Here is a 57,671-nt window from a genome sequence, read left to right as displayed (position 1 = left end):
TCTTCACGTGGTTAAACTCATCGCGAATGGCCTGGTCGGTAGAACCGCTACGCAGCTGCTCAAGCAGTGCATACGCCTTCATACCGTTACGGATACGCTCTTCGTGCTGCACCAGCAGATCTTTCAGACCGGTAACCTGCTTATCAACAGAACGGGTCGCGATGATGCCCAGCGCGTAAGGAATTTGAATGGCGAAGTGGTTTTCCTGCGCATCCTGGTCAGGAATACCAAACAGGGTAAAGGCGGCCGGTGCTGGCTGCGTTTCCCACTCGGCTTCAATCGCAGCCAGTTTGGTTTTCTGAACGTCACCCATTTCGTAACCAGATTCATCACCCAGAACGATAACGGAGAGGATAGCCGCCATGCCGAAGCTGGCTGCAATCGCGAAAGAACGCTTAGCGAAGGCGAAGTCACGGCCGCGCAGCATGTAGTAGGAGCTGATGCCGAGAACGAACATCGCGCCACAGACATAACCAGACGCCACGGTATGGACGAATTTCACCTGAGCGACAGGGTTCAGGACCAGCTCGGAGAAGCTGACCATTTCCATACGCATGGTTTCGAAGTTGAAATCAGATGCAATCGGGTTCTGCATCCAGCCGTTCGCCACGAGGATCCACAGTGCAGACAGGTTGGAGCCCAGGGCTACCAGCCAGGTCACCGCCATGTGCTGGACTTTACCCAGACGATCCCAACCGAAGAAGAACAGACCTACAAAGGTAGATTCGAGGAAGAAGGCCATCAGACCTTCGATGGCCAGCGGCGCACCGAAGATATCGCCCACGTAGTGGGAATAGTACGACCAGTTAGTCCCGAACTGGAACTCCATGGTCAGACCGGTAGCCACACCCAGCGCAAAGTTGATACCAAACAACTTGCCCCAGAACTTGGTCATATCTTTATAAATCTGTTTGCCGGAAAGGACGTAGACCGTCTCCATGATTGCCAGCAGGAACGCCATACCGAGCGTTAGCGGAACAAACAGGAAGTGGTACATCGCGGTCAAGGCAAACTGTAAGCGCGACAGTTCGACTATATCTAACATCATGACTCCTTGCTCATCGCATGAAGACTCCGAGAATGAACCCGTAGACCGGGATTCAAACACATGCCCCAATACAAATTGATTTGTCCCCTTCCCTACAGCCGCCCCTTGGTGAGCACCGGAAACAGCCATAAGCGAAAGTTACAAACGTGTTAATAAAAAACTCAATTGATCCCTAAAATATATTACGCTGTAAAACCCTTACAATAAACAGGTTTTTATTGGAGAAGTTTTACGTTTTTCGACGGTGATCAATTTATAGCGAATCAAGCATTATCCAGCCAGTTTGATCCACGACAATTTAGCCGTTTTAGCCACTGATAGCCAGTGATTACATATTGATTTAAATCAACTTAACGTGAGATTGTTAATTATGTTTTTAATTGAATATTATGATGAACAAAATGTTAACGGTGTGTTTTTAATTTGACTTTGATGGTTATCAAGTGAAGTGAAATTGGACTAAGAGGTAATTAGATTTAACCTTGCCAAGTGCGAATAAGCACAATTCCCCCGTATAGTTTAAAGTAGACCGTCCCTCATTTTTTTCCACATCGCACATTGCATTATGCTGCAAATAACATTTTATTTACTTTAAATATTAATAAATTAACATTTACAGGTATCAGCGCCGTTTTCACCCTGCTGACAAATGATTTTGTTAGGCTATTGTTTGCGCAAAAAACAGGCGGCAGTAACTGACGAAGGTAAAAGTAACCCACGTGTACAACAGTGCAACAATCTGGGAGGGGAAACAGCAAAAAAAAGGCCACCCAGGGGCGGCCAACCATGTCGAAACAAGACATATAAGGCTCCCTCTTTCCCTGTATGCAGCGGGAATTCAGTGAGGGAGCAGAGAGGATTACTTAATGACGGACTTCAGCGCTTCACCGATGTCAGCCAGGCTGCGAACGGTCTTCACGCCAGCGGCTTCCAGGGCAGCAAATTTCTCATCAGCAGTACCTTTACCACCGGCAATGATGGCGCCTGCGTGGCCCATACGCTTGCCTTTAGGCGCGGTAACGCCGGCGATGTAGCCAACAACCGGTTTGGTGACGTGTTCTTTGATGTAGGCCGCCGCTTCTTCTTCCGCGCTACCGCCGATTTCACCAATCATGACGATCGCTTCGGTCTGCGGGTCTTCCTGGAACAGCTTCAGGATGTCGATGAAGTTAGAGCCTGGGATCGGGTCGCCGCCGATGCCCACACAGGTAGACTGGCCGAAACCGTAGTCAGTGGTCTGCTTAACCGCTTCGTAAGTCAGGGTGCCGGAACGGGAGACGATACCCACTTTACCTGGCTTATGAATGTGACCCGGCATGATGCCGATTTTGCATTCGCCCGGGGTGATAACGCCTGGGCAGTTCGGGCCAATCATGCGCACGCCGGCTTCATCCAGTTTCACCTTCACGGTCAGCATATCCAGCGTAGGGATACCTTCGGTGATGGTGATGATCAGTTTGATGCCTGCATCGATAGCTTCCAGGATGGAGTCTTTGCAGAACGGTGCTGGAACGTAGATAACGGTCGCGGTTGCGCCCGTCGCTTCTACCGCTTCACGCACGGTGTTGAACACTGGCAGGCCCAGGTGAGTGGTGCCGCCTTTGCCTGGGGTTACGCCGCCAACCATCTGCGTACCGTAAGCAATCGCTTGTTCGGAGTGGAAAGAACCTTGGCTACCGGTGAAGCCCTGGCAGATAACCTTGGTGTTTTTATCGATTAAAATGGACATTATTTCCCCTCCACTGCGGCAACAACCTGCTGTGCTGCGTCCGTCAGACTTTTCGCTGCAATAATATTCAGGCCGCTGTCAGCCAGTTTCTTCGCGCCGAGTTCGGCGTTGTTGCCTTCCAGACGAACAACAACCGGGACGTTAACGCCCACTTCAGCTACCGCGCCGATGATACCGTCAGCAATCAGGTCACAACGTACGATACCGCCGAAGATGTTAACCAGAACGGCTTTAACATTGTCATCAGAGAGGATGATTTTGAACGCTTCGGTCACGCGCTCTTTGGTTGCGCCGCCGCCAACGTCCAGGAAGTTCGCCGGTTCGCCGCCGTGCAGTTTAACGATGTCCATGGTGCCCATTGCCAGGCCCGCACCGTTAACCATACAACCGATGTTGCCATCAAGGGCAACGTAGTTCAGTTCCCACTGTGCCGCCTGCGCTTCACGCGGGTCTTCCTGAGACTGGTCGCGCATTTCGCGCAGGTCAGCCTGACGGAACAGTGCGTTGCCGTCAGCGCCCAGTTTGCCGTCGAGGCAGATCAGGTCACCCTGCTTGGTCACAACCAGCGGGTTGATTTCGATAAGCGCCAGGTCGCGCTCCAGGAAAATGGTTGCCAGACCCATGAAGATCTTGGTGAACTGCTGAACCTGTTTACCTTCCAGACCCAGTTTGAACGCCAGTTCACGACCCTGGTAAGGCATTGGGCCTGCCAGCGGATCCAGCGCAACTTTGTGGATCAGGTGCGGGGTTTCTTCCGCCACTTTTTCAATTTCTACGCCGCCTTCGGTAGAGGCCATGAAGACCACGCGACGGGAGCTACGGTCAACAACCGCGCCCAGGTACAGTTCTTTACCGATGTCGGTCGCGGCTTCAACCAGAATCTGGTTAACCGGCTGGCCGTGTGCATCCGTCTGGTAGGTTACCAGGCGTTTGCCCAGCCAATGCTCTGCAAAAGCGCGAATGTCTTCTTTAGAGTTTACGACCTTCACACCGCCCGCTTTACCGCGGCCACCAGCGTGAACCTGACATTTCACTACCCACGGGCCAGCGCCGATTTTTGAAGCGGCTTCTTCTGCTTCACGCGGAGTAGTACAGGCATAACCCACCGGAGCCGGTAAGCCATAGCGGGCAAAGAGTTGTTTTGCCTGATATTCATGTAAGTTCATGTGTTCTATCCATCCTATAAAATGTTGTTGAGTTGTTGTCTGGAACTCTGGGGTCTCCCGGCGTCACTCCGTTCGGCCGGGCTACAATCTCGTAGCCCGGCCGAGCGAAAGCGATGCCGGGGTTAACTCAAAACTACACGTCCAGCAGAAGACGGGTTGGATCTTCTAACAGCTCTTTAATTGCCACCAGGAAGCCTACAGACTCGCGCCCATCGATCAGACGGTGGTCATAGGACAGTGCCAGGTACATCATCGGCAGAATTTCCACTTTGCCATCAACCGCCATAGGACGGTCTTTAATGGCGTGCATACCCAGAATCGCGCTCTGAGGCGGGTTGATAATCGGGGTAGACATCAGGGAACCGAAGACGCCGCCGTTGGTAATAGTGAAGTTACCGCCGGTCAGATCTTCGACAGTCAGTTTGCCGTCGCGGCCTTTCAGCGCCAGCTCTTTAATGTTCTTCTCAATGTCAGCCATGCCGAGTGCATCAACGTCACGCAGTACTGGGGTCACCAGGCCACGCGGCGTAGAAACCGCCATGCTCACATCGAAGTAGTTGTGGTAAACCACGTCTTCGCCATCGATAGACGCGTTCACTTCTGGGTAGCGTTTCAGCGCTTCAACTACGGCCTTCACGTAGAAGGACATGAAGCCCAGACGAATACCGTGACGTTTTTCAAACGCGTCACCGTACTGCTTACGCAGGTCCATGATTGGTTTCATGTTGACTTCGTTGAAGGTCGTCAGCATCGCGGTAGAGTTTTTCGCTTCCAGCAGACGCTCGGCTACGCGCTTACGCAGACGGGTCATAGGAACACGTTTCTCGGAGCGACCCGCCAGCGGTGCAACCGGCGCTGCGGCAGCCGCAGCCGGTGCAGCAGCAGCTTTCGCTGGTGCTTTTGCCAGATGTTTCTCAACGTCTTCACGGGTCAGACGACCGCCCACACCGGTGCCTTTAATCGCGTTGGCATCAAGGTTGTGCTCAGCCAGCAGGCGACGGATCGCCGGGCTCAGCGCATCGTTGTTCTGCTCTTCCAGTGAAGCCTGTTGGCGCTGAGCCGGGGTAGACTCTTTGCTTTCAGATTTCGCGCTGGTTTCTTTACCACCGCTGTTGCCTTCACGCAGGCGACCCAGGATTTGACGGGAGGTGACGGTAGTACCTTCATCTTCCAGAACGGCATCCAGAATGCCATCCGCCGACGCCGGTACTTCCAGTACCACTTTGTCAGTTTCGATTTCTACCAGCACTTCATCACGAACTACCGCATCGCCAGGTTTTTTATGCCAGGTGGCTACGGTCGCATCTGCTACGGATTCAGGCAGGTCAGGGACCAGAATATCTACGCTACTCATTTTGTATCCTTAATTAATCGACGTTCAGCGCGTCATTGACCAGATCTTGTTGCTGCTTCTGGTGAACGGACATATACCCTACCGCCGGCGAGGCGGAGGCTGGGCGACCTGCGTAACGCAGGCCGGCCCCAAATGGAATCACATCACGGAAATGATGCTGGCTGCAGTACCATGCGCCCTGGTTGAGCGGCTCTTCCTGGCACCAGACAAAATCATGCACGTGAGCATAAGCTTTCAGCACTTCTTGTACCGCCTGGTGCGGGAACGGATACAGCTGTTCAATACGCACGATAGCGACATCTTTCTGGTCGTTCTTGCGACGCTGTTCCAGCAGGTCGTAGTAAACCTTACCAGAACACAGCACAACGCGTTTCACGCCCTGCGGATCCAGCTCGTCAATCTCGCCGATGGCCGGCATAAAGGTGCCGTTGGCCAGTTCGTCCAGCGTAGAGACCGCCAGCGGGTGACGCAGCAGAGACTTCGGCGACATGACCACCAGCGGACGGCGCATCCCGCGCAGCGCCTGACGACGCAGCATGTGATAAACCTGTGCCGGGGTGGACGGTACGCAAACCTGCATGTTCTGCTGTGCGCAAAGTTGCAGATAGCGTTCCAGACGCGCAGAGGAGTGCTCCGGACCCTGACCTTCATAACCGTGTGGCAGCAGCATAACCAGACCGCACATACGGCCCCATTTCTGCTCGCCGGAGGAGATGAACTGGTCGATAACCACCTGCGCACCGTTGGCGAAGTCGCCGAACTGCGCTTCCCAGATGGTCAGCGTGCGCGGCTCAGCCGTCGCATAACCGTATTCGAATGCCAGGACCGCTTCTTCAGACAGTACGGAGTCCCACACCTTAAACACGCCCTGCCCGTTATGCACGTGCTGCAGCGGGGTGTAGGTGGAACCGTTAGACTGGTTATGAATCACCGCATGACGGTGGAAGAAGGTGCCGCGACCGGCATCTTCACCAGACAGACGGACGGGAATGCCTTCATCGACCAGCGTAGCGTACGCCAGGTTTTCCGCGCCGCCCCAATCGAACAGCTTCTCGCCCGCCGCCATCGCCTGACGGTCGCCGTAGATTTTCGCTACGCGAGATTGCATTTCGATGGCGTCAGGTACGGTACTGATACGGTTAGCCAGCTCCTGCAGGCGCTTCATCTCAACTTTGTTCGGGTAGCTTTCGTCCCACTCATGGTTGAGGTATGGCGACCAGGTAAAGGAGTGCAGGTTCATTGGACGCCACTCTTTCACCACGCATTCGCCCGCGTCCAGCGCGTCGCGATACAGGTTAACCATCTCGGTGGCATCTTCCAGCGTCGCGACGTTGTCCGCTTCCAGCTTGTCAGCATAGATTTTACGCGGGGTCGGATGCTTTTTGATTTTCTGGTACATCAGCGGCTGGGTTGCGCTTGGCTCGTCGGCTTCGTTGTGGCCGTGACGGCGGTAGCACACCAGGTCGATGAATACATCGCGTTTAAAGGTGTTACGGAAGTCCAGCGCCAGACGGGTAACGAAAGCCACGGCTTCCGGGTCATCCGCATTCACGTGGAAGATTGGCGCCATCACCATCTTACCGATATCGGTACAGTATGGCGTTGAACGCGCATCCAGCGGGTTAGACGTAGTGAAGCCCACCTGGTTGTTAATCACGATGCGAACGGTACCGCCCACTTCGTAACCACGCGCTTTGGACATGTTCAGAGTTTCCTGAACCACACCCTGACCGGTTACTGCGGCGTCGCCGTGGATGGTAATCGGTAGAACTTTGTTGCTGCTTGGCTCGTCCAGACGGTCCAGACGCGCACGGACGGAACCGATAACCACTGGGCTTACGATTTCGAGGTGTGACGGGTTAAACGCCAGCGCCAGGTGTACCAGACCGCCTTCGGTTTCGATGTCGGAGGAGAAGCCCATGTGGTACTTCACGTCACCGGTGCCGAGGTGTTCTTTATGTTTGCCGGAGAACTCGTCGAACAATTCCTGGGACTGTTTACCCAGTACGTTGATCAGCACGTTCAGACGACCGCGGTGCGCCATACCCAGCACCACTTCACGGGTACCGCTCTTGCCCGCATGGCGGATCATCTCTTTGAGCATCGGTACCAACGCATCACCGCCTTCCAGCGAGAAGCGTTTTGCACCTGGGAATTTCGCGCCCAGGTAGCGTTCCAGACCTTCTGCCGCAGTCAGTTCGCTCAGGAAGCGTTTTTTCTCTTCTGCAGTAAAGGTGGCATGCCCCGCTTCAAAACGCTGTTGGATCCAACGCTTCTCTTCGGTGTTCGTGATGTGCATGTATTCCGCGCCGATGTGGCCGCAGTAGGTCTGTTTGAGAGCATCAATCAGATCGCCGAGCTTCATCGTGTCTTTGCCGATGGCGAAAGAACCTACGTTAAAGCTCTCCTGGAAGTCGGCCTCAGTCAGATCGTGGAAAGCGGGATCTAAATCAGCCACTTTATCCTGCTGCCACAGTCCCAGCGGATCGAGGATCGCGTTCTGGTGACCACGGAAGCGATAAGCGTTGATAAGCTGCAGGACTTTAACCTGCTTCGCATTCGTGTCAGGGTCGGAAATCGAAGAAGAGTAACGTGAGGCATCCTTCGCCAGACGACGGAAATAATCACGTGTTTTGGAATGAAATTGATCCGGTTTGACTCCGGTACCAGGTAACTGCTGGAACATTGAACGCCAGTGAGCGTCGACAGAGTCAGGATCGGTTAAGAAGTCTTCATAGAGCTGTTCTATCCAACTCTGGTTCGCGCCAGAGAGGTAAGAAGAGTCCAGCCAGGCTTTCATTGCGCCGTTCTGCATCGTGATCCCTTAAGCATCTTATGCTTATTTCGCCGTGGATAACTACGACGTACGCCGATATAGCACACGTCCCAGGGTTCACTTGCGAGCTCTTGTATTTGCACTGGCCCGCGAAGGAACCTTTAGAAACTGTCTTAAGCGCTTTGCGCTCACCCTTTCTCATGAGAGAAAGCAGATTTGGCAGTTTTTAAAGGTTTCCTGCATTTTATCCCCTCTCCTTATGGGAGAGGGGAACAGGGTATTACGCACTACGTTGCAGCAGCATCGACTTAATATGGCCGATGGCGCGCGTCGGGTTCAGCCCCTTAGGACATACACTGACGCAGTTCATGATGCTATGGCAGCGGAATACGCTGAAAGCGTCACTTAACCCTTCCAGGCGGCTGTCGGTTTCGGTATCGCGGCTATCAATTAAGAAGCGATACGCAGCCAGCAGGCCTGCCGGGCCGATAAACTTGTCCGGGTTCCACCAGAACGACGGGCAAGAGGTCGAACAGCATGCGCAGAGAATGCACTCGTACAGACCATCGAGTTTCTCACGCTGCTCTGGCATCTGCAGATGCTCACGAGCCGGAGGATTTTGCCCATTATTCAACAAGTAAGGCTTAATCTTCTCATACTGTGCGTAGAATTGCCCCATGTCTACCACCAAATCGCGGATAACCGGCAGACCAGGCAGTGGACGGATAACAATTTTCTTGCCCGGCTGATTCAGCGCGGAGATCGGCGTGATGCACGCCAGACCATTTTTCCCGTTCATGTTCAGGCCGTCTGAACCACACACCCCTTCACGGCAGGAGCGGCGGAACGACAGGCTTGGATCTTTTTCTTTCAGCTGCATCAATGCATCCAGCAGCATCATGTCGCGACCTTCTTCCGCTTCCAGGGTGTAATCCTGCATGCGCGGAGCATCGTCAACGTCCGGGTTATAACGATAAACTGAAAACTCGAGTTTCATAATCCTGTCTCCGCATTAATAAGTACGAATCTTCGGCGGGAATGCCGGACGCAGTTTCGGTTCCATATTGACGCTACGACGCGTCATGGATTCCGACTCTGGCAGATACAGGGAATGGCACAGCCAGTTTTCATCATCACGATCCGGGAAGTCGAAGCGGCTATGTGCGCCACGGCTTTCGGTACGGAAGTTTGCAGACACCGCGGTGGCGTAAGCCGTTTCCATCAGGTTATCCAACTCCAGGCACTCTACGCGCTGGGTGTTGAATTCGCTGGACGTGTCATCCAGACGGGCATTTTTCAGACGCTCGCGAATCGCTTTCAGCTGCTCAAGACCTTTGGCCATCGCATCGCCTTCACGGAATACCGAGAAGTTATGCTGCATACATTCCTGCAGCGCTTTGCGAATTTCGACCGGGTCTTCACCGTCACGGTTACCGTTCCAGCGATTCAGACGTTCCAGAGAAGCGTCAATCTCTTCTTCAGTAGCGTCGCGCAGTTCGCCCTGCTCAGCGATGGATTCCTGCAGATGCAGGCCAACCGCACGACCGAAGACCACCAGGTCAAGCAGCGAGTTGCCGCCCAGACGGTTCGCACCGTGAACGGATACGCAGGCAATTTCACCTACCGCGAACAGACCAGGAATCACCACGTCTTCGCCCTGCTCGTTCACGGTCAGCGCCTGGCCGCTCACTTTGGTCGGAATACCGCCCATCATGTAGTGGCAGGTTGGGATAACCGGGATGGGTTCTTTTACCGGGTCAACGTGTGCGAAGGTACGAGACAGTTCCAGGATACCCGGCAGACGGGATTCCAGCACTTCTTTACCCAGGTGATCCAGCTTCAGCTTGGCGTGTGGACCCCATGGGCCGTCACAGCCGCGACCTTCACGGATTTCGATCATGATGGAACGCGCCACCACGTCACGACCCGCCAGGTCTTTCGCGTTCGGCGCATAACGCTCCATGAAGCGCTCGCCGTGTTTGTTCAGCAGGTAACCACCTTCACCACGGCAGCCTTCTGTGACCAGGACGCCCGCGCCGGCGATACCGGTTGGGTGGAACTGCCACATTTCCATATCCTGTACCGGAACGCCGGCACGGATAGCCATACCAACACCATCACCGGTATTGATGTGGGCGTTAGTGGTGGACTGATAGATACGACCAGCACCGCCGGTTGCCAGCACGGTTGCGCGTGCTTTGAAGTACACCACTTCACCGGTTTCGATACACAGCGCGGTACAACCCACCACGGCGCCATCGGCATTTTTCACCAGGTCCAGCGCATACCATTCTGAGAAAATAGTGGTATGGTTTTTCAAATTCTGTTGATAAAGCGTGTGCAGCAGGGCGTGACCGGTACGGTCAGCTGCCGCTGCGGTACGTGCCGCCTGCTCGCCGCCGAAGTTTTTCGACTGGCCGCCAAACGGACGTTGATAGATGGTCCCATTCTCCAGACGGGAGAACGGCAGGCCCATATGATCCAGCTCCAGAATCGCTTCCGGGCCGGTCTTACACATGTATTCAATGGCGTCCTGGTCACCGATGTAGTCCGACCCTTTTACGGTGTCGTACATGTGCCATTCCCAGTTATCTTCATGGGTATTACCGAGCGCAACGGTGATACCACCCTGCGCAGATACGGTATGGGAACGGGTCGGGAACACTTTAGACAGCAGCGCACAAGTCTGGCCGCTTTGGGAAATTTGCAGCGCCGCGCGCATACCTGCGCCGCCGGCACCAATCACAACAGCATCAAATTCTCTGACTGGCAGTTTCATCACACACCCCACACCGCAACAAATCCATAGATAACGTAAACCAACAGGGCCACAACAATAACCAGTTGCAGCGTCAGGCGCAGAGCCAGTGGTTTAACGTAGTCGGTCAACACCTGCCACATGCCGATCCAGGCATGAATCAAGATTGAGAACAGAGCCAGCAGGGTGAACACTTTGGTGAACGCAGAGGCAAAGAAACCGCTCCAGATTTCCCAGGTGACTTCACCGTGCGTCGCAAAAAAGCCCACCATGTAGATGATGTACAGAGTCAGGACAATAGCGGTGGCGCGGACGAGGATGAAGTCATGTACGCCGTTGCGTCCTAATGCTGAGGCGTTGCTTACCATACGAGGACTCCTGCAAGAATTGAAAGCACGACAGTAATAACAAAAGAGATTTTCGCAGAGCGCTGACCGGCTTCGAGGGTTTCTTCGATATAACCGAAATCCATTAACACGTGACGAATACCCACAACCGCGTGGTACGCCAGCGCAGTGAGGATGCCCCACATAATGAATTTAACGAAGAAGCTGCTCATGATGGAGGAAGCGGTCTGGAAGCCTTCCGGGGAGGAGAGACTGGTGCCCAGCAACCATAGCAGAATACCGACCGCCACAAACGTAATCACACCGGATACGCGATGGAGAATGGACGCTATCGCTGTTATAGGGAACCGGATTGTTGTCAAATCCAGATTGACAGGTCTTTGTTTTTTCACATTTCTTATCATGAATAACGCCCACATGCTGTTCTTATTATTTCCTTCCTCCGGTCCGCAGGCGGGTCAAGCAGCGTCCTTTCTATAACTTCGCGTCATGGTTAAATCTGCTCACAGATGCTAAATCGACACGTTAAAACGCTGGGTGGCTCGGGATTGCAGGGTATTCCGGAGACCTGGCGGCAGTATAGGCTGTTCACAAAATCATTACAATTAACCTACATATAGTTTGTCCGGTTTTATGCAGAACAGTGATCATGCTCACGATTAAAACAATTTTTTAAAAATTAATCACGTGATTTGACAAATATTAAACATTATTGTTACAACCATCACCTGTAAAAGCATATAATGCTCAAAAGTTATGGGGTCACTCTTTCACCTGATAATAAGTTATGTAACAGTGTGACGGTATTGACCGAACTTATCAGGACAGTTATTAGTGTTGTACAGGTTTGAATCATCGGATTGCTAAGACCCTGATTTGCTGTTGTTTCACTGTAGATTAGACGTGCACCGTCAAGCGCCCTTGCTCTGTACCCTCGCGTTATCTTTACAGCAGAGCCGTGAGCCAAATAACAAACTGGCAACGTCGAACTATGTTTTGAATTGCAAATCCGGCATCCAGCAGTCTTAAGCAAAAAGGCGCTAAGGAGACCGTAAATGGCTGATACGAAGGCAAAAATCACTCTACCGGGTGATACTGCTATTGAACTGGATGTGCTAAAAGGCACGCTCGGTCAGGATGTTCTTGATATCCGTAGTCTGGGTTCGAAAGGCATTTTTACCTTTGACCCTGGTTTTACCTCTACCGCATCTTGCGAGTCTAAGATTACTTTTATTGATGGCGACGAAGGGATTTTGCTGCACCGCGGCTTCCCTATCGATCAGTTAGCCACAGAATCTAACTATCTCGAAGTGTGCTACATCCTGCTGTACGGCGAAAAACCGTCTCAGGCTGAGTTTGACGAGTTCACCACTACCGTGACTCGCCACACCATGATTCACGAGCAGATCACCCGCTTATTCCATGCGTTCCGTCGCGACTCTCACCCAATGGCGGTGATGTGCGGGATTACCGGCGCACTGGCAGCGTTCTATCACGACTCTCTGGATGTGAATAATCCACGTCACCGCGAGATTGCTGCATTCCGTCTGCTGTCGAAAATGCCGACCATGGCCGCGATGTGCTACAAATATTCCATCGGCCAACCGTTCGTTTACCCACGTAACGACCTCTCCTACGCCGGTAACTTCTTGCGTATGATGTTTGCGACTCCTTGCGAAGATTACGAAGTGAACCCGGTTCTGGAACGCGCAATGGATCGTATTCTGATCCTGCACGCTGACCACGAGCAGAACGCGTCTACCTCTACCGTCCGTACCGCAGGCTCTTCTGGTGCGAACCCGTTCGCCTGTATCGCTGCCGGTATCGCTTCACTGTGGGGGCCAGCACACGGCGGCGCCAACGAAGCGGCGCTGAAGATGCTCGAAGAGATCAGCTCCGTTGAGCACATCCCTGAGTTCGTGCGTCGTGCGAAAGATAAGAACGACTCTTTCCGCCTGATGGGCTTCGGCCACCGCGTGTACAAGAACTACGACCCGCGTGCGACCGTGATGCGTGAAACCTGTCACGAAGTGCTGAAAGAGCTGGGTACCAAAGATGACCTGCTGCAAGTGGCGATGGAGCTTGAGCACATTGCGCTGAACGACCCGTACTTCATCGAGAAGAAACTGTATCCGAACGTCGATTTCTACTCTGGCATCATCCTGAAAGCGATGGGTATTCCATCGTCCATGTTTACCGTTATCTTCGCGATGGCGCGTACCATTGGCTGGATTGCTCACTGGAACGAAATGCACACCGACGGCATGAAGATTGCGCGTCCTCGTCAGCTGTACACCGGCTACGAGCAGCGTGATTTCAAATCAGACCTCAAGAAATAATCGAGAGTTTGAGAGTCAAAAAGCGCCTGCGGGCGCTTTTTTTATGGCTGCGGTGTGGTGATTTTTCCGGGGTCGCTGCCCGGGCTACCGTCGTGCATATTGGTCGTTTTCACAACCTAATGCTGACACCCCGGGCACCAATAAAACGGCCTTGAGGAGAGCATCGTCTTCTCAATCACCCCACCACAACGCTCACACGTTTCGCCATCGCGATGAAACACCTTGAAGCGGAATAGCGCGCCGTGGTGCTTGTTATCATCCACCTGCCCGCGCGTGTTGTAGGAGAGTCGAGGAATATCGAGCAGCGCATGCGACAGTGCCTCGAGCTGCTGTTCATTGAGCTGCGACGCTTTATGGTTGCCGGTTAAGCCAACCTGCCAGAGGATCTCAACCCGCAGATAGTTGCCCAGCCCCGCAAGAAACGCCTGATCCAACAGCAGGCCAGAGAACTGGCGGTTGCGGAATTTTGCCGACAGCAGCCGCGTTTTTACCGCCTCGGGCGTTAAGGCCATATCTAGCACGTCTGGCCCAACGCGCAGTAAGAATGGATGCGTTTTTACCTGCTCTGGCGTCAACATCTCAATATCGGACGCGCTGTAGAGCAGAATCGCTTTATCCGCCGTTTGTAATTTAACCCGCAGTACCCGCGTGGTTTCGGGCATCTCCCCGGCGTTAACCACTCGCCACACGCCGTAGAGCTGATTGTGGCTATAGAGGGTCAGGCCACCAGAAAAATGGGTCAGCAGCGCTTTACCGCGCGTTTCAACGTAGGTGACATGCTGGCCGATCAGGGTGGGTGCATAAGAGGATAATTCGGGGTATGCAAACCAGACCTCGGTCAACGGTTTGCCCTGAATCGCCTTTTCCAGGCTGTCCGCCGCCCGGCGGATCTCTGGACCTTCAGGCATAGTGATTGCTCCCTTTCGATCGTCAAGGCAACAATATTATCAATAATACGTTTGGCTCGCACACGGCGCGTCGAATAAAAAAGAACGGGTGCATGAGGATAGCAACCACACCGCAAAGTGGCGGGGATAACTCCCCGCCGGCGCTCTTACTTAACAGATTCGTAAGCTGTGAAGACAGCGAGCTCCGCGTGGCCGGTTCGGAGCCGTACCTCGCAGAGAGCTTCTCTTGTGACCAGCACCACCAGAATGAAAGTGATACAGATAACAATCAGGGCGACAACCATCGCCTTTTGCTGTTTCATAGCCTGCTACTCCTTGACCCGAAGGTCGGTAAGAGGCTAACCTTAATGTGTCTAGCATTAGATTTGGCCTCAGATTAATGTTTAACGTCCGCCAAGACGTTGAAGGTTATCTGGGGCTTTTCTCTATCTGCCTTTCAGCTAATGCCTGAGACAAATAGCCTCAAGCACCCGCCAAAAGTGTACTGCAATTCCCGTCCGTTTCAGCCTTGATGAATTCCGAATTACCGGCGGGTTTGACGGCACTCGTTCAACAACATCATGCCCTTACCTGAATGCCCTGCGCGGTAAATTCGCGCCGCAGACGGCGAGCGAATGCCAGCGCATGCGCGCCGTCGCCGTGCAGGCAAACCGTTTCCGCCGTGACGTTGGCCCACTGGCCGTCTACGGTTCTCACACGCCCACGCTGCACCATCTCCAGCGTTTGTGCCAACGCCTGCGCTTCATCACTAATCAGCGCACCCGGCTGGCTGCGCGGCACCAGAGCACCGTCAGACTGATAGCCCCGGTCAGCAAACACTTCCTGACGCGTAGCCAGCCCGTAGCGCGCTCCGGCACGAATCAGTTCGCTTCCCGCCAGACCGACCAGCATTAACGCCGGATTCGCCGCAAACACCGCCTTAGCAATAGCATCCGCTAATGCCGGGTCTTTGGCGGCCTGGTTATAGAGCATGCCGTGCGGCTTCACGTGGCGCAGCATACCGCCTTCGGCCTGGACTATCGCCGACAGGGCGCCGATTTGATACAGCGTCTGGGCGTAGACCGTTTCCGGCGGTAACTGCATCGCGGTGCGGCCAAAATTCTCCCGGTCGGGGAAGCTCGGATGCGCCCCCACGGCCACGCCATTTTGCAGTGCCGCCCGCACGCAGGTCAGCATCATCCCGGCATCGCCTGCATGAAAGCCGCAGGCGATGTTGGCCGAAGAGACCAGCGTCAGCAGTTCAGCATCGCTGGCCGCGCCTTCGCCAAGGTCGGCGTTGAGATCAATCATCATCGTTAAGCCGCCAGGTGAGCTGTTCCAGATAGCGCTGCTGGTCGTGACGCGCCTTGAGCGCCTCTTCCAGCGTACAGCGAATGAAGTGAATGGGCTGCCCGAGGGGAATTTGCGCCAGCTGGAACATATCCGCTTCGATAATGCAGGCAATGCGCGGATAGCCGCCGGTCGTCTGGGCATCGTTCATCAGCACGATAGGCTGACCGTTATGCGGCACCTGCACCACGCCTGGCACCAGGCCATGAGACACCAGCTCACGAGCGTTATCACGCACCAGCGGCTGCCCTTTCAGCCGATAGCCCATCCGGTTGCTCTGCGGGCTTAAGTGCCACGGCGAGCGCCAGAAGGTCTCCTGCGACGTTGTATCAAATTCGTGATACTCCGGCCCCGGCAAAGCGCGAATACGGTTGCTGGCGATAAGCGGTTTAACGCCACGCGGCTCGCGGAACATACGCACGGGTTTCCCCAGCGGCAGCACATCGCCATCCTGCAGACGACGGCCTTCAAAGCCGCCTATGCCAACGTTAAGATCGGTACTGCGAGAGCCCATCACGGCAGGGACATCAATCCCCCCCGCCAGCGCCAGATAGCTGCGAATACCGTGCTGCGGGCGCTTGAGCGTGAGCGTCTGGCCGGTTTTAGCCCAGTGTCGCCAGCCGCTCCATACCGCCTCACCGTCCAGCGTCGCTTCGCAGCCCGCGCCCGTCAGCGCAAACCAGCCGTCGCGGGCAAAGGTGAACGTCGCCATGCCGAGGGTTATCTCCAGCGCGGCGGCGTTGGCATCGTTGCCCACCAGCAAGTTCGCCGTCATCAGCGCCGGTTTATCCAGCGCCCCGCAGCGGCTCACGCCGAACTGGCGTAGCCCATCGCGCCCCGCGTCCTGCACCGAGGTATACATGCCTGCACGAATCACCTTCAGCATATGCCCTCCTTTTGCGGCACGAAGCGCACCGTGTCACCGGGACGCAGTAATATCGGTTCTTCACGATTGGGCGAGAACAGCGGCAGCGATGTGCGGCCAATTAACTGCCAGCCGCCCGGCGTGGACAGCGGGTAAATGCCGGTTTGCTGGCCGCCAATGCCCACCGAGCCGGCGGGCACTTTCAAACGCGGCTCTGCACGGCGCGGCATGACCAGCGAAGCTGGCAGCCCGCCAAGGTAAGGAAAGCCCGGCTGAAAGCCGAGGAACCACACCACGTAGTCCACCGACGCATGCAGCTCCACCACCTGCTTTGGGGTAAAGCCGCTAAGGCGGGCGACCTCGGTCAGATCCGGCCCCTGTTCACCGCCATAAATAACGGGGATATCGATCGCACGGGAATCAGGCTCCAGAGCTTCACTCTCTTCCCACCAGCGCTGGAGCCGTTCAATGGCATCCAGCGCCAGGGTCTGCGGATCACCTAATGTCACCGTGATATTATTCATACCAGGAATGACGTCTACCACGTCCGGTAATGTCGCCACTCGCTGGGCCAAACGCCATACCCGCTTTTGCGCCGCCAGCGTCACCGGCGGCTCCAGCTCCAGTACGACAGCCGTTTCACCTAACAGATAACAACGCGCTCGCTGCACTTTATTCCCTCATTATCAGGCCGGATTGGGGATGTCCACAAAGGTCACATCCAGATCGGTCGTTTCGGTGAGCCACTCGCTCAGCGCGCGAATACCACCGCGTTCCGTGGCGTGGTGGCCCGCTGCATAAAAGTGTAGCCCCTGCTCGCGGGCGGAATGAATGGTCTGCTCTGAAACCTCACCGGTAATAAACGCATCGACGCCAAAGCGTGCCGCGCTGTCGATAAAGCCCTGACCGCCGCCGGTACACCAGGCCACGCGTGAGACTTTATCCGGCCCGGTATCCCCGCTCCACAGCGGTTTACGCCCCAGTCGAGCTTCAATCCATGAGGCCAGTTCCAGCCCCGATACCGGCATCGAGAGTTCGCCCCACGGCACCAGCGGTTCGATCTCCCCCATCACGTTAATACCGAGCAGCTGCGCCAGTTGTACGTTGTTACCCAGCTCCGGGTGCGCATCCAGCGGCAGGTGCCAGCCATACAGGTTGATGTCGTTCTCCAGCAGCGCTTTCAGACGATTGCGCTTCATGCCGCGGATGACCGGCGACTCCCCTTTCCAGAAGTAACCGTGGTGCACAATCACCGCATCCGCCTGCTGGCGCACGGCTTCGTCAATCAGCGCCTGGCTGGCGGTCACGCCAGTCACAATCTTCTGTACCATTTCACGCCCTTCGACCTGCAGGCCGTTAGGGGCGTAATCGCTGAAGGCGGCGCTGTTGAGTTTTTCATTAATCAGTTGTTCTAGTTCGGTATTTTTCATCATCGCTCTCTTCAATATTGATGCCTTACTACAGGATAAAATAGCGTCACCGACGCGTTACGTCGATACACAATTCGTTAACCTTCACCTGAGACCGCTTAACTACGCGCAATAAATGCTTAAGTAACACGATTTGTCTGTTTTTGTGCGACCGAAATCATGTATATTTATGCAACCATACCGCATATTACAAAGATAATACGATTCTCGTCGTATTATTACATAAATGAAACAAAGCCTTGCGTAGCGTGATGTTGCCGGGTTTCGAGGTCAAATGTGCAATGAATAAATCACAATCGCAGCCAAAGGCAATTTACTACGTCGTCGCGCTGCAAATTTGGGAATACTTTAGTTTCTATGGCATGCGCGCGCTGCTGATCCTGTATCTCACCAATCAACTGAAATACAACGACACCCACGCTTACGAGCTGTTTAGCGCTTACTGTTCATTAGTTTACGTGACGCCAATCCTCGGCGGCTACCTGGCGGATAAAGTTCTCGGCAACCGCATGGCGGTCATGCTGGGCGCGCTGCTGATGGTTATCGGCCATATGGTGCTCGGGGCCAGCGAAGTGGCGCCGATGTTCCTGTACCTGTCGCTGGCGATTATCGTCTGCGGCTACGGGCTGTTTAAATCGAACATCAGCTGCCTGCTGGGCGAACTCTATGAACCCACCGACCCACGTCGCGATGGTGGTTTCTCATTGCTTTATGCGGCAGGTAACGTCGGCTCCATCGTCGCTCCTATCGCTTGCGGTTTCGCCCAGGAACAGTATAGCTGGGCAATGGGCTTCACCCTCGCCGCAGTAGGCATGCTCGCCGGTCTGGTTATCTTTATCAGCGGTCGCCGCCACTTTGCCCACACCGCCGGTGTGAACAAAGAAGTGCTGTGCGCGAAGAAATTCCTGCTGCCAAACTGGGGCTGGCTGCTGGTTCTGCTGGTCGTTGCGCCGCTGTTTATCACCGTACTGTTCTGGAAAGAGTGGTCGGTCTATGCGCTGATTGTCGCCTCTATCATCGGCCTGGTAGTGCTGGCCAAAATTTATCGTCGTGCAGAAACCGCCGAGCAGCGTAAAGACCTGCGTCTGATTGTCGTGCTGACCTTCTTCAGCCTGCTGTTCTGGGCGTTTGCTCAGCAGGGCGGCAGCTCCATCAGCCTCTATATCGACCGTTTCGTTAACCGTAACGTGCTGGGCTATGAAGTGCCGACCGCGATGTTCCAGTCGGTGAACGCCTTTGCCGTGATGCTGTGCGGGATTGTGCTGGCCTGGCTGATTAAAGAGAAAGTGACCAACAACCGCGACCTGCGCCTGTGGGGCAAATACGCGTTGGGCCTTGGCCTGATGAGCGCAGGTTTCTGCATTCTGACCCTAAGCGCACGTCTGTCCGCAAGCTACGGTCACTCCTCCATGCCGCTGATGCTGCTGGGGCTGTCGGTGATGGGCTTTGCCGAGCTGTTTATCGACCCGGTGGCGATGTCGCAGATCACCCGCATCCAGATCCCGGGCGTCACCGGCGTGCTGACCGGCATCTATATGCTGCTTTCCGGCGCGGTGGCAAACTACGTGGCAGGGATTATTGCCGACCAGACCTCTCAGGGTTCGTTCGACTCTGCGGGCGCGGTGGATTACTCCATCAATGCCTACATTGATGTGTTCAGCGAAATCACCTGGGGTGCACTGGCCTGCGTCGCCGTGGTGCTGGTTATCTGGCTGTATCACTCAATGAAAGTCCGCTCCCGCCGCCTGGCAGCAGAAGCGTAACCACATCCTGTAGCCCGGACGAGGCGCGTAAACGCCGACTCCGGGGATTCCCCGGCGTCACTTCGTTCGGCCTGGCTACTGAAGATGCTTCGCCGCTTCATAGGCCGCAAGCGTCGCTACCCTCGCCTCAGCGTGATCGACAATCGGTCGCGGATAGTGAATCTCAACGCCCTGCTTTTCCGCCCACGTCCACGGCTGGTGAATCGCCTTATCCGGCACCTCGGCTAACTCCGGTAACCACTCACGGATAAACGCCCCACGCTTATCAAAACGTTCACCCTGCGTCGTGGGGTTGAAGATACGAAAATAGGGCGCCGCATCCGTTCCGGTTGAGGCCGCCCACTGCCAGCCGCCATTGTTAGCCGCCAGACAGCCATCCACCAGCTGCGACATAAAGTAGCGTTCACCCTGTCGCCAATCGATCAACAAATCTTTGACCAGGAAGCTGGCGACAATCATCCGTAGCCGATTATGCATCCAGCCGGTGGCATTAAGCTGCCGCATTGCCGCATCAACAATCGGGTAGCCGGTACGCCCTTCCTGCCAGGCGATAAGCGCTTCTGACGGCTCGCGCCAGCGCACGCGATCGGTCCAGTCGATAAACGGGCGATGTTTGCAGAGCCGGGGAAAGTAGGTCATCAGGTGGCGATAAAACTCACGCCAGATAAGTTCGTTCAGCCAGACGCTGCCCGCACCGCCGTTCAGCGCATTGGGCTGTTCCGCCAGTAGTCGATACAGGCACTGACGTGGTGAAAGCACACCGACCGCGAGACAGGCCGACAGGCGGCTGGTGCCTTCAATGGATGGGAAATCACGCTGAGCCTCGTATTCACCCGCGCCTTCCTGACAAAAACGACGCAGCTGACCAATCGCCGCCTTTTCATCGGGTGGGAACAGCGCCGGGTCAAACGGCTGCTGGGGATAGTGAAAATGGAGTGTTGCTGAGTCGGCCTCCGCCAAAGCAGGACGCGCCTCGGGGGCACGCACGCATTCGGGCATGTGCTCTTTTAAGCGCCGCAGCCAGGCATTTTTATACGGCGTGAAAACTTTATACATTTCGTGATTGCCGGTCATCACCGCACCGGGCGGCAGGATCACGCTGTCATCAAAGCCCTGACACACCGTGTCGGTCAGCGCTCGCTCTACGGCGGCGTCGCGCTGGCGTTCGTTGAATTCGTACTGGTAGTTGTAAAAAAGCTGCGTCACCTCGTGCTGCTGACACACCGTTTTGACGACCTCGACGCTAGCGGCAAAGTCGGCCACCTCATGGAATATGAGCGGGATATTTTTCTCAGCCAGCGACTGGCGCAGTGCGTTCAGCTGCGCGGCAATATAGGTGGCCTGGCGTGGTGCCATGCTGTGCGTAGCCCACTGTTCGGGGGTGGCGATAAACAATGCCAGCACCTGCGCATTGGGATCGCGGCAGGCGGCGGCAAGGGCAAAATTGTCGTGCAGTCGGAGATCGGCGCGAAACCAGACCAGATGGGTAGACATAAATATCCTGAATGTATTCAACGAATACTTTCATCTTACACCAAATGTCAGGAGGACAAATGTGGGTCGTTGTGCCCTCCCGGAGTCGGCGCATCCGCACCTCGTCCGGGCTACCTCAAAACAAAAAAGCCGCCCTGGTAAGGACGGCTTTGTAGCCCGGCCAAGCGAAGCGCCGCCGGGAATGGCACGACACTATCAATAGAAGTCGCAGGCGGCCTCTTCAGCCTGTGCCATCCATACCGGCTTATCGCTGGTCTTTGACCATACGCGGTGCAGGTAGCTGTAGAAGCGGGCACGGTCTTTCCAGAACAGCATCACCGGTAATGCGACGATCCCCGCCACCACGGCGAAAGTACGACGTAACAATACGATGTGTGCAGGATATTTTCTATACAGGTCCATATTCTCTCCCCTAAGTTGGCCGGCAACGCACGCCGGAAAATGAAGCTCAGTAATCTGACTAAAAGAGTACCGTTATTTGTGTAATTTTACTACTCATCCGACCACTAATTTTTGTGCATTTAGTGTTTGTTTACATTCACGCCGTAACTTAGTTACATGATTGTTAAATTAATACTAACCATTAGTTAAATTGTGGATTACGGTCATTTTTATACTTTTTTTACACCCCGCCATTCTATTTTTGCGAAATCTTTGCACCCAAAAACCTACGCTTAGCGCATCAACTGAACCATCCGGAGGTGGATTGTGACTACAGGCGTAATAGCCGGCACGGTGCTGGTGTTCCTGTTACTGGCGTATCTGGTTTATGCCCTTTTCAAGGCGGAGGCGCTGTAATGGCTGCTCAAGGATTTTTACTCGTTGCCAGCTTCCTGCTGGTGCTGTTTGTTCTCGCCCGCCCGCTTGGCAAAGTGCTGGCTGGGATGATTAACAACACGCCGCTGCCGGGGCTTGCCCGCTGTGAAAGCGTGCTCTGGCGCGTCATGGGCATTTCCGGCCAGGAGATGAGCTGGGGGCGCTATACCATTGCCATTCTGCTGCTGAACCTGGTCGGGCTGCTGGTGCTGTTCGCTATGCTGATGCTGCAGGGCGTGCTGCCGCTGAATCCACAAAACCTTCCGGGGCTGTCATGGCATCTGGCGCTCAATACCGCCGTTAGCTTTGTCAGCAACACCAACTGGCAGTCCTATAGCGGTGAAACCACCCTGAGCTACTTCAGCCAGATGGCCGGCCTGACGGTGCAGAACTTCCTCTCTGCCGCCACCGGGATTGCCGTGCTGTTTGCGCTGGTGCGTGCTTTTGCCCGCCATAGCGTGAATACGCTGGGCAACGCCTGGGTCGATATCACCCGCATCACGCTGTGGCTGCTGCTGCCCATTTCCCTGCTGCTGGCGCTGTTTTTCATCCAGCAAGGGGGATTGCAAAACTTCCTCTCCTACCAGCCGTTTACCACCATTGAGGGCGCACATCAGCTGTTGCCAATGGGGCCGGTAGCGTCTCAGGAAGCCATTAAAATGCTCGGCACCAACGGCGGCGGCTTCTTTAACGCCAACTCCTCACATCCGTTTGAGAACCCGACGGCGCTGACCAATTTTGTGCAGATGCTGGCGATTTTCCTCATCCCCGCCGCACTGTGTTTCGCCTTTGGCGAAACAGTGGGTGATAACCGTCAGGGACGCGCCATCCTGTGGGCCATGACGCTTATTTTCATCATCTGCGTTGCAGTGGTGATGTGGGCTGAAACCCGCGGTAATCCGCATCTGCTGGCCTTCGGAGCCGACAGCAGCATCAATATGGAAGGTAAAGAGAGCCGCTTTGGCATTCTGGCCAGCAGCCTGTACGCCGTGGTGACCACCGCCGCCTCCTGCGGTGCGGTCAACGCGATGCACGACTCCTTTACCGCGCTGGGCGGCATGATCCCGCTGTGGCTGATGCAGATTGGTGAAGTGGTCTTCGGCGGCGTGGGTTCTGGCCTCTACGGCATGCTGCTGTTCGTCCTGCTGGCGGTATTTATCGCCGGGCTGATGATTGGTCGCACCCCGGAATATCTCGGTAAAAAAATCGACGTGCCGGAAATGAAGATGACCGCGCTGGCGATTCTGGTCACCCCAACGCTGGTGCTGCTTGGTACGGCGCTAGCGATGATGACCGATGCAGGCCGCAGTGCAATGGCGAACCCTGGTTCGCACGGCTTTAGCGAAGTGCTGTACGCCGTGTCGTCGGCGGCAAACAACAACGGTAGCGCCTTTGCCGGTCTTAGCGCCAACACGCCGTTCTGGAACTGTCTGCTGGCCGCGTGCATGTTCTTCGGCCGCTTCGGGGTGATTGTGCCGGTGCTGGCGATTGCCGGTTCGCTGGTGAGCAAAAAAATTCAGCCCGCCACCCCAGGCACCCTGGCGACCCACGATGCGCTGTTTATCGGCCTGCTGATGGGGACCGTGCTGCTGGTTGGCGCCCTGACCTTTATTCCCGCGCTGGCGATTGGCCCTGTTGCGGAACACCTTTCCCTGTTTTGAGTGATGCGGAGCTATTGGTTATGAGTCGCAAACAACTGGCCCTGTTCGAACCTTCTCTGGTTCGCCAGGCGTTGATCGATGCCGTGAAAAAACTGAGCCCGACCATTCAGTGGCGCAACCCGGTGATGTTTATCGTCTGGATAGGCAGCGTGCTCACCAGCGGACTGGCCTTATCCATGGCGCTGGGTACCCTACCCGGTAATGCGTGGTTCAGCGGCGCTATCGCCCTCTGGCTGTGGTTTACCGTGCTGTTCGCTAACTTTGCCGAAGCCATGGCGGAAGGCCGCAGCAAGGCGCAGGCCAACAGCCTGAAAGGGGTCAAGAAAACGTCGTTCGCCCGCAAACTGCGCGAGGCCCGCTACGGTGCCGCGATGGATCACGTCCCGGCAGATGAACTGCGCAAGGGTGACGTGGTGCTGGTCGAAGCCGGGGATATCATTCCCTGCGATGGTGAAGTCATTGAGGGCGGCGCGTCGGTAGATGAAAGCGCCATTACCGGTGAATCGGCTCCGGTTATTCGTGAGTCCGGCGGTGACTTTGCGTCAGTGACCGGCGGGACACGCATCCTCTCCGACTGGTTGGTCGTGCGCTGTAGCGTCAACCCTGGCGAAACCTTCCTTGACCGGATGATCGCCATGGTCGAAGGCGCGCAGCGTCGTAAAACACCTAACGAGATTGCCCTGACCATCCTGCTGGTCGCGCTGACTATCGTGTTCCTGCTGGCGACCGCCACCATCTGGCCGTTCTCCGCCTGGAGCGGTACGCCAATTAGCGTCACCGTGCTGGTCGCCCTACTGGTGTGCCTGATTCCGACCACCATCGGCGGCCTGCTTTCCGCCATCGGCGTGGCCGGGATGAGCCGTATGCTGGGCGCCAACGTGATCGCCACCAGCGGTCGTGCGGTCGAAGCGGCAGGCGACGTTGACGTGCTACTGCTGGATAAAACCGGCACCATCACGCTCGGCAACCGTCAGGCTTCCCAGTTCCTGCCAGCCGATGGCGTGGACGAAAAAACGCTGGCCGATGCCGCACAGCTTTCATCGCTGGCGGACGAAACACCGGAAGGCCGCAGCATCGTGGTACTGGCGAAACAGCGCTTCAATCTGCGCGAGCGGGATCTGCAAACGCTGCATGCCACCTTCGTCCCCTTTACCGCCCAAAGCCGCATGAGCGGGATCAATATTGACAACCGCCTGATTCGTAAAGGCTCCGTCGATGCGATCCGCCGCCATATCGAAAGCAACGGTGGCAGCTTCCCGCAGGATGTGGAGCAGAAAGTGGAGAGCGTTGCCCGCCTGGGTGCCACCCCACTGGTGGTGGCCGAAGGGGCACGGGTGCTTGGCGTGATATCCCTGAAAGATATTGTCAAAGGCGGGATTAAAGAGCGCTTCGCTCAGCTGCGTAAAATGGGTATCAAGACGGTGATGATCACCGGCGACAACCGTCTCACCGCAGCCGCCATCGCCGCCGAAGCGGGCGTGGATGACTTCCTGGCCGAAGCCACGCCGGAGGCCAAACTGGCGCTGATTCGTCAGTATCAATCTGAAGGTCGCATGGTGGCGATGACCGGCGACGGCACCAACGATGCCCCGGCGCTGGCGCAGGCCGACGTGGCGGTAGCAATGAACTCAGGGACCCAGGCGGCGAAAGAGGCTGGCAACATGGTGGATCTGGACTCGAACCCCACCAAGCTGATTGAAGTAGTGCATATCGGTAAGCAGATGCTGATGACCCGTGGTTCGCTGACCACCTTCAGTATCGCCAACGACGTTGCCAAGTACTTCGCCATTATTCCGGCGGCGTTCGCGGCAAGCTGGCCGCAGCTGGGCGTGCTCAACATCATGCACCTGCACTCGCCAGATTCGGCAATTCTGAGCGCGGTGATCTTCAACGCCCTGATCATCGTCTTCCTGCTGCCGCTGGCGCTGAAAGGGGTGAGCTACCGTCCGCTCTCCGCCTCGGCGATGCTGCGCCGTAACCTGTGGATTTACGGTGCGGGTGGTTTGGTTGTGCCGTTTATCGGCATCAAAGTTATCGATTTACTGCTGACCCTGCTGGGTCTGGTCTGAGGAAATAGCCATGTCTGCATTACGTCCTGCCATCGTGATTTTTCTGTTCCTGACGCTTATCACCGGGGGGCTCTATCCCCTGCTGACCACCGCGCTGGGGCAGTGGTTCTTTCCGGCGCAGTCGGGAGGCTCGTTGATTATCGAAAACCATGAAATTCGCGGATCGTACCTGATCGGGCAGAACTTTACCGATCCCCGCTATTTCCAGGGGCGTCCTTCGGCGACGTCGGACTCCCCGGATAACCCGATGGCGTCCGGCGGCAGCAACCTGGCGGGCAGCAACCCGGCGCTGGATAAACAGTTTACCGACCGCATCACCGCGCTGCGCGCTGCTAACCCGGAAGCCAGCCGCGAGGTGCCGGTGGAACTGGTTACCGCCTCCGCCAGCGGGCTGGACCCTAACCTGACGCCAGCCGCCGCGCTGTGGCAGGTGCCGCGTATCGCCAAAGCGCGCAACGTCCCGGCGGAGTGGCTGCGTAAAGAGGTCGAAGCGGCGACAAACTCTCCGCTGCTCGGCTTTCTCGGACAACCTGTGGTAAATATTACTAAGCTGAATATGGCGCTGGATGCCCACAAGGATAACTGATGATGACCGACGAGCCGCTGCGTCCCAACCCGGATCGCCTGCTGGAACAAGCTGCCGAAGCTCACCGCGGCAAGCTGAAGATTTTCTTCGGCGCCTGTGCTGGCGTGGGGAAAACCTGGGCGATGCTGGCCGAGGCGCAGCGTCTGCGGTCGCAAGGGCTGGATATTCTGGCGGGCGTAGTGGAGACGCACGGGCGTAAGGAGACCGCCGCGATGCTCAGCGGTCTCACTCTCCTGCCGCCAAAGCGCAGCACCTATCGGGGGCGCTACGTTTATGAGTTCGACCTCGATGCCGCCCTCGCCCGCCGTCCGGCGTTGGTGTTAATGGACGAGCTCGCGCACAGCAATGCGCCCGGCTCGCGCCACCCGAAGCGCTGGCAGGACATTGATGAGCTGCTCGAGGCGGGCATCGATGTTTTCACCACCGTTAACGTTCAGCACCTGGAAAGCCTCAACGATATTGTCAGCGGTGTCACCGGTATTCAGGTGCGTGAAACGGTACCCGACCCCTTTTTCGATGCCGCCGATGAGGTGGTGCTGGTCGACCTCCCCCCGGACGATCTGCGCCAGCGCCTGAACGAAGGTAAGGTCTATCTTGCCGGGCAGGCCGAACGCGCCATCGAGAACTTTTTCCGCAAAGGTAACCTGATTGCCCTGCGTGAGCTGGCGCTGCGCCGCACCGCCGACCGCGTGGACGATCAGATGCGTGCCTGGCGCGATGGCCAGGGGCAAGAAAAAGTCTGGCACACCCGCGATGCCATTTTGCTGTGTATCGGCCACCACAGCGGCAGCGAAAAGTTGGTGCGCTCAGCCGCCCGACTGGCGGCCCGCCTTGGTAGCACCTGGCATGCCGTCTATGTCGAAACCCCGACTCTGCACCGCCTGCCCGAACCGCAGCGCCGGGCCATTCTCAACGCCTTACGCCTGGCGCAGGAGTTGGGTGCCGAAACGGCCACGCTTTCTGAGCCATCGGAAGAGGCGGCGGTGATCCGCTACGCGCGTGAACACAACCTCGGCAAAATCGTGATTGGCCGCCAGAAAAAACGCCACTGGTGGCGAGGTGAGCGCTTTGGTGAGCGAATTTCCCGCCATGCGCCAGAGCTGGATCTGCTGGTCGTCGGCGTTGATGAATCGCCCCTTCCCCTGCCGGAACGGGCGCGCGATCAGCGTCCGTTTATGGATAAGTGGCGGGTGCAGATCCGCGGCTGCCTGGTGGCGCTGGGGCTGTGCGCCGGTATTACGCTGATTGCCGATCAATTTCTAATGGCCTTTGAGGCCGCCAACCTGGTGATGCTGTATCTGCTAGGCGTGGTGATCGTCGCGCTGTTTTACGGCCGCTGGCCGTCGGTGCTCGCCACAGTGATTAACGTGGTCAGCTTCGATCTCTTTTTCATTGCCCCGCGCGGGACGCTCGCCGTCTCTGACGTGCAGTATCTGCTCACCTTTGGCGTGATGCTCACCGTGGGTCTGGTTATCGGTAATCTCACCGCGGGCGTGCGCTATCAGGCGCGGGTGGCGCGTTATCGCGAACAGCGCACACGCCATCTTTATGAGATGTCCAAAGCGCTTGCCGTGGGCCGCAACGCCCACGATATCGCCCACACCTGCGAGCAGTATATTCGCACCACCTTCCATGCGCGTAGTCAGGTATTGATGCCGGATGAACAGGGGAAGCTGACGTCGCTGACCCATCAGGACGGTATGACGCCGTGGGATGACGCCATTGCTCACTGGAGTTTTGATAAAGGGCTACCAGCGGGCGCAGGAACAGATACCCTGCCCGGCGTACCGTACCTGATCCTGCCGCTGCGCAGCGCCGATAAAACCCACGGGCTTATCGTGGTCGAACCCAATAACCTGCGCCAGTTGATGATCCCTGAGCAGCAGAGGCTGCTGGAAACGTTCACCCTACTGGTTGCCAGCGCGCTGGAACGCCTGGCGTTGACCGAAAGTGAGGAACAATCGCGACTTATCAGCGCCCGCGAAAGCCTGCGCAACTCCCTGCTGGCAGCGCTTTCGCACGATCTACGTACGCCGCTGACCGTGCTGTTTGGCCAGGCGGAAATCCTGACGCTCGACCTCGCCAGCAGTGGCTCGCCGTACGCCCCGCAGGCCAACGAAATTCGCCAACACGTGCTCAATACCACGCGACTGGTCAATAATTTGCTGGATATGGCGCGCCTGCAGTCGGGCGGCTTTAATCTGAATAAAGAGTGGCTGACGCTCGAGGAAGTGGTCGGTAGCGCGCTGCGTATGCTGGAACCAAGCCTCAGCGGTCGGCATATCGCCCTCACCCTGCCCGACCCGCTGATGCTGGTCCACATCGACGGCCCGCTGTTTGAACGCGTGCTGATTAACCTGCTGGAAAACGCCGTGAAGTATGCGGGTTACGACGCCGAGATAGGTATCGCCGCCGCCACCAAAGATGACCATCTACAGCTCGATGTCTGGGACAGTGGCCCGGGCATTCCCGGCGGGCAGGAAGAACATATTTTTGCCAAGTTTACCCGTGGGCATAAAGAGTCCGCGATCCCCGGTGTCGGGCTTGGGCTGGCTATCTGCCAGGCGATTGTCGATATTCACGGCGGGACGCTCTCCGCCAGCAACCGCCCGGAAGGCGGCGCCTGTTTTCGTGTTACACTTCCGTTAGAACAACCACCTGAACTTGATGAGGGACACGACGGCCTGTGACCAGCGTTTTAATTGTTGAAGATGAACAAGCGATCCGCCGTTTTCTGCGCACCGCGCTGGAAGCTGACGAACTGCGCGTTTTTGATGCTCCTACGCTCCAGCGAGGCCTGCTGGAAGCCGCGACGCGCAAGCCTGACCTGATCATTCTCGACCTCGGTCTGCCCGACGGCGACGGGCTGGATTTTATCCGCGACATTCGTCAGTGGAGCCCGGTACCGATTATTGTGCTGTCGGCCCGCAGCGAAGAGAGCGATAAAATTGCCGCGCTCGACGCAGGTGCTGATGACTATCTCAGCAAGCCGTTTGGTATCGGCGAACTTCAGGCTCGTCTGCGCGTCGCGCTACGTCGCCATGCGGGCAGCCAGCCGAATGACCCTATCGTCACGTTCTCGGATACCACCGTCGACCTTGCCGCACGTCGTATCACTCGCGGCAGTGAAGAAATTCACCTCACCCCGATTGAGTTCCGCCTGCTGGCGGTACTACTTAACAATGCGGGAAAAGTGCTCACCCAGCGCCAGCTACTCAACCAGGTCTGGGGGCCGAACGCCGTGGAACATAGTCACTATTTGCGCATTTATATGGGGCACCTGCGCCAGAAGCTGGAAATAGATCCCGCGCGTCCTCAGCATTTATTAACCGAAACCGGAATTGGCTATCGGTTTATGTTATGAATACTTATTCATAATTCTTGCTTTCTTCAATTATTATTCCAGAAATACATTAATCCTAAGCCGCGAAATATTACCGCGGCGTCACCACCGTTATTTAAACTAAATATTAAACAGTTTATTTACAACATTGAAACAATACAGCATTTAATCCTGGCATCAACCCTACCAATAATGGATAATTTCATTATTGATCTTGTTATGTTGATCATCCTCACAGTTTTAAGACCATTCAGAGATAAAATGACTCCGCTTTAAGATATTCATCGAAGGTATACGAAATGGAAAACAATAACCGATTGATGCCTCATATTCGACGGACAACACATATAATGATGTTTGCCCATCGCAATAGTTTCGATTTTCACTTCTTTAACGCCCGATAAGTCTCCCGACTTCGGGCGCCTCGCAGTTATTCCCTGCTAATACGGGCTCACGCCTGTAACCAGCGCTCGCTCTGACAAACCTAAAGCTTCCGGCCACCGGACCGGCTGGGTTTGCTACATTCCAAAAAAGCTCACGCCCTGACGTTATTGTCAGCGAGATCGTTTTGCTTTTTTTCCGGCGATATCAATTTCCCATTCGGGAAATTGAGGGACTGCTATTACCTAAAATAAAGAGATGAAAAATGTCTGAATTAAAAATTGCCGTAAGCCGTACTTGCCCGGACTGTTTTACTACCCAGCGTAGTATTATCAATACCTGCGACACTCACTTTATTGATGTTGCTGCTGCCGTATTATCTATTGAAGACGTTGAGTGCGGTAAACTCGATGAAATAGACGCGACGGGTTATAACCTGCCCGTCTTTATTGCTATCAATAAAGATCAAATTGTTCCCGCCGAATATCTCTCACGTATTCAAGGGGTATTTGAGCATGACGAAACCCGCAACGACTTCTATGGTCGCCAGCTGGAATCGGCGGCACACAAGTATGAAGTGAATCTACGTCCACCGTTCTTTAGCGCGCTGGTCGATTACGTCGCGCAGGGTAACAGCGCGTTTGACTGCCCGGGGCATCAGGGCGGTGAATTCTTCCGTCGTCACCCTTCCGGCAACCAGTTTGTTGAATACTTTGGCGAAACCCTGTTCCGCTCTGACCTTTGCAACGCCGATGTGGCCATGGGTGACCTGCTGATCCACGAAGGCGCGCCGTGCATTGCGCAGCAGCATGCGGCCAAAGTGTTTAACGCAGACAAAACGTACTTCGTATTGAACGGCACCTCTTCTTCTAACAAAGTGGTGCTGAATGCCCTGCTCACCCCGGGTGACCTGGTGCTGTTTGACCGCAACAACCACAAATCTAACCACCACGGTGCGCTGCTACAGGCGGGGGCCACGCCAATTTATCTGGAAACCGCACGTAACCCGTACGGCTTTATCGGCGGTATCGATGCCCACTGCTTTGAAGAGCGCTATCTGCGTGAACTGATTGCCGAAGTCGCACCAAACCGTGCGCGCAATCAGCGTCCGTTCCGCCTGGCGGTCATTCAGCTCGGCACCTACGACGGCACGATTTATAACGCCCGTCAGGTGGTCGATAAAATTGGTCATCTTTGCGACTACATCCTGTTCGACTCCGCGTGGGTCGGCTACGAGCAGTTTATTCCGATGATGGCCGACTGCTCGCCGCTGCTGCTTGAGCTTAACGAAAACGATCCAGGGATTCTGGTCACCCAGTCGGTGCATAAACAGCAGGCTGGCTTCTCTCAGACCTCGCAAATTCACAAAAAAGATAGCCATATCAAAGGCCAGCAGCGCTATGTTCCGCATAAGCGCCTAAATAACGCCTTTATGATGCACGCCTCCACCAGCCCGTTCTACCCGCTGTTTGCCGCGCTGGACGTGAACGCCCGCATGCACGAAGGTCAGGCAGGCCGCAATATGTGGATGGACTGCGTCTCCAACGGTATCGAAGCACGTAAGCTGATTCTCGATAACTGCCACCATATTCGCCCATTCGTGCCAGGTGAGATTGACGGCAAAGCATGGCAGTCCTGGCCGACCGAGACCATTGCTAACGATCTGCGTTTCTTCCACTTTGTACCAGGCGAGCGCTGGCACGGTTTTGAAGGCTACGCCGAACATCAGTACTTTGTCGACCCATGCAAACTGCTGCTGACCACGCCGGGCATCAACGGTGAAGGTGAATATGACACCTTTGGCGTACCGGCAACCATTCTGGCGAACTACCTGCGCGAGCACGGCGTAGTACCGGAAAAATGCGACCTCAACTCCATCCTGTTCCTGCTGACGCCAGCGGAAGATATGGCCAAGCTGCAGCAGCTTGTGGCCCTGCTGGTACGTTTCGAAACGCTGCTGGAAGCCGATGCGCCGCTGCAAGAGGTTCTGCCATCGCTCTACGGTCAGCATAAAGACCGCTATGCCGGTTACACCCTGCGCCAGCTGTGTCAGGAAATGCACGATCTGTACGCCCGCCACAACGTGAAACAGCTGCAAAAAGAGATGTTCCGTAAATCACACTTCCCACGCGTCAGCATGAACCCGCAGGATGCCAACTACGCTTACCTTCGTGGTCAGGTTGAACTGGTACCGCTGTCGATGGCCGAAGGCAAAATCGCCGCCGAAGGTGCTCTGCCGTATCCTCCAGGCGTGTTGTGTGTTGTTCCGGGGGAAATCTGGGGTGACTCCGTTCTGCGCTATTTCAAAGCGCTGGAAGAAGGCATCAACCTGCTGCCGGGCTTCGCGCCAGAGCTGCAGGGGGTTTATATCCAGGAACACGATGGCCGCAAAGAAGTGTGGTGCAACGTGATTGAGACTCAGCAGCCGCAGCCTGCCCTGCTGAAAGGGGAGAAATTATGAGCAAAGCCAATAATAAGATGGGTGTTGTTCAGCTCACCATCCTGACGATGGTGAACATGATGGGCTCCGGGATTATCATGCTGCCCACCAAACTCGCTGAAGTCGGCACCATCTCCATTATCTCCTGGCTGGTCACCGCCGTCGGTTCGATGGCGCTGGCCTGGGCCTTTGCAAAATGCGGGATGTTCAGTAAGAAATCCGGCGGCATGGGCGGCTATGCGGAGTATGCCTTTGGTAAGTCGGGCAACTTTATGGCCAACTATACCTACGGGGTTTCGCTGTTGATTGCCAACGTCGCTATCGCGATTTCGGCAGTGGGTTATGGCACCGAGCTTTTCGGTGCCGCGCTGAGCCCGGTGCAGATCGGGCTCGCCACTATCGGCGTACTGTGGATCTGTACCGTAGCTAACTTCGGTGGTGCGCGCATTACCGGGCAGATCAGCAGCATCACGGTATGGGGCGTCATTATTCCGGTGGTTGGTCTGTGCATTATCGGCTGGTACTGGTTTAGCCCAACGATGTACGTTGAATCCTGGAACCCACACCACGTACCGTTCTTTAGCGCCGTAGGCTCTTCTATTGCGATGACGCTGTGGGCGTTCCTCGGTCTGGAATCCGCCTGTGCCAACGCCGAAGTGGTGGAGAATCCGGAACGTAACGTGCCAATCGCCGTGCTCGGCGGGACGCTCGGGGCAGCGGTGATTTACATCATCTCCACCAACGTGATTGCCGGTATCGTGCCAAACATGGATCTGGCCAACTCCACCGCACCGTTCGGTCTGGCCTTCGCGCAGATGTTTACCCCGGAAGTCGGGAAAGTGATCATGGCGCTGATGGTGATGTCCTGCTGCGGTTCGCTGCTCGGCTGGCAGTTCACCATCGCCCAGGTATTCAAATCCTCGGCGGACGAAGGCTACTTCCCGAAAATCTTCTCCCGCGTCAGCAGTGCCGATGCGCCGGTTCAAGGGATGCTGGTTATCGTGGTGATTCAGTCCGGGCTGTCGCTGATGACCATTAGCCCGTCGCTGAACAATCAGTTCAACGTGCTGGTTAACCTGGCGGTGGTGACCAACATTATTCCGTACATCCTGTCGATGGCGGCGCTGGTCATCATCCAGCGGATGGCTAACGTACCGATGAACAAAGCGCGCGTCGCCAACTTCGTGGCCTTTATTGGCGCGATGTACAGCTTCTATGCGCTCTACTCTTCCGGCGAAGAAGCGATGCTGTACGGTTCCATCGTGACGTTCCTTGGTTGGACGCTGTACGGCCTGGTGTCACCACGGTTCGAGTTGAAAAACAAACACGGTTGATCGTAGCCCGGGCGAGGCATTTATGCCGACCCCGGGGCAGCACAAACCCCATAAAAAAGGGAGCCATTCGGCTCCCTTTTTCTTACCCAAACACTCAGGCGTTTTTCAGCACTTCGCTGACAATCTCTACCGCTTCTTTCTCAATCTGCTTACGGTGTTCAGCACCGAGGAAGCTTTCGCAGTAAATCTTGTAGGCATCTTCGGTACCGGATGGACGCGCCGCGAACCAGCCGTTGTCGGTCATCACTTTCAGACCGCCGATAGAAGCCCCGTTACCCGGCGCCGCCGTTAGACGTGCGGTAATCGGATCACCTGCCAGCGTGCTCGCGCTCACCATTTCTGGAGAGAGCTTAGACAACGCCGCTTTCTGTGCGGAAGTGGCGCTGGCCTGCAGGCGGTTGTAGCTTGGGGCACCGAAACGGGCAGCCAGCTCGTTGTAATGCTCCTGCGGGTTCTTACCGGTGACAGCGGTGATTTCCGCCGCCAGCAGGCACATGATGATCCCGTCTTTATCGGTAGACCACGGCGTGCCATCGAAGCGCAGGAAGGAAGCGCCCGCGCTCTCTTCGCCGCCGAAGCCGAAACTACCGTCGAACAGACCGTCAACGAACCATTTAAAGCCAACCGGCACTTCAACCAGTTTACGGCCCAGATCGTTCACTACGCGGTCAATCATCGCGGAAGAGACCAGGGTTTTACCGACGGCAACCTCTTTGCCCCACTGCGGGCGATGCTGGAACAGGTAGTTGATGGCCACCGCCAGATAGTGGTTCGGGTTCATCAGGCCAGCCGGCGTGACGATACCGTGACGGTCATAGTCAGGGTCGTTAGCAAACGCCAGGTCGAACTTATCACGCAGCGCCAGCAGGCCCGCCATCGCGCACTCGGAGGAGCAGTCCATACGGATCGCGCCGTCTTTATCGAGGTGCATAAAGCGGAAAGTCTGGTCAACGTGATCGTTAACGATGGTCAGATTCAGGTTGTAGTGCTTAGCGATACGCTTCCAGTATTCGATACCGGAACCGCCCAGCGGGTCAACGCCCAGGGTCAGACCGGCTTTCTGGATAGCCGCCATATCGACGATATCCGCCAGCCCTTCAATGAACGGCTGAACCAGATCGACTTCTTTCACGTGACCGGAAGCCAGCGCAGCATCGTAAGCAATACGCTTCACGCCCGCCAGGTCAGCTGCCAGCAGCGCGTTCGCGCGGTCTTCAACCACTTTGGTGACGTTGGTATCAGCCGGGCCACCGTTTGGTGGGTTGTACTTGATGCCGCCGTCTTCCGGCGGGTTGTGGGATGGCGTAATCACAATCCCATCAGCCAGCTTGCCGCCTTTTTTGTTGTGTACCAGGATAGCGTTGGATACCGCTGGCGTCGGCGTAAAGCCATTGTCTTCCTGAACAATGACATCCACCCCGTTTGCTGCCAGCACTTCGAGAACGGAGATAAACGCTGGCTCAGAGAGCGCGTGAGTATCCTTCCCGACATAGCATGGGCCCGTAATTCCATTTTTCGCGCGCTCTTCCGCGATCGCCTGAGCAATGGCCAGAATATGCTTTTCGTTGAAGCTGTGACGACTCGCGCTCCCACGGTGGCCGGACGTACCGAACTTCACCGCATGTTCCGGGTTGCTCACGTTAGGCTGCAGCACGTAGTACTGGGCCGTCAGTTGGGCGACGTTGATCAAATCACTCTGCTGTGCAGGTTGTCCTGCACGGGTATGGTTTGCCATTGCCTGGTCCTTCTTATGCAAGGGTTAGATTGTCAGTATTAGATAGTACCGCAAACCTTCTCAATCAATTCCGCCGGGAATTGCATTGATTGCATGATGTGTTCGACCATGCTGCATTTACGGCCTGTATTGGTATTGGTAATGACCCAGTATGGCGTATCCGGAACCTGTTTTGGTTTTGTCTGGTTGCCGTTTTTGAGCAGCGTCTGCTCATCAGCCGCAAAATAGACGCGGGTACGACCGTGAAGGGATTCGGTAGCCTCGGCAAACGCCTTGTTGTCCAGCGCGTACAGCGTGGTCAGTACCAGCATGAAGCGGTTAACCGCTTTCTTCTGCTCGGCATACTCGTCAGAGAGCAGCAGCTCACGCATAGCACGGACTTTATCTTTGGCAGTTTTTACCGTTTTCACGTCAGCAACGGGGGCAGCAGCCGGGGCCGGAGCGGGAGCCGGTTCTGCTTTGACGACCGGCGCAGCAGCAGTCGCCACGGGCTGGGAAGCGGCGGAGAATTTCAGCATACGCCGTAAAATGTCGGACGCGCTCTCGCCAATGTGCAGAGTGTGAGCCGCAATATAGCGATAGAGCTCGTCATCAACTTCGATCGTTTTCATCTTAATCCGGTGCGATAATTTTTCTGAATACAATTCATTGGGATTATAAAGTCAAAACCCAACAGCGGGTAGCGCCAAACCAGGAAGACAGCAAAATTCGGATGAGTTCCTCTCTTGCCCCTGAGCGTTAGAATGTCCAACATGATACCCTAACCCGACAATGCGAAAAAAAGAACTTTGCTATGAAATTGAATGTCCGAGCGCAAACTGCACAAAACCTGCACAATAATTCTCCCATCGTTCTCGTCCACGGCCTGTTCGGCAGTCTGGATAATCTGGGCATCCTGGCCCGCGACCTGGTCACCGACCACGATATCCTTCAGGTAGACATGCGTAACCACGGTCTCTCACCGCGCGCTGATGAGATGACCTACCTTGCTATGGCTCAGGATCTGCTCGATACGCTCGATGCCAACGGCATTGAAAAAGCAACGGTCATCGGCCATTCCATGGGCGGTAAAGCGGTGATGGCGCTCACCGCACTGGCCCCTGAACGCATCGACCGACTGGTGGCGATTGATATTGCCCCGGTCGATTACCATGTCCGCCGTCACGATGAGATTTTTGCTGCCATTAATGCGGTGACCAGCGCCGGCGTGGCCACCCGCCAGCAGGCCGCGACGGTGATGCGCGAGTACCTTAAAGAAGAAGGCGTGATTCAGTTCCTGCTGAAATCCTTTGTCGACGGCACCTGGCGCTTTAACGTGCCGGTGTTGTGGGAACAATACCCGCATATCGTCGGCTGGGAGACTATTCCTGCCTGGGACCACCCTGCCCTGTTCATTCCCGGCGGCAATTCGCCCTATGTGGCCGAAGCCTATCGCGATGCGCTGTTGGCCCAGTTCCCGCAGGCAAAAGCGCACGTTATCGCCGGCGCGGGTCACTGGGTTCACGCCGAAAAACCGGAAGCGGTGCTGCGAGCCATTCGCCGTTATCTCGCCGAGTGATTAAAAATGCATCGACCGCGCGCCAGAATGGCCGTGGTCGTTGGCGTGTGGGCCCCACTGATGTATGATTGCGCGCTGTCTGCACCGGGCACCGCCCGGTAGCTTGTTTCCCCGAAGTCACTCAGAACCATGGCAAAAGAACAAACGGACCGTACGACCTTAGATTTGTTCGCAAATGAGCGTCGGCCGGGAAGACCAAAAACTAATCCGCTTTCGCGTGACGAACAGCTGCGCATTAATAAGCGTAATCAGTTAAAACGCGACAAAGTGCGCGGTCTGAAGCGCGTGGAGCTGAAGCTGAATAACGAAGCCGTTGATGCACTCAACGAGCTGGCGACTGCCCGTGATATGAGCCGGAGTGAACTCATTGAAGAGATTCTGATGAGCCAACTGGCCCAACTGCACGGACAGGGGAAAGCCTGAAAAATCCCCCAAAATACACTTTCATGTAGCAGAGTGTGCAGTCCGGCACGATAGCGGTTTCCGCACGCCTCTCTGTTCTGCTATGATTGCCCTTATCTGTGGGCAATAAGCCATCACCATTTCATTAAGTTTCAAGAGGTTATTTTACTCATGGCAATCGTTGGCATCTTTTTCGGTAGCGATACCGGGAACACCGAAAATATCGCAAAAATGATTCAAAAACAGCTTGGTAAAGATGTCGCTGACGTTCACGACATTGCCAAGAGCAGCAAGGAAGATCTGGAAGCATTCGATATTCTGCTGCTGGGTATCCCAACCTGGTACTACGGCGAAGCGCAGTGCGACTGGGATGATTTCTTCCCGACGCTGGAAGAAGTGGATTTCAATGGTAAGCTGGTTGCGCTGTTTGGCTGCGGCGACCAGGAAGACTACGCGGAATATTTCTGTGATGCGCTGGGCACCATTCGCGACATCATTGAACCACGTGGCGCAGCTATCGTCGGCCACTGGCCGACCGCGGGCTATCATTTCGAAGCGTCTAAAGGTCTGGCGGATGACGACCACTTTGTAGGCCTGGCTATCGATGAAGACCGTCAGCCTGAGCTGACCGCTGAGCGCGTTGAAAAATGGGTTAAGCAGGTGGCTGAAGAGCTGCATCTGGAAGACATCAAAAACGCCTGATTATCCTGTGGCGCGATGATAAATCGCGCCGCATTAATAGGTAAAAGCAATTAAAATAATAGCTACAATTTTTTAACTTTTGAGCGCATACCTGTACAATATCTTCTGATTTAGCGCGGTCTCATCGCCAGTTTGTCGGTGAAGCCTCGTTTTTGAAAGCTTAGTTTACCCGGCTCTTGCTGTTTTCATTTCAATAGGGTCATTCTATAATGAGACGCATTAATTCGGGTGCATTCTCTGTGATACTTTCGCTGATGGAAGTTAATCGTTTAGCAACAGGACAGATTCCGCATGACTGACAATAACACCGCATTAAAGAAGGCTGGCCTGAAAGTCACACTTCCACGGTTAAAGATTCTGGAAGTCCTTCAGGAACCGGATAACCACCATGTCAGCGCGGAAGACTTATATAAACGCCTGATCGACATGGGTGAAGAGATTGGCCTGGCCACGGTCTACCGCGTACTGAACCAGTTTGATGACGCCGGTATCGTGACTCGTCACAATTTTGAAGGCGGTAAATCCGTTTTCGAACTGACCCAACAGCATCACCACGATCACCTGATTTGCCTCGACTGCGGCAAAGTGATCGAGTTCAGCGATGATTCCATTGAAGCTCGTCAGCGTGAAATCGCGTCGAAGCACGGTATCCGCTTAACAAACCACAGCCTTTATCTCTACGGTCACTGCGCTGAAGGCGACTGCCGTGAAGATGAACACGCCCACGAAGGCATCGAAAAGTAACCCGATACCATTCGTAAAAAGCCAGTTGCTCACGCACTGGCTTTTTTTATACCCCCGGTTCTTCAGGCGTAAAAAAACCGCTGCAAGCAGCGGTTATTGGTATCAACGTGAGCTTATTTCTGCGGCGCGTTGTTACTGCGAATTTCCTGCCAAATCTTATCGCAGTTTTTCGCTACGGCTTCGTCATTGCCCATCTTTCTGGCATTAATGCATTTCTGGTAGTCGATGACGCGAACGCTTTCCTGATTCGCGAACTGTTCGTGCGCTTTCTCTTGCTTCAGCACGTTCAGTACGCTTTGACAGGCCTGGATTTTATCCGGATTGCCTTCTGCGGTATTAATACAGGCGCTGTAGGCATCCTTCAGCTTGCTATCTTCCTTCGGTGCGGGTGATTGAGCGCAGGCGGTTAACCCGGCGGCCATCAGTGCAACAATAATCAGTTTTTTCATACGATGAGCCTCTTAGCAGCGGCAGAAGTTTCCCCCTGCCGCGTTAGCATCAGAAAATAGTGAACGGTGCGATAACCATGAATTTCACGTCACGCTCATCCTGGAAGATGTTGCCGTAACCGCCGCCCCAGCTTGGGATATCGGAGTGGTTGTCATACTGAGTGAAGTGCAGTTTGAACAGCGTGCCTTTTGCACGGCCATCCTGAACGGTGTATGCCACATCGAGGCTGTAGGCAGACTCTTTGATCTTGTTGTTCTTGTCGTAGTACGCATCCGGGTTCATCTGCCAGGTCGCTGGCTTAGCATCCCATGCGTAAACGTAAGAAGCACCCACCGCCCAACCCGGCAGATCCCAGTTCTTCAGGTCATACATGGTGCCGAAGAAGACCGCTTTTTCGCCGTTGGCGTTGAAGTCAGAGCGGTTATCCCACCAGATATCCAGACGACCGTTAGAGGATGCGTAGGTTGGCGTCATACGCTGCAGGAAGTAACCCTGCTGACCTTCTGCTTTAACCCAGGTCCCTTCCAGACGGAAGTCGAACACTTCTTGCAGTTTGTAGCCGAAGGTTAACGCCTGCAGCCACGCGGTGCCGTCATAGATATCGTTGACGCCGTGATCGCTCACCTTGTCACGCGTACCGTAGAACTGGTAGCTGGTGGTCAGCGGACCGCCAGGGATATCAAATTTGTAGCTACCTTTGGCGAAGTACTGATCGATATAGCCTTCTGCCTGACCAAATGCGGCTTCCAGCACCAGGTCATTTTTGAAATCGTATTTCGCACCGATGGAGTGCAGGTAATCGACTTTGGTCTTCTTATCGTTCTGATAGAAGTTGTCCATTTCAAGGTGCCATGGCGCCTTGTAGTTGTTCGTCCACATGTAGGAGAAGCTCAGCGCGCCAGCATCACCGTAGTCGAAGTTAGCACCGGCTTCAGCACCCTGATAGGTACCAGGCATGAAGCTCCAGTGTGGTGCCAGCAGCGTTTGGCCGGTTGGCTGGATGTAACCCGCACGAGCCCAGGCTGGCCCTAATTTAAATTTGGCTGCCGCTTTGTACAGGCTGATACCGCTCTTATCGCCGCTGTAATCTTCGCTGTAGCCTTTGTTCTTAGAGGACAACGCAATTTCGTTCGGGTGACCACTTTCGCTACTTTCAGCCATTTCAATCGCGGTGAACGCCGCAATATCAATACCGAACATGTCAGCGGCATAGCCAGACTGGAAGTCGAGGTTGGCGTTCCAGGTGGAGTGGGAAAGGTTGGTTTTATACTTATCGTGATCGGTTACATCTTTACGGTCACGCTCACGCTGCCAGTAATAGACTCCGCCGGTCAATGTAGAATCGTCGATGAAGCCTTCTGCTTTTGCTTCCGGAGTCATCATAAAGCCTGACATTGCTGTCACACCGGCGATAGCCAGCGCCAGCGTACTACGTTTGCCACTAAACGTACGCATAGTTATATCCTCTTTGACTTTTAAAAATGCCGCTGCAAAGCAGAAGGCAAAAAAATAAAAACTGATAAAAAAGGTACTGCTAAGAAATTGTGTTTCACTACACGTACAGACTATTTTTCGCGACGCGAATTATCAATCCTTTTCCGCAACGAGAGTGCAGGATTATGACAAAGCGCACATATTTGGTTTCTGTTTGTAACAGAGTGCGTTATTGCAACATTCCCGTGCCAAGCCTTGTCTGGCCTGAGTGAAATGTGAATGAGACCGTTTACATTTAATTTCTGTAACATGCGGGACTAAAAGCGTGGGGATACTTAGAGGTAGAATAATTGCATTAATTCGCTTCGCGAAACTATAAGAGGTCGTATTTTTTCATCCGAAAGTAACATTGTCATCCAGTGAAAGTGATCCCCTAACGACAGGCAAAAAAAAACGCCGCAAGCGCGGCGTTTTTATCAGGGCAAGGAATTAACCTACCCAGGTATCACGCAGACCGACGGTGCGGTTAAAGACCAGCTTCTCAGCGGTGGTATAACGGCTATCGAGGCAGAAGTAACCCTCACGCTCGAACTGGAACGCTTTACCGGCCTCAGCGGCCTGCAGAGACGGCTCAGCATAGCCCTGCTTGATAACCAGTGACTCTGGGTTCATCACCGACAGGAAGTCTTCTGCCGCACCTGGGTTTGGCACGCTGAAGAGACGGTCATACAGACGAATTTCAACCGGCAGCGCATGTGCCGCGCTCACCCAGTGAATCACGCCCTTCACTTTACGGCCATCTGCTGGGTCTTTGCTCAGGGTATCGGCATCGTAGGTACAGAAGATGGTGGTGATATTGCCTTCCGCATCTTTCTCCACGCGCTCTGCTTTCACCACGTAGGCGTTACGCAGACGAACTTCTTTACCCATCACCAGACGCTTGTACTGCTTGTTGGCTTCTTCACGGAAGTCCGCGCGGTCGATCCAGATCTCCGCGCTAAACGGCACTTCACGGCTGCCCATTTCCGGTTTGCTCGGATGGTTAGGCATGGTCACCAGCTCGCTTTCGCCCTGCGGGTAGTTTTCGATAACCAGTTTAACCGGGTCGATAACCGCCATCGCGCGCGGCGCGTTTTCGTTGAGATCTTCACGAATGCAGGATTCCAGGGAAGCCATCTCAATGGTGTTGTCCTGCTTGGTCACGCCGATGCGCTTACAGAACTCACGGATGGACGCGGCGGTGTAACCACGACGACGCAGACCGGAGATGGTCGGCATACGCGGGTCATCCCAGCCTTCTACGTGTTTTTCCATCACCAGCTGATTCAGCTTACGCTTGGACATCACGGTGTATTCCAGATTCAGGCGCGAGAATTCATACTGGCGCGGGTGAACCGGAATCGTGATGTTATCCAGCACCCAATCGTACAGACGACGGTTGTCCTGGAACTCCAGCGTACACAGGGAGTGCGTAATGCCTTCCAGCGCATCGCTGATGCAGTGGGTGAAGTCGTACATCGGGTAGATGCACCACTTGGTACCGGTCTGATGGTGATCGGCAAATTTAATGCGATACAGCACCGGATCGCGCATCACGATAAACGGTGATGCCATGTCGATTTTCGCGCGCAGGCAGGCAGTGCCCTCGGCAAAACCACCGGTACGCATTTTTTCGAACAGCGCCAGGTTCTCTTCTACGCTGCGATCGCGGTACGGGCTGTTTTTGCCCGGCGCGGTCAGCGAGCCGCGGTATTCGCGGATCTGCTCAGGCGTCAGTTCATCGACGTACGCCAGACCTTTGTTGATCAGTTCTACCGCATAGGCATGCAGCTGATCGAAGTAATCAGAGGAGTAGCGAACGTTGCCAGACCAGTGAAAACCTAACCACTCGACGTCGTTTTTGATGGACTCAACGTATTCGATGTCTTCTTTGACTGGGTTGGTGTCATCGAAACGCAGGTTGCACTGGCCCTGATAATCTTGCGCAATTCCGAAGTTCAGGCAGATAGATTTCGCGTGGCCGATGTGCAGATAGCCATTCGGCTCCGGCGGAAAACGAGTATGCACCGTGTTGTGCTTACCGGTAGCCAGATCTTCATCAATGATCTGACGAATAAAGTTAGTCGGGCGGGCTTCAGCCTCACTCATCGTAGATTCCTCAAAGCGTAAACAACGTATAACGGCACATGATCTTATAAGCCGCGCTTCTAGACAACTATTAGTTGCACAAAAAAAGCGATGGAATAACGAATGTGGGGGAATTTGCGGCAAAAAAAAGCGGCGGAGGAACGCCCCCGCCGCTTAAGGCACTTAACTCACTTTACTCAGGAGCAGTTACTTACCTTTAATCTCATACAGTGGCGTTTGACCGGCAACCACATGACCTTCGGCTTTAATCACCAGACCACCGAAATCATCGCTGTTGCTGCAAACAACCGGGCTAATCATGGAGCGCGCATTGGCGTTCAGGAAATCCAGATCCATTTCCAGGATTGGCTCACCCGCTTTCACTTCTGCACCCTCTTCAACCAGACGTTTGAAGCCTTTACCTTCCAGCGCAACAGTATCGATACCCATGTGGACAACGATTTCCGCGCCTTTGTCAGTTTCCAGGCAGAACGCATGGTTGGTGTTGAAGATTTTCACGATGGTGCCCGCAGCTGGGGAAACCACGGTTTTATCCGTTGGTTTTACCGCCACGCCGTCACCGACCGCTTTGCTGGCGAAGGCTTCATCAGGAACCTGCTCCAGCGCAACCACATCACCGGTAATCGGAGAAACCAGGGTTTCTACGGTCGCGGCGTTAGCCACCGCCTGCGGTTTTACCGCCGCCGGTGCTGCTGGTGCTGCGCTTTCCGCTGCTGCTGCGGCAACCGGGCCACGCGCAACTACTTTCTTCATCGCGTCACCGATAGATTCGGCTTTCGCACCCACGATAACCTGGATGGTTTGTTTGTTCAGTTTCACCACACCGGAAGCGCCCAGACGTTTACACATCGCGTCGCTCACCTTCGCGGAGTCGCCTACGGTCAGACGCAGACGGGTAATACAGGCATCAATCGCTTTCAGGTTGTCAGTACCGCCAACCGCGGCAATGTAGTTAGTTGCCAGCTGATTCAGACCTTCTTCGGTGTTGCTGTTCGCTTCTTCCGTCACCACGCTGTCGTCTTTATCTTCACGACCCGGCGTTTTCAGGTTGAACATGCGGATAACTACGCTGAACAGGACGAAGTAGATAACGAAGAACACCAGACCCATGACCACCAGCATCCAGACGTTCTTACTTGCTGCCGGCAGGCTGTACATCAACACGTAGTCGATAGCACCTGCGGAGAAGGAGAAGCCAGCGTGGATACCCAGCAGCGTCGCGATAAACAGGCTCACACCGGTCAGAATCGCGTGCAGGAGGTACAGTAACGGCGCCAGGAACATGAACAGGAATTCCAGCGGCTCGGTAACACCGGTCAGGAACGCGGTGATCGCAACGGACAGCAGCATACCGCCAACCATTGGACGACGCGCTTTCGGTGCTGCGAAGTACATCGCCAGCGCCGCACCCGGCAGACCAAACATCATGATTGGGAAGAAGCCGGACATGAACATACCCGCAGTGCCGTCACCCGCGTAGAAGCGGTTGATGTCACCGTGGAAGACCGCACCGGCCGCGTTGGTGAACTCACCAATCTGGAACCAGGCGATGGTGTTCAGCACCTGATGCAGACCGGTTGGGATCAGCAGACGGTTGATGAAACCAAAGATACCAGAGCCCAGCGCGCCAGCGCCTACGATCCACTCACCACCTGCGTGGATGGCGTTCTGCACCGGTGGCCAGACGTAGCCAAAGATGGCTGCCAGCACCAGACAGAAGAAGCCCGTGGCGATAGGCACAAAGCGTTTGCCGCCGAAGAAGCTCAGGAAGTCAGGCAGTTTGATGCCGGACCAACGGTTGTAGGTCGCCCCTGCAACCAGACCGGTAATGATACCCGCCAGCACACCCATATTAATGGCTGGGTTGATGGTGACCATTGCTTTAGTGAGAACGAAATAACCGACTGCGCCCGCCAGTGCTGCCGCACCCGCACTGTCTTTAGACCAGCTGGATGCCACACCGATGGCGAAAATCAGCGCCAGGTTATCAAAAATGGACCCGCCCGCTTGCGCGATGAAAGGCACGTTCAGTAAATCTGGCTGACCAAATCGCAGCAGCAGCGCCGCGACTGGCAGCACGGCGATAGGGAGCTGTAACGCCCTACCTAACCGCTGGAAAAAACCTAAAATATTCATCTTATTCCCCCTACGAGACCCCGATACGGCTCATTTAAGCCATTTTTTTATTGTGCAAAAAAGCATGACACTGCGATGTCTTGTAAACTTCAACTACGACTCTTCAGGATGGAGAGTGTGTGAAAATTTAATTCGTATCGCAAATTAAACACGTGTTTTTTGTGACTATAGTCACCAAATATTGTTCTCACCACTCCCTTTCACTGGCTAACCACGAAAACTTATTTTATCATTCAAAAAATCAAAACGGATTGCTCCCTGACGATGCAAACAGGTTACGCTTAGAGAGTGCACGGAGATGCCATCCGCCAACTTCTTATATTTTACATTTTGAGGTGAAGAATGAGACTGATTCCTCTCGTTAACGCTGAACAAGTCGGCAAATGGGCTGCCCGCCACATCGTTAACCGCATCAATGCTTTTAAACCTACCGCGGACCGTCCGTTTGTCCTCGGCCTGCCAACCGGCGGTACTCCGCTGGCGACCTATAAAGTTTTAGTTGAAATGCATAAAGCGGGCCAGGTGAGCTTTAAGCACGTCGTCACCTTCAACATGGATGAATACGTTGGTCTGCCAAAAGAACATCCAGAAAGCTACTACAGCTTCATGCATCGCAATTTCTTCGACCATATTGATATCCCAGAAGAAAACATCAACCTGCTGAACGGCAACGCGCCGGATGTTGACGCAGAATGCCGCCGTTATGAAGAAAAAATTCGCTCTTACGGCAAAATTCACCTGTTTATGGGTGGCGTGGGCAACGATGGTCACATCGCGTTCAACGAACCGGCCTCTTCACTGTCTTCCCGTACCCGTATCAAAACGTTGACGCATGAAACCCGCGTCGCGAACTCCCGTTTCTTTGACGGCGACGTTGCTCTGGTACCAAAATACGCGCTTACCGTTGGCGTTGGTACGCTGCTGGACGCTGAAGAAGTGATGATTCTGGTGCAGGGCGCAACAAAAGCGTTGGCGCTGCAGCAAGCGGTTGAAGGTAACGTCAACCACATGTGGACCATCACCTGTTTGCAGCTGCATCCAAAATCACTGATCGTCTGCGATGAACCTTCCACCATGGAGTTGAAGGTCAAGACCCTGAAATATTTCAATGAATTAGAAGCTGAAAATATTAAAGGTCTGTAATGTCTTACCGTCCCGTAGCCTGCTGCGGGACAAAATTTTAGAACACCGGGGGTCGTAATGTATGCATTAACCCATGGCCGAATTTATACCGGCCACGAAATTCTGGATGACCATGCGATTATCGTCGCCAATGGCCTTATTGAACGTATTTGCCCACTGGCCGATGTACCAGCGAACGTCGAACAGCGTTCCGTTAATGGCGCCATTCTCGCCCCTGGTTTTATCGACGTTCAGCTCAACGGCTGCGGCGGCGTGCAGTTTAACGACACCGCTGAAGCAGTTTCCGTTGAAACGCTGGAAATCATGCAGAAAGCCAACGAGAAATCGGGCTGCACCAACTATCTGCCAACGCTTATCACCACCAGCGACGACCTGATGAAACAAGGCGTACGCGTGATGCGTGAATACCTGGCGAAGCATCCTAACCAGGCGCTGGGTCTGCACCTTGAAGGCCCGTGGCTGAATCTGGTGAAAAAAGGCACTCACAACCCAAGCTTCGTGCGTAAACCCGACGCTGAACTGGTGAAGTTCCTCTGCGATAACGCCGACGTAATTACCAAAGTGACCCTGGCACCAGAAATGGTCGCACCGGAAGTTATCACCGCGCTGGCAAATGCCGGTATCGTGGTTTCTGCGGGCCATTCCAACGCCACCGCGCAAGAAGCACGCGTAGGTTTCCGCGCGGGTATCACCTTCGCGACGCACCTGTTTAACGCCATGCCTTATATGTCAGGCCGTGAACCTGGCCTGACCGGCGCTATCCTGGATGCGAACGAAATTTATTGCGGCATCATTGCTGATGGCCTGCACGTGGATTACATCAATATCCGTAACGCCAAACGTCTGAAAGGCGATAAGCTGTGCCTGGTGACCGACGCCACCGCTCCGGCGGGTGCCAATATTGATCAGTTCATTTTTGCCGGTAAAACAATATACTACCGCAATGGACTCTGTGTTGATGAAAACGGCACGCTGAGCGGCTCATCGCTAACGATGATCGAAGGCGTTCGCAATCTGGTGGAACATGCCAATATTGCGCTGGACGAAGTGCTGCGCATGGCAACGCTCTACCCTGCCCGCGCGATTGGCGTTGAGAAACATTTTGGTAGCATCGCGCCTGGCAAGGTCGCCAACCTGACCGCATTCACGCACGATTATAAAATCATCAAGACCATCGTTAATGGCAACGAGGTCGTTACTGAGTAAGAGAAAGTATGACACCAGGCGGACAAGCTCAAATTGGTAATGTTGACCTCGTAAAACAGCTTAACAGCGCGGCCGTATACCGCCTGATTGACCAGCATGGGCCAATCTCGCGTATTCAGATTGCCGAGCAGAGCCAGCTTGCTCCCGCCAGCGTGACCAAAATCACGCGTCAGCTCATTGAGCGCGGATTGATCAAAGAAGTCGATCAGCAGGCCTCCACCGGGGGCCGCCGCGCTATCTCGATTGTCACCGAAACCCGCCATTTCCACGCCATCGGCGTTCGCCTGGGGCGTCACGACACCACCCTCACGCTGTACGATCTGAGCAGTAAAGTGGTTGCTGAAGAGCACTATCCGCTGCCGGAACGCACGCAGGAAACGCTGGAACACGCGCTGCTGAACACTATCGGCACCTTTATTGAATCGTGCCAGCGAAAAATCCGCGAACTGATCGCCATTTCAGTAATTCTACCTGGCCTGGTCGACCCGGAAAGTGGCGTTATTCGCTACATGCCCCATATCCCGGTGGAAAACTGGCATTTGGTCGAAGCGCTGGAAAAACGCTTTAACGTCACCTGCTTTGTCGGCCACGACATCCGCAGCCTGGCGCTGGCAGAGCACTACTTCGGTGCAAGTCAGGACTGTGAAGATTCTATTCTGGTGCGCGTACACCGCGGTACCGGCGCGGGAATCATCTCTAACGGGCGTATTTTTATCGGCCGTAACGGCAACGTCGGGGAAATTGGTCATATTCAGGTCGACCCGCTCGGGGAACGCTGCCACTGCGGTAACTTTGGCTGCCTGGAAACTGTCGCCGCCAACGCCGCCATCGAGCAGCGCGTGCGCCATCTGCTGGAGCAGGGTTACCAGAGCCGCGTCACGCTTGATGATTGTCATATCAAAACCATCTGCAAAGCCGCCAACAAAGGCGATGCGCTGGCCACCGAAGTGATTGAGCACGTGGGCCGTCATCTCGGTAAAACCATCGCTATCGCCATTAACCTGTTTAACCCGCAGAAAGTGGTGATTGCCGGTGAGATCATCGAGGCCGACCGCGTCCTGCTACCCGCTATTGAAGGCTGCATCAACACGCAGGTTTTAAAGGCTTTTCGCAAGAACCTGCCGGTGGTGCGCTCAACCCTTGACCACCGCTCCGCTATTGGCGCTTTTGCGCTGGTTAAGCGCGCGATGCTCAACGGTATCCTGCTGCAACATTTGCTGGAAGGTTAGTCCTAAGAGGCAATGCCGGGGATAACGTGTATAATTACGCCTCTTTAAAAACAAACGCCAGGTAGTCCATGACCATTCAGAATGTAATCTGTGATATTGACGGCGTGCTGATGCACGACAACGTTGCCGTGCCGGGCGCGGCAGAATTCGTCGCACGCGTACTGGATAAAGGTATGCCGTTCCTCTGTCTGACCAATTACCCTTCACAGACGGGTCAGGATTTGGCGAACCGCTTCGCCACCGCAGGCATCGACGTGCCTGATAGCGTGTTTTATACCTCCGCCATGGCAACCGCCGATTTCCTGCGTCGCCAGGAAGGAAAAAAAGCATATGTTGTTGGCGAAGGCGCATTGATCCACGAGCTCTATAAAGCCGGATTCACCATTACTGACGTTAACCCGGACTTCGTTATTGTGGGTGAAACGCGCTCCTTTAACTGGGAAATGATGCACAAGGCGGCATTCTTCGTGGCCAATGGCGCACGCTTCATCGCGACCAACCCAGATACGCATGGCCGCGGCTATTACCCAGCCTGTGGCGCACTGTGCGCCGGCATCGAAAAAATCTCGGGCCGTAAGCCGTTTGTCGTTGGCAAGCCAAGCCCATGGATCATCCGTGCCGCGCTTAACAAAATGCAGGCGCATTCAGAGCAGACGGTGATCGTCGGCGATAATCTTCGCACCGATATTCTGGCCGGCTTCCAGGCAGGCCTGGAGACGATTCTGGTCCTCTCTGGCGTCTCCACCGTTGATGACATCGACAATATGCCGTTCCGTCCGTCGTGGATTTATCCGTCCGTTGCGGAAATTGACATGATCTAACGGTTCACGCCGTGACGTTGTTCACAACCCATTGTTAACTCTAACAGTGAAACCGATGCCTTCCTGGGCATCGGTCTGAATCATCCCGCCCATTCGCGTTTTATAGTGGCTCGTCAGCTAGCGCATCTGCCCACTGAGCCCACATCCAATCTCTAAAAACTCAACTCTGACGCCTCCGGGATTCAGACGGCCGATGCAATGGAGAAAAACATGCTTAGCCGTCGTCAATTCCTTGCCGCCAGCGCCGCCCTACCGCTTGCCTGCGCGCTACGCCCGGCGTTTGCCGCGCTGCCCTCACCGCTCATGATTGATTCCCACGTGCACGTCTGGAAAACCGACCCGCGCTATCCCTACGCTAAGGATCGCAAAGCGCCCCCGCAGGATTTTACCGCCGAAATGCTGCTCTCGCTGATGGCCGCAAACGGCGTTGCGCGCACGGTGATCGTGCAGGTCATTCACTACCGTTGGGATAATCGTTACCTGGCCGACGTTCTGCGACAGTATCCGGATAAATTTCAGGGTATCTGCCGCGTTAACCCGGAAGACCCGGCTGCGCCGGAACATCTGGCCCGCCTGACCACCGACGAGGGTTTTCGCGGCGTCAGGTTGAGCCCTTCTGATAAAGCTGACGGCGACTGGATTCGTGGGCCGTTAATGAAACCCCTCTGGAGACAGGCCGCAGACCTGAAAGTACCGATGACCATTCTGGCCGCCCCCAGCCGAATGCCCGACCTTATTCCCTGGATTGAGCAAAACCCAGAGCTGACGGTGGTTATTGATCACATGGCAGATTCGCCGCTGAATCATCCCGACGAGCTAAACAAGCTGCTTGCGCTGGCGCGCTATCCACAGGTCTACGTCAAAATTTCGCATATGTGGTCGCTCTCCCAGCAGCCTTATCCCTACCCGGATGCCGCGCAGCAGGTTAAACAGGTGTTTGATGCCTTTGGGCCACAGCGCCTGATGTGGGGCACCGACTGGCCAATCTGTCTGAATAAACTGAGCTATGCGCAAGCGGTCGCGCTCTACCGCGATCACCTGGCGTGGTTAACCCCCAAAGACCGCGAGCAAATTCTCTACAAAACGGTCCAGCAGATCTGGCCTTTCGGCATTGCCTGACCCTACCCCGTGCAGATTTTGCATCTGCACGGGGTCTGAAATAGGTTCTCACTATTCACCAACCGGTAAAAAAGAAGATTATTTAAAAATAACGCTTAAAAAATGATGATTCATCAATAATAGAAGAATAGACATACGTATTTTTTAGTATTCCATAACCCTCATTGCATTTTTTCTTGCAGAGGCGGAAAAAGCCTTGCGCCGGCACCGCCTTTACGGCATTTTTTTAGTTATGCAAAGGCACCGCGATAACGCAGCGCCACACAATTAAACAGCACAACGCCACAGGGTTAACGGAGAAGTCTATGTGTTCTATTTTCGGTGTACTGGATATTAAAACTGACGCGGGCGAGCTGCGTAAAAAGGCGCTTGAGCTCTCCCGCCTGATGCGCCATCGTGGCCCGGACTGGTCCGGGATCTACGCGAGCGATAAAGCGATTCTCGCGCATGAACGCTTGTCGATTGTTGACGTCAACGCCGGTGCCCAGCCGCTGTATAACGAAAAGAAAACGCACGCTCTGGCCGTCAACGGTGAAATCTACAACCATCAGGCGCTGCGCGCTGAATACGGCGACCGCTACCAGTTCCAGACCGGTTCTGACTGCGAAGTTATCCTCGCGCTGTATCAGGAAAAAGGTCCTGAATTCCTCGACGACCTGCAGGGGATGTTCGCCTTTGCACTGTACGACAGCGAAAAAGACGCCTACCTGATTGGCCGCGATCATATCGGTATTATCCCGCTGTATATGGGCCACGACGAATTCGGCAACTTCTACGTTGCTTCTGAAATGAAAGCGCTGACCCCGGTTTGCCGCACCATCCAGGAGTTCCCAGCCGGGAGCTATCTGTGGAGCAAAGATGGCGAAATTCGTCAGTACTACCAGCGTGACTGGTTCGACTACGATGCGGTTAAAGATAACGTGACCGACAAGAACGAACTGCGTCAGGCGCTGGAAGAGTCGGTGAAAAGCCACCTGATGTCAGACGTGCCTTACGGCGTGCTGCTCTCCGGCGGCCTGGATTCTTCGGTTATCTCCGCGATCACCAAGAAATTCGCCGCTCGCCGCGTTGAAGATCAGGAACGTTCAGAAGCCTGGTGGCCGCAGCTTCACTCCTTCGCCGTTGGCCTGGAAGGGTCTCCTGACCTGAAAGCCGCGCAGGAAGTGGCAAACCACCTAGGTACCGTGCACCATGAAATTCACTTCACCGTGCAGGAAGGTCTGGATGCGATTCGCGACGTTATTTACCACATCGAAACCTACGATGTGACCACGATTCGCGCCTCTACGCCGATGTACCTGATGTCACGTAAAATCAAAGCGATGGGCATCAAAATGGTGCTGTCCGGCGAAGGTTCTGATGAAGTGTTTGGTGGCTATCTGTACTTCCATAAAGCGCCAAACGCTAAAGAACTGCACGAAGAGACCGTACGTAAGCTGCAGGCGCTGCATATGTACGACTGTGCCCGCGCTAACAAAGCGATGTCAGCCTGGGGCGTGGAAGCGCGCGTGCCATTCCTGGATAAAAAATTCCTCGACGTGGCAATGCGCATCAACCCACAGGACAAAATGTGCGGCAACGGAAAGATGGAAAAACACGTGCTGCGTGAGTGTTTTGAATCTTACCTGCCAGCAAGCGTAGCATGGCGCCAGAAAGAGCAGTTCTCCGACGGTGTAGGCTATAGCTGGATTGATACGCTGAAAGAAGTCGCGGCAAAACAGGTAACCGATCAGCAACTGGAAACCGCGCACTTCCGCTTCCCGTACAACACGCCGACATCTAAAGAAGGCTATCTGTACCGTGAAATCTTTGAAGAGCTGTTCCCGGTGCCAAGCGCTGCGGAATGCGTCCCTGGCGGCCCGTCCGTTGCGTGCTCTTCCGCGAAAGCGATTGAGTGGGATGAAGCATTCAAAACCATGGACGATCCGTCTGGTCGCGCGGTAGGCGTGCACCAGTCTGCTTACAAGTAAGCGTGGCGGTGAGATAGAAAAAAGCCCCTGATGGAGACATCGGGGGCTTTTTGTTTGGTGAGGTACAGAGGGTTAGGGTGAGGGGAAAACCTACTCCCCGCGCCCTTTCTTCGCCGCCAGCGATCGCAGCAGCACGCCCAGCGTCGTCCCATTATGCAGCATGGCGCTAGCACCCGGCGACAGCCAGCCTAGCGCCGCCGCCAGCATAATGGCGCTGTTTATCCACTCGGTCAGCTTAATGTTGCTGTTCACCAGCTTCATCGCCTCCAGCGAAAGTTGACGCGCGGTGATAACGCCATACAAACTGTCCTGCAACAGCACGGCATCCGCCGCCTGCTGCGCCAGTTCGGTACTTTGGTTCATCGCAAGACCCACGTCTGCCTGCGTCAACACCGGCGCATCGTTGATACCATCACCCACGAACATCACCTTGTGCCCCGCCTCCTGCAGCGCTTTCACTACTTCGACCTTACTCTCCGGCGTGGCTTCGGCAACGTAGCGATCGATGCCTACACGCTCCGCCAGCTGGCAGGCCTTCTCGGCGCGATCGCCGGTCAGCAACACCACCTGACGAATGCCGGATGCTTTAAGTTGCTCAATCACCTCAGAGGCTTCATCGCGCAGATGATCCTGCAGACCGATCATCCCCACCAGCTGATTATCAAAGCCGATAAACAGCAGATGTCGTCCCTGCGCCGCCAGTTCGTCGATTTCCGCTTCATACGGCGTGAAATCGATGTCGTAGTGACAATCCAGGAAGTGACGACTGCCGATCACCAGTTGATGCTCTTCCAGTGCGCAAAGCAGACCGTGAGCAATGACATACTCCACTTCGCCGTGCGCAATATGCGGCAGTTCGTGGTGCTCTGCCGCCGCCACGACCGCGTGCGCCAGCGGGTGATTACTATGCTCTTCCACCGAGGCGGCGATCGCCAGCAGACGTTTAGCCTGCACCAGCTGGTCGTTGAAGCTGATGACGTCTGTCACCTGCATCTCGTCGTGAGTCAGGGTGCCGGTTTTATCGAACACCACCGTATCGACTTCAGCCAGCTTCTCAATCGCTCGCCCGCCCTTCAGCAGCAGACCGTTCTGCGCGGCCCGATACATAATCGATTTAAAGGCGATTGGCGTACTGAGCTTCAGCGCGCAGGAGTAGTCAACGAGGAATACCGAAGCCAGACGCTCCCAACTGCGGGTCATGGCAAACACCGCCGCGCCCACCCCAAGCGTGATACCAACGCGACGGTCGGCCATGGCCTGCGTAACCTGCTGGGTTTCACTACGCTGGGTCAGCGAGTCGCGGATAAAGCGGCGAATATGCGCCGTCGAGGAAGACTCGCCCACCTGCTCGGCGGTAATCGCCACGTTGCCGTCCTGGATTTGCGTTCCCGCATAAACCCAGGAACCCGGCTCACGACGCACCGGCACGCTTTCTCCGGTCATTGACGCCTGGTTGACCTGAGCAACACCACGCAGCACCGTACCGTCGGCCGGGATATTATCCCCCGGGCCGAGTAGCATTACGTCCCCCGCCACCAGCTCGCTGCTGTTGATCTCCACGCTTTCGCCATCGCGCTCAACCCAGACCGGGTGCTCACGAGGCTGCATCAGATCGGCCAGCAGCGCGTCGGAGTGACGGCTGGTCTCCTGCTCCATATACTCGCCGAGCGTCAGCAGCGACTGCGTCAGCATAGCGGTACGGTTATCGCCGCGCAGCATCGACAGGCTCAGCGCCAGCGCATCCAGCACTTCCACCTTCAACTGCCTCTGGCTCAGGGTATGCGCCCCTTCCAGGATAGTCGGCGCGGTCAGCAGCGCCGCCGGCAAACGCGCCCAGCGGGGCGGCAGCACCTGAGTCAGCGCCAACCCTGCGAGGTTAAGGAGGTTATCACCACCGCAGTATTCGGTTTCGAATTCGCCATCTTCCGCCGCTTGCCAGTTCAGCGCTTCCACCGCTGCCATAATGGCAGCAAGTGAAGTCCGGGTGCGATCCCACTGGATCACCGCGCTGCGCGCCGACGGGCGAATACGCACACCGCTTACGCCGGGAAGCGTCAGGATCTGCTGTTTCAGCCACCCGGCAGCATCAGGGTAGTCACCGAGCGCCGCAATACGCAGGCGCACGCGTCCGGGGATCTGGTGAACGACGGTAACCCGTTCGCCTACCGCACTCACTCGATCTCATCCTTATTCTGGCTACGGTAGTAGTCCAGTTCTGCCTGCAGGTCGGCAATACGCTCTTTCATCTCTTCCATTTCGCCGCGCACGGTACCCCAGGCTTTACTCGCCGTGTTGGTGATCCCCTGTTGTACGTTACGGTTGGTCAGAAGGTAGGTGATTGCGGCACCAGCCACCAGCCCGGTTAGCAGGTGGGTGCGGCTATTGGTTGCCGCAGGCGCCTGTACCGGCATTGCTGCGGGGTTAGGTTCCCACGCGCCGGTCCACGGGTTGTACAGGTATTCAGGCTGATTCATCGTTTCCTCGCTTAGCTATCGCATCCATAAGATAAAGAGAAGCGGCACCCACCCCGATAAGGGTCAGCACGGACTGCAGCGGACGCGTCTTATTGGCATCCGCTATCGCCATCACCGTTCCGCTAATAAGGCTGGCCTTCGCCGTCGCCTTCATTACCGTACAGGCCGCTTCATTCAGCGTTTGTTCATTTTGCTGGTAGCGCTGCCATTCACGCGCGCAGGCAGCGCTTCCCCCGACCAGCGCGCCGGCAATGGCGGCGCGGCCTACTCGGTTTTGTCTGTCACGGCTGTTGTTCATCCGCTACGCCCTCATCATCGAACGGTACAGCGCCCGGCTGGCGATGGCGCTCTACGGACTCCTGAAAGCCCTCTTTACCCGCTTTCATGGTGTCGCGAAAAATAGCCGCGCTGGAGGTTGCCGTATCTTTGATGGCTTCAGAGCTATTCTTCACGCCGTCTTTGACTTTGCTGGAACCGGCTTTAAGCATGTCGCCCGCACCCGCCAGCGTTTGCATCAGCATGCCGCGTACGGAATCGTTGGTCAGCAGCAGCGTCACCGCCGCGCCAACCATCGCACCTTTCCAGAACTCTTTGTCGTCCATGCCGACGGTGCTGATGATATTTTTCAGCAGGCCAGCCTGGTCGCCCATTGCGCCGTCAACCACGTGTTGAGCGTACTGACTCCAGTCCACGCCCTGCTGCGCGGCAGCGTGGTGGTGATGATGGTGATGCGGATGAGCAAACTGCGGTGGTACCGCGCCCTGAGGTGCCGGTGGGAACCCCATAGGCGGGAACCCCATCGCCATTTGCGGTGGCATCTGCATTTGCGGCTGTGGTGGCATCTGTGGCTGAGGAGGCATCTGCCCGTTCTGCGGCCATGCCATTCCCTGCGGCATTGGCGGGTACGGATACCACGGGTAGCCGTATGGCGGATAGTAACCGGCCGGTGGAACTTGCTGTGCGTTGTTGTCATTGGTGCTCATGATGACTGTCCTTTTTCATTTAGTGAGAGGGGCTAAGAATGGCGGCTAGCTGCGCCAGCGCGTGCTGGGCCTGCTCACCATCCTGACCAAACAGCTGGTTGAGGATTTGCGGGCGAATCGCGGCAGCATCGTACTCAAGGACGATAGAGCCGGTTTCGCTATTGATCTGATAACGCCGGAGGTACCCTTCAGGAGAGCAATAAGCATCAAGCTGCCTGAGCTTCCCCTGACTAAGGCTGGCTACGAGCTTGCTGGAAAACCGCAGGCGTAAGCGCCCAGGAATATGGTGTGCCACTTCAACAAAGCGGCGCAAAGTGAGTAAGTCGCCCAAAGATTCGACAGGCATATCATTTAATACCCTGATATTTATAGGTGGCATTAATGAAATCACAGATAGAAAACGTCAGATAGCGCTAATCGCCCTTCTCTTGCGATGTGTCAAAGGGAAGCAGCCGATTCTTTTTTGCGCTGCGTGCGGTGAAGGCTGGACATGGGTGGAATGCAAATATAAATTACTCTCATTACCACTATATAAGTAAAAATGAGGCGGCTATGACTCCTTACCTGCACCAGACCCCCAATCGCATCCGCATCCGCTCCAGCTGGATCCAACGCCATCCGCATGAAGTCGAGAAGCTGATTGAACAACTCCGCACCCGCGACGGTATTAAAGAGGTGATTCACCGCTTATATGCCGGTTCCGTGGCGGTGAGCTTCGATCCCGCCCGTATTTCTGCCTCAACCCTGCTCAATGAGCTGGAACAGGCGCAATGGCTTAGCAGCCAGAAAGATAAAAGCTATATCGAGAACACCCTGCGCGTGGGGGCCAGCCATTTATTAAAAACGCTGGCTTTCGGTGCACTTAAGCGTACAGTCGGTGGCCCAGTGGTTTCACTTGTTAGCGTTTTAACGCGATAGCCTTACAGTGAATCCGGATGTATTGATGGCATGATTTAACGCGAAATAACCAATAATTGCCGAATAATGCGCCAGGCTGTTCACAACCCAACCAAACAGTCACATTCCGGTGAATTTCATTGAAAAAGGTGTTGACGGTATTGGGCTCAATACGCATAATGCGCCCCGCAACGCCGATAAGGTAACGCGAAAAAAAAGATGGCTACGTAGCTCAGTTGGTTAGAGCACATCACTCATAATGATGGGGTCACAGGTTCGAATCCCGTCGTAGCCACCATCTTTTTTTGCGGGAGTGGCGAAATTGGTAGACGCACCAGATTTAGGTTCTGGCGCCGCAAGGTGTGCGAGTTCAAGTCTCGCCTCCCGCACCATTCACCAATAAGCGTTGCACGGATGGGGTATCGCCAAGCGGTAAGGCACCGGTTTTTGATACCGGCATTCCCTGGTTCGAATCCAGGTACCCCAGCCATATTTTCTTCGATATTTGCGGATAGCCGCGACGGTATTGGGGTATCGCCAAGCGGTAAGGCACCGGTTTTTGATACCGGCATTCCCTGGTTCGG

Annotated in this window: 51 protein-coding genes and 4 tRNA genes (2 of these 55 only partly in view); 27 read left to right on the top strand and 28 right to left on the bottom strand. The window is 55.2% G+C overall.

Annotation, left to right across the window (positions count from 1 at the left end; translation table 11 throughout):
- The 9 genes from cydA to sdhC form a co-directional block, all read right to left on the bottom strand.
- On the bottom strand, window positions 1-1,045 hold the 5' portion of the coding sequence (gene cydA, locus V6944_RS13810) for a cytochrome ubiquinol oxidase subunit I (protein ID WP_333499371.1). It extends 518 nt beyond the left edge of the window; the window shows 1,045 of its 1,563 coding nt (coding positions 1-1,045); the start codon lies at window positions 1,043-1,045; its stop codon lies beyond the left edge, outside the window.
- Window positions 1,046-1,907: 862 nt separating this feature from the next.
- A complete protein-coding gene (gene sucD, locus V6944_RS13805; protein ID WP_166514885.1) occupies window positions 1,908-2,777 on the bottom strand; it encodes a succinate--CoA ligase subunit alpha in 870 nt (289 codons plus the stop codon).
- A complete protein-coding gene (gene sucC, locus V6944_RS13800; protein WP_003022927.1) occupies window positions 2,777-3,943 on the bottom strand; it encodes an ADP-forming succinate--CoA ligase subunit beta in 1,167 nt (388 codons plus the stop codon). Before sucC ends, sucD begins: the two co-directional genes overlap by 1 nt.
- 133 nt (window positions 3,944-4,076) lie before the next feature.
- Window positions 4,077-5,297 carry a 2-oxoglutarate dehydrogenase complex dihydrolipoyllysine-residue succinyltransferase gene (gene odhB, locus V6944_RS13795; protein WP_333499362.1) on the bottom strand — a complete coding sequence of 407 codons (1,221 nt, stop codon included), beginning with the start codon at window positions 5,295-5,297 and terminating at the stop codon, window positions 4,077-4,079.
- 13 nt (window positions 5,298-5,310) lie between these two features.
- Window positions 5,311-8,112, bottom strand: a complete 2,802-nt coding sequence (sucA, locus tag V6944_RS13790; RefSeq protein WP_333495011.1) for a 2-oxoglutarate dehydrogenase E1 component — start codon at window positions 8,110-8,112, stop codon at window positions 5,311-5,313.
- Window positions 8,113-8,353: 241 nt separating this feature from the next.
- Window positions 8,354-9,070, bottom strand: a complete 717-nt coding sequence (gene sdhB, locus V6944_RS13785; RefSeq protein WP_035892722.1) for a succinate dehydrogenase iron-sulfur subunit SdhB — start codon at window positions 9,068-9,070, stop codon at window positions 8,354-8,356.
- 15 nt (window positions 9,071-9,085) lie between these two features.
- The gene (gene sdhA, locus V6944_RS13780; protein ID WP_185669333.1) at window positions 9,086-10,852 is read right to left on the bottom strand and encodes a succinate dehydrogenase flavoprotein subunit; all 1,767 of its coding nucleotides are present in this window, start codon (window positions 10,850-10,852) and stop codon (window positions 9,086-9,088) included.
- Window positions 10,852-11,199, bottom strand: a complete 348-nt coding sequence (gene sdhD / locus V6944_RS13775; RefSeq protein WP_333495012.1) for a succinate dehydrogenase membrane anchor subunit — start codon at window positions 11,197-11,199, stop codon at window positions 10,852-10,854. The genes sdhA and sdhD overlap by 1 nt, the downstream gene beginning before the upstream one ends.
- On the bottom strand, window positions 11,193-11,597 hold the full coding sequence (gene sdhC / locus V6944_RS13770; RefSeq protein ID WP_185669335.1) for a succinate dehydrogenase cytochrome b556 subunit: 405 nt from the start codon (window positions 11,595-11,597) through the stop codon (window positions 11,193-11,195). Before sdhC ends, sdhD begins: the two co-directional genes overlap by 7 nt.
- 324 nt (window positions 11,598-11,921) lie before the next feature.
- On the opposite strand from sdhC, the gene V6944_RS23345 reads away from it, so the two are divergent.
- Both V6944_RS23345 and gltA read left to right on the top strand, forming a co-directional pair.
- Complete coding sequence (locus tag V6944_RS23345) at window positions 11,922-12,029, top strand: hypothetical protein (protein WP_438268729.1); 108 nt, start codon at window positions 11,922-11,924, stop codon at window positions 12,027-12,029.
- Between the two features lie 204 nt (window positions 12,030-12,233).
- Window positions 12,234-13,517 (top strand): citrate synthase, encoded by a 1,284-nt coding sequence (gene gltA / locus V6944_RS13765; RefSeq protein ID WP_333499361.1) that lies wholly within the window; start codon window positions 12,234-12,236, stop codon window positions 13,515-13,517.
- A 116-nt stretch (window positions 13,518-13,633) separates the two neighbouring features.
- Here gltA and nei read toward each other — a convergent pair whose 3' ends face one another.
- From nei to V6944_RS13735, 6 genes are all read right to left on the bottom strand, one after another.
- A complete protein-coding gene (nei, locus tag V6944_RS13760; RefSeq protein WP_333499360.1) occupies window positions 13,634-14,425 on the bottom strand; it encodes an endonuclease VIII in 792 nt (263 codons plus the stop codon).
- Window positions 14,426-14,571: 146 nt separating this feature from the next.
- Window positions 14,572-14,727 carry a Hok/Gef family protein gene (locus V6944_RS13755; protein WP_333499359.1) on the bottom strand — a complete coding sequence of 52 codons (156 nt, stop codon included), beginning with the start codon at window positions 14,725-14,727 and terminating at the stop codon, window positions 14,572-14,574.
- 256 nt (window positions 14,728-14,983) lie between these two features.
- Window positions 14,984-15,718 carry a 5-oxoprolinase subunit PxpA gene (pxpA, locus tag V6944_RS13750; protein WP_333499358.1) on the bottom strand — a complete coding sequence of 245 codons (735 nt, stop codon included), beginning with the start codon at window positions 15,716-15,718 and terminating at the stop codon, window positions 14,984-14,986.
- The gene (gene pxpC, locus V6944_RS13745; protein ID WP_333499357.1) at window positions 15,708-16,640 is read right to left on the bottom strand and encodes a 5-oxoprolinase subunit PxpC; all 933 of its coding nucleotides are present in this window, start codon (window positions 16,638-16,640) and stop codon (window positions 15,708-15,710) included. Before pxpC ends, pxpA begins: the two co-directional genes overlap by 11 nt.
- Entirely contained in the window at window positions 16,634-17,290 is a 657-nt protein-coding gene (gene pxpB / locus V6944_RS13740) for a 5-oxoprolinase subunit PxpB (protein WP_333499356.1), read from the bottom strand. The genes pxpC and pxpB overlap by 7 nt, the downstream gene beginning before the upstream one ends.
- Window positions 17,291-17,305: 15 nt before the next feature.
- Entirely contained in the window at window positions 17,306-18,049 is a 744-nt protein-coding gene (locus V6944_RS13735) for a type 2 GTP cyclohydrolase I (RefSeq protein ID WP_185669369.1), read from the bottom strand.
- 281 nt (window positions 18,050-18,330) lie between these two features.
- Between V6944_RS13735 and dtpD the strand changes: the two genes are divergently transcribed.
- Window positions 18,331-19,812 carry a dipeptide permease DtpD gene (gene dtpD / locus V6944_RS13730; protein WP_185669341.1) on the top strand — a complete coding sequence of 494 codons (1,482 nt, stop codon included), beginning with the start codon at window positions 18,331-18,333 and terminating at the stop codon, window positions 19,810-19,812.
- 75 nt (window positions 19,813-19,887) lie between these two features.
- On the opposite strand, the gene phrB is transcribed toward dtpD, so the two are convergent.
- Window positions 19,888-21,306 (bottom strand): deoxyribodipyrimidine photo-lyase, encoded by a 1,419-nt coding sequence (phrB, locus tag V6944_RS13725; RefSeq protein ID WP_333499355.1) that lies wholly within the window; start codon window positions 21,304-21,306, stop codon window positions 19,888-19,890.
- A gap of 195 nt (window positions 21,307-21,501) precedes the next feature.
- Window positions 21,502-21,708, bottom strand: coding sequence for a YbfA family protein (locus V6944_RS13720; protein ID WP_035892708.1), 207 nt, complete (start codon window positions 21,706-21,708; stop codon window positions 21,502-21,504).
- A 306-nt stretch (window positions 21,709-22,014) separates the two neighbouring features.
- On the opposite strand from V6944_RS13720, the gene kdpF reads away from it, so the two are divergent.
- The 9 genes from kdpF (at window position 22,015) to potE (ending at window position 33,936) form a co-directional block, all read left to right on the top strand.
- Window positions 22,015-22,104, top strand: coding sequence for a K(+)-transporting ATPase subunit F (kdpF, locus tag V6944_RS13715; protein ID WP_035892707.1), 90 nt, complete (start codon window positions 22,015-22,017; stop codon window positions 22,102-22,104).
- Window positions 22,104-23,783 (top strand): potassium-transporting ATPase subunit KdpA, encoded by a 1,680-nt coding sequence (gene kdpA, locus V6944_RS13710; RefSeq protein WP_333499354.1) that lies wholly within the window; start codon window positions 22,104-22,106, stop codon window positions 23,781-23,783. Before kdpF ends, kdpA begins: the two co-directional genes overlap by 1 nt.
- 20 nt (window positions 23,784-23,803) lie before the next feature.
- Complete coding sequence (kdpB, locus tag V6944_RS13705; RefSeq protein ID WP_333499353.1) at window positions 23,804-25,852, top strand: potassium-transporting ATPase subunit KdpB; 2,049 nt, start codon at window positions 23,804-23,806, stop codon at window positions 25,850-25,852.
- Between the two features lie 10 nt (window positions 25,853-25,862).
- Complete coding sequence (gene kdpC, locus V6944_RS13700; protein ID WP_185669345.1) at window positions 25,863-26,438, top strand: potassium-transporting ATPase subunit KdpC; 576 nt, start codon at window positions 25,863-25,865, stop codon at window positions 26,436-26,438.
- A 2-nt stretch (window positions 26,439-26,440) separates the two neighbouring features.
- Entirely contained in the window at window positions 26,441-29,128 is a 2,688-nt protein-coding gene (kdpD, locus tag V6944_RS13695; RefSeq protein ID WP_333499370.1) for a two-component system sensor histidine kinase KdpD, read from the top strand.
- The gene (kdpE, locus tag V6944_RS13690; protein WP_333499352.1) at window positions 29,125-29,802 is read left to right on the top strand and encodes a two-component system response regulator KdpE; all 678 of its coding nucleotides are present in this window, start codon (window positions 29,125-29,127) and stop codon (window positions 29,800-29,802) included. The genes kdpD and kdpE overlap by 4 nt, the downstream gene beginning before the upstream one ends.
- 278 nt (window positions 29,803-30,080) lie before the next feature.
- The gene (gene speFL / locus V6944_RS13685) at window positions 30,081-30,185 is read left to right on the top strand and encodes a leader peptide SpeFL (RefSeq protein ID WP_106875989.1); all 105 of its coding nucleotides are present in this window, start codon (window positions 30,081-30,083) and stop codon (window positions 30,183-30,185) included.
- A gap of 242 nt (window positions 30,186-30,427) precedes the next feature.
- A complete protein-coding gene (speF, locus tag V6944_RS13680) occupies window positions 30,428-32,623 on the top strand; it encodes an ornithine decarboxylase SpeF (protein WP_333499351.1) in 2,196 nt (731 codons plus the stop codon).
- Window positions 32,620-33,936 (top strand): putrescine-ornithine antiporter, encoded by a 1,317-nt coding sequence (gene potE / locus V6944_RS13675; RefSeq protein ID WP_333499350.1) that lies wholly within the window; start codon window positions 32,620-32,622, stop codon window positions 33,934-33,936. The genes speF and potE overlap by 4 nt, the downstream gene beginning before the upstream one ends.
- 94 nt (window positions 33,937-34,030) lie before the next feature.
- On the opposite strand, the gene pgm is transcribed toward potE, so the two are convergent.
- A complete protein-coding gene (pgm, locus tag V6944_RS13670) occupies window positions 34,031-35,671 on the bottom strand; it encodes a phosphoglucomutase (alpha-D-glucose-1,6-bisphosphate-dependent) (RefSeq protein WP_333499349.1) in 1,641 nt (546 codons plus the stop codon).
- Window positions 35,672-35,709: 38 nt separating this feature from the next.
- Window positions 35,710-36,282 carry a replication initiation negative regulator SeqA gene (gene seqA, locus V6944_RS13665; RefSeq protein ID WP_185669350.1) on the bottom strand — a complete coding sequence of 191 codons (573 nt, stop codon included), beginning with the start codon at window positions 36,280-36,282 and terminating at the stop codon, window positions 35,710-35,712.
- A 182-nt stretch (window positions 36,283-36,464) separates the two neighbouring features.
- On the opposite strand from seqA, the gene ybfF reads away from it, so the two are divergent.
- The 4 genes from ybfF to fur all read left to right on the top strand — a co-directional run bounded on the left by ybfF (window position 36,465) and on the right by fur (window position 39,077).
- Window positions 36,465-37,229, top strand: coding sequence for an esterase (gene ybfF / locus V6944_RS13660; RefSeq protein ID WP_333499348.1), 765 nt, complete (start codon window positions 36,465-36,467; stop codon window positions 37,227-37,229).
- Between the two features lie 129 nt (window positions 37,230-37,358).
- Entirely contained in the window at window positions 37,359-37,652 is a 294-nt protein-coding gene (gene ybfE / locus V6944_RS13655) for a LexA regulated protein (RefSeq protein WP_333499347.1), read from the top strand.
- Window positions 37,653-37,802: 150 nt separating this feature from the next.
- Entirely contained in the window at window positions 37,803-38,333 is a 531-nt protein-coding gene (gene fldA / locus V6944_RS13650) for a flavodoxin FldA (protein WP_333495026.1), read from the top strand.
- A gap of 291 nt (window positions 38,334-38,624) precedes the next feature.
- Window positions 38,625-39,077, top strand: coding sequence for a ferric iron uptake transcriptional regulator (gene fur / locus V6944_RS13645; RefSeq protein ID WP_333499346.1), 453 nt, complete (start codon window positions 38,625-38,627; stop codon window positions 39,075-39,077).
- 113 nt (window positions 39,078-39,190) lie between these two features.
- On the opposite strand, the gene chiQ is transcribed toward fur, so the two are convergent.
- The 4 genes from chiQ to nagE form a co-directional block, all read right to left on the bottom strand.
- Window positions 39,191-39,526, bottom strand: a complete 336-nt coding sequence (gene chiQ / locus V6944_RS13640; protein WP_220438455.1) for a ChiQ/YbfN family lipoprotein — start codon at window positions 39,524-39,526, stop codon at window positions 39,191-39,193.
- 49 nt (window positions 39,527-39,575) lie between these two features.
- Window positions 39,576-40,982 (bottom strand): chitoporin ChiP, encoded by a 1,407-nt coding sequence (chiP, locus tag V6944_RS13635; RefSeq protein ID WP_333499345.1) that lies wholly within the window; start codon window positions 40,980-40,982, stop codon window positions 39,576-39,578.
- Window positions 40,983-41,450: 468 nt separating this feature from the next.
- On the bottom strand, window positions 41,451-43,109 hold the full coding sequence (glnS, locus tag V6944_RS13630) for a glutamine--tRNA ligase (protein WP_185669356.1): 1,659 nt from the start codon (window positions 43,107-43,109) through the stop codon (window positions 41,451-41,453).
- Window positions 43,110-43,295: 186 nt separating this feature from the next.
- On the bottom strand, window positions 43,296-45,245 hold the full coding sequence (nagE, locus tag V6944_RS13625; RefSeq protein ID WP_333499344.1) for a PTS N-acetyl glucosamine transporter subunit IIABC: 1,950 nt from the start codon (window positions 45,243-45,245) through the stop codon (window positions 43,296-43,298).
- Window positions 45,246-45,587: 342 nt separating this feature from the next.
- Between nagE and nagB the strand changes: the two genes are divergently transcribed.
- The 6 genes from nagB to asnB all read left to right on the top strand — a co-directional run bounded on the left by nagB (window position 45,588) and on the right by asnB (window position 52,733).
- Complete coding sequence (gene nagB, locus V6944_RS13620) at window positions 45,588-46,388, top strand: glucosamine-6-phosphate deaminase (protein WP_185669358.1); 801 nt, start codon at window positions 45,588-45,590, stop codon at window positions 46,386-46,388.
- Window positions 46,389-46,445: 57 nt separating this feature from the next.
- The gene (gene nagA / locus V6944_RS13615) at window positions 46,446-47,594 is read left to right on the top strand and encodes an N-acetylglucosamine-6-phosphate deacetylase (protein ID WP_185669359.1); all 1,149 of its coding nucleotides are present in this window, start codon (window positions 46,446-46,448) and stop codon (window positions 47,592-47,594) included.
- 8 nt (window positions 47,595-47,602) lie between these two features.
- The gene (nagC, locus tag V6944_RS13610; protein ID WP_333499343.1) at window positions 47,603-48,823 is read left to right on the top strand and encodes a DNA-binding transcriptional regulator NagC; all 1,221 of its coding nucleotides are present in this window, start codon (window positions 47,603-47,605) and stop codon (window positions 48,821-48,823) included.
- 68 nt (window positions 48,824-48,891) lie between these two features.
- The gene (locus tag V6944_RS13605) at window positions 48,892-49,644 is read left to right on the top strand and encodes an HAD-IIA family hydrolase (protein ID WP_333013146.1); all 753 of its coding nucleotides are present in this window, start codon (window positions 48,892-48,894) and stop codon (window positions 49,642-49,644) included.
- 210 nt (window positions 49,645-49,854) lie between these two features.
- Entirely contained in the window at window positions 49,855-50,763 is a 909-nt protein-coding gene (locus tag V6944_RS13600; protein ID WP_333499342.1) for an amidohydrolase family protein, read from the top strand.
- Between the two features lie 305 nt (window positions 50,764-51,068).
- Window positions 51,069-52,733, top strand: a complete 1,665-nt coding sequence (gene asnB / locus V6944_RS13595; RefSeq protein ID WP_333495031.1) for an asparagine synthase B — start codon at window positions 51,069-51,071, stop codon at window positions 52,731-52,733.
- Window positions 52,734-52,823: 90 nt separating this feature from the next.
- Here the strand turns inward: asnB and V6944_RS13590 are convergent, their stop codons facing one another.
- Genes V6944_RS13590 through V6944_RS13570 form a run of 5 tightly spaced genes read right to left on the bottom strand, consistent with a single transcriptional unit; the run spans window position 52,824 to window position 56,536 of the window.
- Window positions 52,824-54,908 carry a heavy metal translocating P-type ATPase gene (locus V6944_RS13590; protein WP_333499341.1) on the bottom strand — a complete coding sequence of 695 codons (2,085 nt, stop codon included), beginning with the start codon at window positions 54,906-54,908 and terminating at the stop codon, window positions 52,824-52,826.
- On the bottom strand, window positions 54,905-55,207 hold the full coding sequence (locus V6944_RS13585) for a YtxH domain-containing protein (RefSeq protein WP_333499340.1): 303 nt from the start codon (window positions 55,205-55,207) through the stop codon (window positions 54,905-54,907). Before V6944_RS13585 ends, V6944_RS13590 begins: the two co-directional genes overlap by 4 nt.
- Entirely contained in the window at window positions 55,194-55,505 is a 312-nt protein-coding gene (locus V6944_RS13580; protein WP_123650119.1) for a hypothetical protein, read from the bottom strand. The genes V6944_RS13585 and V6944_RS13580 overlap by 14 nt, the downstream gene beginning before the upstream one ends.
- Window positions 55,489-56,190: a YtxH domain-containing protein gene (locus tag V6944_RS13575; RefSeq protein WP_185669364.1), complete on the bottom strand. Its 702-nt coding sequence runs from the start codon at window positions 56,188-56,190 to the stop codon at window positions 55,489-55,491. Before V6944_RS13575 ends, V6944_RS13580 begins: the two co-directional genes overlap by 17 nt.
- Before the next feature lie 19 nt (window positions 56,191-56,209).
- Window positions 56,210-56,536 carry an HMA2 domain-containing protein gene (locus V6944_RS13570; RefSeq protein ID WP_333499339.1) on the bottom strand — a complete coding sequence of 109 codons (327 nt, stop codon included), beginning with the start codon at window positions 56,534-56,536 and terminating at the stop codon, window positions 56,210-56,212.
- A gap of 206 nt (window positions 56,537-56,742) precedes the next feature.
- Between V6944_RS13570 and V6944_RS13565 the strand changes: the two genes are divergently transcribed.
- From V6944_RS13565 to V6944_RS13545, 5 genes are all read left to right on the top strand, one after another.
- Window positions 56,743-57,108, top strand: a complete 366-nt coding sequence (locus V6944_RS13565) for a hypothetical protein (protein WP_202216233.1) — start codon at window positions 56,743-56,745, stop codon at window positions 57,106-57,108.
- A 200-nt stretch (window positions 57,109-57,308) separates the two neighbouring features.
- Window positions 57,309-57,385: transfer RNA gene (locus V6944_RS13560), tRNA-Met, on the top strand.
- 9 nt (window positions 57,386-57,394) lie between these two features.
- Window positions 57,395-57,479 (top strand) — tRNA-Leu (locus V6944_RS13555).
- 23 nt (window positions 57,480-57,502) lie between these two features.
- Window positions 57,503-57,577, top strand: a tRNA-Gln gene (locus tag V6944_RS13550).
- 37 nt (window positions 57,578-57,614) lie between these two features.
- A tRNA-Gln gene (locus tag V6944_RS13545) sits at window positions 57,615-57,671 on the top strand (it continues 118 nt past the right edge of the window).

Origin of the sequence: Kluyvera sp. CHPC 1.2972 (assembly GCF_036759925.1) — a bacterium.
Classification (GTDB): Bacteria; Pseudomonadota; Gammaproteobacteria; order Enterobacterales; family Enterobacteriaceae; genus Kluyvera.
The sequence above is the reverse complement of the archived record's forward strand: the minus strand, read 5'-3'. Positions and strand labels throughout refer to the sequence as shown.

Excerpts from the sequence above, each read along its gene's own strand:
- phrB (WP_333499355.1), bottom strand. The coding sequence starts at position 21,306 with ATGTCTACCCATCTGGTCTGGTTTCGCGCCGATCTCCGACTGCACGAC.
- ybfF (WP_333499348.1), top strand. The coding sequence starts at position 36,465 with ATGAAATTGAATGTCCGAGCGCAAACTGCACAAAACCTGCACAATAAT.
- sucC (WP_003022927.1), bottom strand. The coding sequence starts at position 3,943 with ATGAACTTACATGAATATCAGGCAAAACAACTCTTTGCCCGCTATGGC.
- kdpB (WP_333499353.1), top strand. The coding sequence starts at position 23,804 with ATGAGTCGCAAACAACTGGCCCTGTTCGAACCTTCTCTGGTTCGCCAG.
- chiP (WP_333499345.1), bottom strand. The coding sequence starts at position 40,982 with ATGCGTACGTTTAGTGGCAAACGTAGTACGCTGGCGCTGGCTATCGCC.
- potE (WP_333499350.1), top strand. The coding sequence starts at position 32,620 with ATGAGCAAAGCCAATAATAAGATGGGTGTTGTTCAGCTCACCATCCTG.
- gltA (WP_333499361.1), top strand. The coding sequence starts at position 12,234 with ATGGCTGATACGAAGGCAAAAATCACTCTACCGGGTGATACTGCTATT.
- V6944_RS13605 (WP_333013146.1), top strand. The coding sequence starts at position 48,892 with ATGACCATTCAGAATGTAATCTGTGATATTGACGGCGTGCTGATGCAC.
- nagB (WP_185669358.1), top strand. The coding sequence starts at position 45,588 with ATGAGACTGATTCCTCTCGTTAACGCTGAACAAGTCGGCAAATGGGCT.
- V6944_RS13755 (WP_333499359.1), bottom strand. The coding sequence starts at position 14,727 with ATGAAACAGCAAAAGGCGATGGTTGTCGCCCTGATTGTTATCTGTATC.
- pxpC (WP_333499357.1), bottom strand. The coding sequence starts at position 16,640 with ATGCTGAAGGTGATTCGTGCAGGCATGTATACCTCGGTGCAGGACGCG.
- sucA (WP_333495011.1), bottom strand. The coding sequence starts at position 8,112 with ATGCAGAACGGCGCAATGAAAGCCTGGCTGGACTCTTCTTACCTCTCT.
- sdhD (WP_333495012.1), bottom strand. The coding sequence starts at position 11,199 with ATGGTAAGCAACGCCTCAGCATTAGGACGCAACGGCGTACATGACTTC.
- pgm (WP_333499349.1), bottom strand. The coding sequence starts at position 35,671 with ATGGCAAACCATACCCGTGCAGGACAACCTGCACAGCAGAGTGATTTG.
- sdhB (WP_035892722.1), bottom strand. The coding sequence starts at position 9,070 with ATGAAACTCGAGTTTTCAGTTTATCGTTATAACCCGGACGTTGACGAT.
- V6944_RS13565 (WP_202216233.1), top strand. The coding sequence starts at position 56,743 with ATGACTCCTTACCTGCACCAGACCCCCAATCGCATCCGCATCCGCTCC.
- nagA (WP_185669359.1), top strand. The coding sequence starts at position 46,446 with ATGTATGCATTAACCCATGGCCGAATTTATACCGGCCACGAAATTCTG.
- V6944_RS13570 (WP_333499339.1), bottom strand. The coding sequence starts at position 56,536 with ATGCCTGTCGAATCTTTGGGCGACTTACTCACTTTGCGCCGCTTTGTT.
- speFL (WP_106875989.1), top strand. The coding sequence starts at position 30,081 with ATGGAAAACAATAACCGATTGATGCCTCATATTCGACGGACAACACAT.
- speF (WP_333499351.1), top strand. The coding sequence starts at position 30,428 with ATGTCTGAATTAAAAATTGCCGTAAGCCGTACTTGCCCGGACTGTTTT.
- V6944_RS13600 (WP_333499342.1), top strand. The coding sequence starts at position 49,855 with ATGCTTAGCCGTCGTCAATTCCTTGCCGCCAGCGCCGCCCTACCGCTT.
- fldA (WP_333495026.1), top strand. The coding sequence starts at position 37,803 with ATGGCAATCGTTGGCATCTTTTTCGGTAGCGATACCGGGAACACCGAA.
- dtpD (WP_185669341.1), top strand. The coding sequence starts at position 18,331 with ATGAATAAATCACAATCGCAGCCAAAGGCAATTTACTACGTCGTCGCG.
- V6944_RS13585 (WP_333499340.1), bottom strand. The coding sequence starts at position 55,207 with ATGAATCAGCCTGAATACCTGTACAACCCGTGGACCGGCGCGTGGGAA.
- seqA (WP_185669350.1), bottom strand. The coding sequence starts at position 36,282 with ATGAAAACGATCGAAGTTGATGACGAGCTCTATCGCTATATTGCGGCT.
- sdhA (WP_185669333.1), bottom strand. The coding sequence starts at position 10,852 with ATGAAACTGCCAGTCAGAGAATTTGATGCTGTTGTGATTGGTGCCGGC.
- kdpC (WP_185669345.1), top strand. The coding sequence starts at position 25,863 with ATGTCTGCATTACGTCCTGCCATCGTGATTTTTCTGTTCCTGACGCTT.
- V6944_RS13580 (WP_123650119.1), bottom strand. The coding sequence starts at position 55,505 with ATGAACAACAGCCGTGACAGACAAAACCGAGTAGGCCGCGCCGCCATT.
- glnS (WP_185669356.1), bottom strand. The coding sequence starts at position 43,109 with ATGAGTGAGGCTGAAGCCCGCCCGACTAACTTTATTCGTCAGATCATT.
- V6944_RS13575 (WP_185669364.1), bottom strand. The coding sequence starts at position 56,190 with ATGAGCACCAATGACAACAACGCACAGCAAGTTCCACCGGCCGGTTAC.
- odhB (WP_333499362.1), bottom strand. The coding sequence starts at position 5,297 with ATGAGTAGCGTAGATATTCTGGTCCCTGACCTGCCTGAATCCGTAGCA.
- fur (WP_333499346.1), top strand. The coding sequence starts at position 38,625 with ATGACTGACAATAACACCGCATTAAAGAAGGCTGGCCTGAAAGTCACA.
- nagE (WP_333499344.1), bottom strand. The coding sequence starts at position 45,245 with ATGAATATTTTAGGTTTTTTCCAGCGGTTAGGTAGGGCGTTACAGCTC.
- nagC (WP_333499343.1), top strand. The coding sequence starts at position 47,603 with ATGACACCAGGCGGACAAGCTCAAATTGGTAATGTTGACCTCGTAAAA.
- V6944_RS23345 (WP_438268729.1), top strand. The coding sequence starts at position 11,922 with ATGCTCAAAAGTTATGGGGTCACTCTTTCACCTGATAATAAGTTATGT.
- ybfE (WP_333499347.1), top strand. The coding sequence starts at position 37,359 with ATGGCAAAAGAACAAACGGACCGTACGACCTTAGATTTGTTCGCAAAT.
- sdhC (WP_185669335.1), bottom strand. The coding sequence starts at position 11,597 with ATGTGGGCGTTATTCATGATAAGAAATGTGAAAAAACAAAGACCTGTC.
- kdpA (WP_333499354.1), top strand. The coding sequence starts at position 22,104 with ATGGCTGCTCAAGGATTTTTACTCGTTGCCAGCTTCCTGCTGGTGCTG.
- sucD (WP_166514885.1), bottom strand. The coding sequence starts at position 2,777 with ATGTCCATTTTAATCGATAAAAACACCAAGGTTATCTGCCAGGGCTTC.
- chiQ (WP_220438455.1), bottom strand. The coding sequence starts at position 39,526 with ATGAAAAAACTGATTATTGTTGCACTGATGGCCGCCGGGTTAACCGCC.
- kdpD (WP_333499370.1), top strand. The coding sequence starts at position 26,441 with ATGACCGACGAGCCGCTGCGTCCCAACCCGGATCGCCTGCTGGAACAA.
- pxpA (WP_333499358.1), bottom strand. The coding sequence starts at position 15,718 with ATGATGATTGATCTCAACGCCGACCTTGGCGAAGGCGCGGCCAGCGAT.
- V6944_RS13735 (WP_185669369.1), bottom strand. The coding sequence starts at position 18,049 with ATGAAAAATACCGAACTAGAACAACTGATTAATGAAAAACTCAACAGC.
- nei (WP_333499360.1), bottom strand. The coding sequence starts at position 14,425 with ATGCCTGAAGGTCCAGAGATCCGCCGGGCGGCGGACAGCCTGGAAAAG.
- V6944_RS13720 (WP_035892708.1), bottom strand. The coding sequence starts at position 21,708 with ATGGACCTGTATAGAAAATATCCTGCACACATCGTATTGTTACGTCGT.
- asnB (WP_333495031.1), top strand. The coding sequence starts at position 51,069 with ATGTGTTCTATTTTCGGTGTACTGGATATTAAAACTGACGCGGGCGAG.